Raw genomic sequence first — 56,981 nt, forward strand, 5'->3', positions numbered from 1 at the left:
CAATTAACCATTAATCTACATGCACCTATTGCGATGGATGAAGGTTTACGTTTCGCAATTCGGGAAGGTGGCCGTACTGTAGGCGCCGGTGTTGTCGCTAAAATTATCGAGTAATTATAATGAGCAGCAATCAAAACATTAAAATAAGATTAAAATCCTTTGATCATCGGTTGATTGACTTATCAACTCGAGAAATTGTAGAGACAGCAAAACGTACTGGCGCACAAGTTCGTGGACCAATACCGTTACCTGTTCGAAAGGAAAAATTTACTGTATTGACTTCTCCGCATGTTAACAAAGATGCGCGAGATCAATATGAATTACGTACTCATAAACGCCTGGTCGTTATCGTTCATCCAACTGAAAAAACAGTAGATGCATTGATGAAACTGGATCTGGCTGCTGGGGTTGATGTTCAGATAAGCCTTGATGACTAAGATTAGGGTGAAGGATATTAATGAGGTGTTAGAATGATGATCGGTTTACTAGGCCGTAAAATCGGTATGACGCGGGTCTTTATGGCAGATGGAGTTTCAGTTCCAGTATCTGTTGTTGAAGTACACCCTAATAGAGTTTCTCAAATTAAAACTAAAGAAACTGATGGTTACACTGCAGTGCAGTTGACTGGTGGAGCAAAGAAAGCTAACAAAGTAAATAAACCTTTAACGGGTCATTTTGCTAAAGCTGAGATTGACGCTGGTGATATGCAAGTTGAGTTCCTGGTTGATTCTGAGGATTCATATAAAGCAGGACAAGTGCTTACTGTTGCTGATGTATTCCAAGCAGGTCAGTTTGTCGATGTTGCAGGAACGACCAAAGGTAAGGGTTTTGCAGGAACCGTTAAAAGATATAACTTTAGAACACAAGATGCGACACATGGTAACTCCAGATCGCATCGTGTACCTGGTTCTATTGGTCAAAACCAAACTCCAGGCCGTGTATTCAAAGGTAAAAAAATGGCTGGTCATTTAGGTAATGTACGTTGTACTGTACAAAGCCTTGAATTAGTACGTGTAGATGCTGAAAGGAATTTACTTCTGATTAAAGGCGCTATACCTGGTGCTCCTGGCTCACGTGTTGAGATTAAGCCTGCCGTTAAAAAGCAAGTACGAGGTGAGTGATGGAAATTACTACTATAGATACAAATACAAAATTAACACTGAACCAAGAAGTATTTGCATATGGTTATAATGAAGGCTTAATTCACCAAGCTGTAGTAACTTATATGAATAAAGCACGAAGTGGTAACAGTGCACAAAAGACTCGCTCTGAAGTTAGTGGCGGTGGTAAAAAGCCTTGGAATCAAAAAGGAACTGGTCGTGCTCGTGCGGGTACAATCAGAAGTCCAATTTGGAGAAGTGGGGGCGTAACTTTTGCTTCCAAGAAGAGAGATTATTCACAAAAAATTAATAAAAAAATGTACAAACGTGCATTACGTAGTATAATCTCCGAACTTTGTCGTAATGGTAATCTTATTGTTATTAGCGACTTCCAATGCGAAAGTAAGAAAACTAAAGAATTTATTAATAAAATGAATCAACTTAATCTGAATAATGCGCTTATCATCATGACCGAAGTGGGCGAAAATGAATATTTTGGTTCAAGAAACTTAATTGATTTCGATATCTGCGATGTTACAACTATAGATCCTGTTTCTTTACTCAGATTTGAAAAGGTTGTTGTGACAGAAGCTGCAATTAAAAAAATTGAGGAACAGTTACAATGAACGCTGAAAGATTGTTGATGGTTCTACGTGAACCACATACTTCTGAAAAAGCTACTGTCATAGCTGATAAGCTGAAACAGTTTACTTTCAAAGTATTGAAAACTGCTACTAAAACAGAAATTAAAATGGCGGTAGAGCAAATATTTAACGTTAAAGTTAAAAATGTATCTGTTATCAATGTGAAGGGAAAAACAAAGCGTTTTAAACAAACAAACGGAAAGCGTAGTGATTGGAAAAAAGCATTTGTAACTCTTCATGCTGATCAAGATATTGACTTTACAGCTACCGAATAAGGCAGATTAAGATGGCACTATTAAAATCTAAACCTACATCGCCTGGAAAACGTGGCGAGTTACGCGTGGTTCACCACCATATTCATAAAGGTAAACCACATTCTGCTTTAGTTGAAAAACTAAAGAAAACGGGTGGACGTAATAACCAAGGTAGAATCACCGTAAGACATATCGGTGGTGGTCAACGAAATCAATATCGTATTATTGATTTCAAACGTAACAAAGATGGTGTTCCAGCTCGTGTAGAACGAATTGAATACGATCCCAATCGTACTGCATTAATTGCATTGATTGTTTATAAAGACGGTGAAAGAAGATACATAATTGCACCAGCTAACTTGAATGTTGGTGATACCGTTGTAAGTGGTGCAGATTCACCGATTAGTATCGGTAACTGCCTTCCACTAAAAAACATCCCTGTTGGTACCACCATTCATTGCGTCGAAATGAAAGCTGGAAAAGGTGCCCAGGTATTAAGAAGTGCTGGAGCAAGTGGACAAATCGTTGCTAAAGAAGGTATCTATGCAACTTTAAGACTGCGCTCAGGCGAAATGCGTAAAATACATGTTCTATGTAGGGCTGTAATTGGTGAAGTGAGTAATAGTGAGCATAGTTTACGCGCCTTAGGTAAAGCTGGAGCAAAACGCTGGAGAGGTATACGCCCCACAGTTCGTGGAGTCGCGATGAACCCGGTAGATCATCCACATGGTGGAGGCGAAGGCCGTACTTCTGGTGGACGCCATCCAGTATCTCCATGGGGCTTACCAACTAAAGGTTATAAAACCAGAAGTAATAAGCGTACTGATAATTTTATTGTCAGAAGACGTAAAAAGAAATAATTTTTGAGAGGATATCAAGTGGCTCGTTCTATTAGAAAAGGTCCTTTTGTAGACCATCATTTGATTGCTAAAGTAGAAGCTGCAATTGAATCAAAATCTAAAAAACCAATCAAAACTTGGTCAAGACGATCGACAATCGTTCCTGAAATGATTGATTTAACGATAGCTGTTCACAACGGGAAAGATCATATCCCTGTTTATATAACAGATAATATGGTTGGTCATAAGTTAGGTGAGTTTGCCATGACTCGAACATTTAAAGGCCACTCTGGTGACAGAAAGGCTAAAGGTAAATAAGAGGATATGATGGAAGTTACAGCAAAACTGAAAGGTGCTCCCTTATCCGCTCAAAAGGGCAGATTGGTAGCCGATATGATTCGTAATATGAAAGTATCTGGTGCACTTGATGTCCTCAAGTTTACACCAAAAAAAGGTGCTCAATTAATGCTTAAATTATTGGAATCAGCAATTGCAAATGCTGAGAACAATAATGGTGCAGATATTGATGATTTAAAAGTAGGTATGGTCTGTGTTGATGAGGCAATGACTTTAAAACGTATTAGTCCCAGAGCTAAAGGACGTGCAAATAGAATTTGTAAACGTACCTGCCATATCACAATTAAAGTGTCTGACGAGGAATAGCAATGGGACAAAAAGTAAACCCTATAGGTATACGCCTTGGAATTATTAAAGATTGGAACTCTAAGTGGTTCGCAGGGAAGAAGTATGCTGAATTTTTGATACAAGATATCAAATTACGTACTGAACTTAAGAAGAAGTTAATGGCTGCTGCCGTAAGCAAAATTCTTATTGAGCGCCCAGCGAATAATGCTGTAGTGACCATATTAACAGCAAGACCAGGTGTTATTATTGGTAAAAAAGGTGGCGGTATTGAAACGCTGCGCAGCGAGATTTCAAATAAACTAGGTGTTCCTGTTCACCTGAATATTGAAGAAATTAAAAAGCCTGAGCTAGATGCAACACTTGTTGCTGAAGGAATTGCACAACAGTTAGAGCAGCGCGTCATGTTTCGACGAGCGATGAAGCGTGCAGTTACTTCTGCGCTAAAAGCAGGCGCCAAAGGTATCAAGATCTGTGTTAGTGGCAGACTTGGTGGAGCTGAAATTGCTCGTAGTGAATGGTATCGAGAAGGTCGTGTACCTTTACATACTTTCAGGGCAGATATCGATTATGGTACAGCAGAGTCTAAAACTACCTACGGTATTATTGGTGTAAAAGTCTGGATCTTCAAAGGGGAAATTCTCCCACAAAAGAAAAGATCTACTGACGTTGCCCAGTGAGTGAGGATTAATAATCATGTTACAACCTAAACGAACAAAATTTCGAAAACAGATGAAAGGCCGTAACAGAGGTTTAGCCTTACGCGGTAGCAACATCAGTTTTGGTGAATTCGGTTTAAAAGCTCTAGAACGTGGACGTTTAACAGCAAGACAAATTGAAGCAGCGCGTAGAGCGATGACACGTCACATTAAACGTGGCGGTAAAATTTGGATTCGAGTATTCCCAGACAAACCTATTACCCAAAAACCTTTGGAAGTAAGACAAGGTAAAGGTAAAGGTAGCGTTGAATATTGGGTTGCTCAAATACAACCTGGAAAGGTTTTATTTGAAATGGAAGGTGTATCCAGAGAGCTTGCGATGGAAGCTTTTGATCTGGCTAAAGCAAAACTTCCTTTCAAGGTTATATTTGAAGAAAGGAAGGTGATGTAATGAAAAAGATTGAAGAATTACGCGGTTTATCAGTTGAGGAACTGCAAAATGAATTGCTTTCATTACGTAAAGAACAATTAAATTTACGAATGAAAAAAGCAAGTGGCTCACTAGATAAAACACATCTCATCACTATGGTGCGTAAGTCAGTGGCAAGAGTGAAAACAATATTGACTGAAAAGGCAGGTAAGTGACATGTCTAATAGTGAATCAAATGCCAGAACAATGGTTGGAAAAGTAGTTAGCGACAAAATGGATAAAACCATCGTTGTGATGATCGAACGTTCAGTGAAGCATCCAAAGTATGGAAAAATTATGAAACGTAGATCCAAATTACATGCTCATGATGAAAATCAAGTCTGTAAAATTGGTAATATAGTGAAAATCCGTGAGTCAAGACCACTCTCTAAAACAAAAAGCTGGGTATTAGTCGAAGTAATTTCTTAATCAACATTGTTGATTTACTTTTAAAACCCTAAAAGGCCTGATATAATCAGCAACCTTTTTCTGGTCTAAATCAGAGCTGGAGTAGAAAATGATCCAAATGCAGACAGTGCTCGAAGTAGCTGATAACAGCGGAGCACGGAAAGTTATGTGTATTAAAGTGCTTGGTGGTTCGCACCGTAGATATGCACGTGTAGGTGATGTAATCAAAGTTAGTATTAAAGATGCAATACCTAGAAGTAAAGTAAAAAAAGGTGCTGTGATGAAAGCTGTGGTAGTTCGTACAGCTCAGGGCGTTCGTAGAGATGATGGTTCTTTAATTCGTTTTGATGGTAACGCTGCGGTGCTTTTAAATAATCAAAATGAGCCAATAGGTACCCGTATATTTGGCCCTGTTACTCGCGAGCTACGAGAGAGATTTATGAAAATAATATCTCTGGCTGCAGAAGTTTTGTGAGAAGGATTTAGATATGAAGCGTATTCAAAAAGGCGATGATGTAATTATAATTGCCGGCAAAAGTAAAGGTCATAGAGGTAAAGTCCTGCGTGTGACTGATAGTGGTGTTGTTGTTGAAGGTGGTAACCTGATTAAAAAGCATGTTAAGCCAAATCCACAAAAACCAGAACATAAGGGTGGGATAATAACTCTTGAGGCGCCGGTACACATTTCAAACGTTGCTCACTATAATCCCAACACCAAAAAAGCAGAGAAAGTAGGATTTAAATTTTTAGAGAGTAACGGTATTACTAAAAAAGTTAGATATTTTAAATCTGACAATGAAATAATTGACCGTGTTTAAGTAGGTGATTGAAATGGCAAGACTTCATGAGATTTATAAAAAAGATATCATCCCTATGATGATGAAACGGTTCAACTATTCCAGCATTATGGAAGTTCCTAAACTTCTTAAGATCACCCTGAATATGGGTGTTGGTGAAGCTGTTGGTGATAAAAAGGTGATGAACCACGCAGTTGAAGACATGACTTTAATCGCTGGGCAAAAACCAGTGGTAACTAAAGCCAAAAAATCAATTGCAGGTTTTAAAATTAGGGAAGGATGGCCAATCGGATGTAAAGTTACATTACGACGTCAACGTATGTATGAGTTTATGGATAGACTAATTTCCGTAACTTTACCCCGTGTAAGAGACTTTCGTGGCTTAAATCCAAAATCTTTCGATGGAACTGGAAATTACAGTATGGGAATTCACGAGCAGATCGTATTTCCTGAAATTGATTACGACAAAACAGACGGTATTCGTGGTTTAGATATTTGTATTACTACAAGTGCTAAAACAAATGAAGAAGCTAAAGCTCTATTAGAAGCCTTTAACCTTCCATTGAAAGATAGAGATAAAAAATAAGGGTGATATTGTGGCAAAAAAATCAATGCTTATGCGAGAGTTAAAGCGTAAAAAGCTAGTGAATAAATACAGTGCACGCAGAAACGAATTAAAAAAGTTGATTAAATCATCTGATGATTTTCAGGTAATAATGGATAGCCAGTCAAAGTTAGCTAAATTACCTATAAATTCAAATCCAGTTCGTTTTAAGACACGTTGTCAACAGTGCGGTCGTCCACATGGTGTTTATCGAAAGTTTGAGCTTTGTCGAATTTGCTTAAGACAACAACTAATGGTTGGTAATATACCTGGCGGAAGAAAATCCAGCTGGTAATTTTTTATTGGAGAAAGATTGTGAGTATGCATGATCCAGTTGCTGATATGCTGACCCGAATTAGAAATGGTCAACAAGCGAAGCATCAGCAAGTAACTTTAACTTCTTCTAAATTAAAAGAAGAGATAGCTCGTGTTTTAAAAGAGGAAGGATACATTGAAAACTTCTTCGTAGAATCACTAGATAATAATCTTAAATTAATGACGATAAAGCTGAAATATTATCATGGCAGACCCGTTATTGAGCTGATTAAGAGAATTAGCAGACCTGGATTGCGAGTATATAAATCCTATAAAGATTTAAGCTCTGTTCCTGGTTTTGGTGTATCCATATTGTCCACATCTCAAGGTATAATGACTCATATATCTGCAAAGATGAAAGGCGTTGGTGGCGAAGTCATCTGTGAAGTGGCTTAATACTTGCGAGGAATAATATGTCTAGAGTAGCAAAAGCCCCGGTAGTTCAACCAGCAAATGTTGAAATCACAATAGGTGATGGCGAAATTACTGTAAAAGGGCCTAAAGGAACACTAACCCAAAAAATTAATCGGTTAGTTAAAATAAGTCAAAATAAAGACTTAAACCATATCGAATTTGCACCTGCTGCAAATGATCCTCGAGCTTGGGCTCAGGCTGGTACAGCAAGAGCATTAGTTAACAATATGGTTAAAGGTGTAACTGAAGGTTTTGTTGTTACCTTGGAGCTGGTTGGTGTAGGTTACAGAGCACAATCAAAAGATAAATCGATTTCTTTATCTCTAGGTTATTCTCACCCTATCGAATACCATTTACCTAAAGGTGTTGACGTCGAAACTCCAAGTAATACAGTTATATTGCTAAAGGGTGTAGACAAACAAATTTTGGGCCAAGTAGCTTCAGAAATAAGAGCGTTTAGACCGCCAGAGCCTTATAAAGGTAAAGGTGTTAAACTTGCTGGCGAGTATATTGCTCGAAAAGAAGCGAAAAAGAAATAAGGTTTAAGTTATGAATAAACACAACTCACGTGTTCGACGTGGATTAAAGGCAAAAGCACTGATTCGTAAATCAGGCCGAGTAAGACTCGTCGTTTATCGAAGTGGTTTGCATATCTACTCACAAATTATTCAGGCAGATCAGCTTGGTGATAAAGTGATAGCTGCATGTTCGAGTAACGATAAAGAATTACGAGCAAGTCTGACCGGTAAATGTAAAGTAGAGCAGGCTACCCTTGTTGGAAAATTACTTGGAAAGCGTGCAAGCGAACAAGGCATTACTCAAGTTGCATTTGATCGTGCTGGTTATAAATATCATGGCCGAGTGAAAGCACTTGCAGAAGGTGCCCGCGAAGCTGGATTAGATTTTTAAGGAACGATTATGGCATTCGATGAATCATCACCTAAATCAGATGGCTATCAAGAAAAGCTAGTATCGGTTAATCGTACAGCTAAAGTAGTTAAAGGAGGCCGTGTTTTCGGCTTTGCAGTTCTTGTTGTTGTTGGCGACGGCAAGGGCAAGGTAGGCTTTGGTAGAGGTAAAGCAAGAGAAGTTCCAATTGCAATACAAAAAGCAATGGAGCAAGCTAAGAAGAATATGGTTTATATACCACTTTCTGGGTCAACAATATTCCATGAAATTACCTGGAGCTATGGTGCTTCTAAAGTATTTATGAAGCCAGCCAGTGAAGGTACTGGAATCATTGCCGGTGGTGCGATGCGAGCTGTATTGGAAGTTCTAGGCGTACAAAACATATTAGCTAAAAGTATTGGTTCTACCAATCCAAGCAATATCGTAAGAGCGACGATCGCAGCCTTAACAAATATTGGTACTCCAGATTATGTTGCGGCCAAGCGTGGTAAATCTGTTGAAGAAGTTATGGCGGGCTAACTATGGAAAAGAAAATTAAAATTACTTTGGTTAAAAGCATTATTGGCAGAAAACCAAAGCATATTTCGATAGTAAAACAATTAGGTCTAGGTAAAACTAATTCAAGCGTATCACATAATGATACTCCAGCAATTCGAGGACTTATAAATATGGTCGATTATTTGTTGCTGGTTGAGGAGAGTGTATAATGAATTTAAATTCTTTATCACCAGATCCTGGTTCAAAGCGTCCAAAAAGACGTTTAGGACGTGGTATAGGATCAGGGCTAGGTAAAACATGTGGCAAAGGTCATAAAGGACAAAAAGCTCGTGCTGGCGGGTTTCACAAAATAAACTTTGAAGGCGGTCAAATGCCTATTCAAAGACGTCTGCCAAAAATGGGATTTAAATCACGCATTGGTAGAACAGTAGATCAAATCTGCCTTAGCGAGCTTGCAAAACTAACTGCTGAGGTTATTGATCTCAATACATTGCGTGAAGCAGGCCTAATTAATAATTCCGTTAAAGATGTTAAAATCATCTTATCTGGTGAATTAACTACTGCCATAAAACTTAAAGGTTTAAGGGTCACTAAAGGAGCTCGTTTGGCCATTGAAGGTTTAGGCGGCAGCATAGAAGAGTGACTATGAAAAACCAAAAACATAACCCAAGCCAATCTCGTGGAGGATTGGCTGAACTTAAATCTAGATTATTGTTTGTTGTCCTTGGTATTCTAGTATATCGCCTAGGAGCTCATATTCCCGTTCCAGGTTTAGATCCTGCGCGATTAGCTAATTTTTTTAATGAACAACAGAATACAATATTTGGCTTGTTCAATATGTTTTCTGGTGGTGCTTTATCGCGTGTAACCGTATTTGCAATTGGTATTATGCCATACATTTCGGCGTCTATTATTTTACAACTTTTTACAGTTGTTTCTCCTAAATTAGAGCAACTCAAAAAGGAAGGCGAATCAGGGCGTAGGAAAATTAATCAGTACACACGATATCTGACGTTAGTGCTTTCAGTGTTTCAATCCTTAGGGATGGCGCGATGGTTAGCTGGGCAACAAATTGCGTTACAAGCTGATTTTTCATTCTACTTTACCGCTGTTGTTACCCTGGTAACAGGTACTATGTTTTTAATGTGGTTAGGTGAACAAATTACTGAGAAAGGTGTTGGTAATGGTATTTCATTAATTATCTTTTCAGGAATTGTATCAAGTATGCCGACTGCAATTGCTTCAGTTCTTCAACAAGTTAAAGAAGGACAAATGCAAGCCTTAACCTTAATAGTTATTGCAGCAGTTGTAGTTGTTGTGACTGGATTTGTAGTTTTTATGGAACGTGCGCAAAGGCGTATTAGAGTTAATTATGCGCAAAGGACACAGGGTAGGAAGGTTTATGCTGCACAAACAAGTCATTTACCTTTAAAGATCAATATGTCTGGAGTAATTCCCCCTATATTTGCTTCCAGCATCATCTTGTTACCTGCAACTTTGGCTCAGTTTTTCTCTCATACCAAAGGATTAGGTTGGTTGGCTGACGTTGGAATGGCTCTTTCTCCTGGGCAGCCTTTATACCTAATTGTGTATGCAATAGCGATTATATTCTTTGCATTCTTTTATGCTGCACTGGTTTTTAACCCAAAAGATACTGCAGATAATTTAAAAAAATCTGGTGCATATATACCTGGAATTAGACCTGGTGAACAAACAACCAAATATATAGATGGTGTGATGACTCGTTTGACACTTGTTGGGGCCATTTATTTAGTGCTCGTTTGTTTATTGCCTCAGATCTTGATGTATACATGGCATGTCCCTTTTTATTTCGGAGGAACGTCGTTGCTGATTATCGTAGTTGTTATTATGGATTTTGTAGCTCAGATACAAGCTCATTTAATGACGCAGCAATATGATTCTTTAATGAAAAAGGCAAATTTTAAAGGTACAAAATTACCTGGTCTTTTATGATTTTATCGGAGTTATGAATGAAAGTAAGAGCATCTGTAAAGCGAATTTGTCGCAATTGCAAGATTATTAAAAGAAGTGGCACTGTACGGGTTATTTGTAAAGATGCCAGACATAAGCAAAAGCAGGGTTAATATCCGCTTGATTTAATTTTATAAAAATAGTATTCTTCTGTCCCTTTCGACAGAACAAAATAACGTTCGGAGAAGTTAATGGCTCGTATTGCAGGAGTAAATATACCTGATAACAAACATGTTGTGATTGCTTTAACAGCAATATATGGTATTGGTAAACCTACATCCTTAAAACTATGTTCAACAGTTGGTATTGAACCTTCTAAAAAGGTATCTGAACTGACGGATGCTCAACTTGAGTCTTTAAGAACAGAAATTACAAAAATAACAGTTGAAGGTGATTTGCGTCGTGTTGTAACAATGAACATTAAACGCCTTATGGATCTAGGATGTTATAGAGGTCTAAGACACAGAAGAGGGTTGCCATTGCGAGGTCAACGTACGAAGACTAATGCTCGTACAAGAAAAGGCCGTAGAAAGGGCACTACCGTTTGATTTTTCATGTAGGAAAGTAAGATGGCAATAACTAAGTCAAAACAACAAAAAGTACGCAAAAAGGCAAAACGTGTCGTATCTGATGGAATCGTTCACGTTCATGCATCTTTTAATAACACAATAGTGACCTTTACTGATAGACAAGGTAATGCACTGTGCTGGGCCACATCTGGTGGATCAGGGTTCCGCGGATCCAGGAAAAGTACTCCTTATGCTGCACAGGTTGCTACTGAGCGTGCTGCTGCTGTTGCAAAAGAATACGGCATGAAATCTGTGGCTGTATTTGTTCATGGTCCTGGACCAGGCAGAGAATCCACTATCCGTGAATTGATATCACAAGATTTTAAAATTGTAGAAATTACCGATGTTACGGGTATACCTCATAACGGGTGTAAACCACCTAAAAAACGTCGTGTATAAGACTCAGGAGTAATTAATGGCTAGATATCTTGGTCCAAAATGTAAGCTATCACGTCGTGAAGGTTGTGATTTATTACTTAAAAGTGGTGTCCGTGATCACAAGTCCAAATGTAAATCAGAAAAATTACCTGGACAACATGGTGATAAAAAACCACGTCTAAATGGTTATGGAATTCAGCTTAGAGAGAAACAAAAAATAAGAAGATTATATGGTATTCTTGAAAAGCAATTCCGTGGCTATTACAAAATGGCTGCTCGTATGAAAGGGGCTACAGGTGAAAATCTAATGTCTTTAATTGAAAGACGATTAGATAATGTTGTCTATCGCATGGGTTTTGCAACGACGCGCGCTGAAGCTCGTCAATTGGTTACCCATAAAGCCATACTGGTTAATGATAATATAGTTAACGTACCATCATTTTTAGTAAAACCTGGTGATGTGATTTCTGTTCGACAAAGAGCTAAAAGTCAAGGCCGCATTCAAGCAGCTTTAGCATTGTCTGAACAAAGAGCTCCATGTGATTGGATTACTGTAGATGCTTCCTCTTTTAAAGGGACCTTCTCTACAGCACCAACGTTAACTGACTTATCTTCAGACTACAACGTAAACTTAGTTGTAGAACTTTACTCTAAGTAAGCTCGGAGAAATAGCTGAATGTATACTGAAATCAATGAAATGTTGACACCTAATGTTCTTAAGGTCCAGGCTGAATCGCCCTATAAAGCTAGAATAGTTTTAGAGCCTTTGGAGCGTGGCTTTGGTCATACTCTCGGCAATGCTTTGAGACGTATTTTATTGTCTTCCATGCCAGGAAGTGCAATTACTGAAGCATCTATAGAAGGTGTTTTACATGAATACAGCACTATTGAAGGCGTGCAGGAAGATGTTGTGGATATCTTACTCAACCTGAAATTAGTGGCAATAAAAATGACAGTTGGCGAAGAGGCTATTGTTACAATCAATAAGCAAGGACCCTGTCAAGTTACCGCTGGAGATATTCAACTGACCCATGGTTTGGAGATGGTTAATCCTGAACTCGTCATAGCTAATTTGAATGAAAAAGGCAAATTAAATATGACCATGAAGGTTGAACGAGGAATTGGTTTCCACAGCACTGATTCATTTATTAGACATTTCGATGAAGAAGTAGAACGAAAAACTGTCGGAAAACTTAAAATTGATAACAGTTTCTCGCCAGTTAAGAAAGTAGCTTACTATGTAGATAGTGCTCGCGTCGAGAATCGTACTGACTTAGATAAGTTAACAATAGAATTAGAAACTAATGGAACTATAGATGCTGAAGAATCTATAAGAGTTTCTGCTAGCATTCTACAAAGACAACTTCATGCATTTGTGGATATGAAATTTGAAGAGTCTCGATCTGATAACAAAGAACGGAATGATTTTGATCCTATTCTGTTACGTTCAGTCGATGATCTAGAATTAACTGTCCGTTCTGCAAATTGTTTGAAAGCAGAAAACATACATTATATAGGCGACTTAGTACAAAGAACTGAAAACGAACTCTTAAAAACCCCTAATCTTGGTAAGAAATCTCTAACTGAAATTAAGGATGTTTTAGCGTCACGTTCCTTGTCGCTCGGTATGAAGCTTGAGAATTGGCCGCCAGCAAATCTTGGCGAATAAAGTTTAGGAGTTTTGGTTATGCGTCACCGTAATACAGGCAGAAGTTTCAGCCGTACAAGTAGCCACAGAAAGGCTATGTTTGCTAACATGTGTTGTTCTTTAATCGAACATGAGTTGATTAAAACAACATTACCAAAAGCAAAAGATCTACGTCGTTATATTGAGCCATTAATCACGGTTTCAAAAGTAGATTCTGTAGCTACACGTCGACATGTGTTTGATATTTTACGATCTAAATCGGCTGTTGGTAAATTGTTCAAAGATTTAGGGCCACGTTTTGAAAAACGTCCTGGCGGTTATATTCGAATTATTAAATGCGGCTTCAGAGAGGGCGATAATGCGCCTATGGCAATCGTTGAGTTGGTTGACCGTCCTTCTGCTGACGATAATTCAGAAGAGTAATCCACAAATTATTCTATATTAACCCGCCTCCCAGCGGGTTTTTTTATTGAAAGTCCTTTTTAAAAATGGGGTACTCTCAACCAGAACGTACTAAAATCTGGATTGTATTTGATTAAATTTTGAGAACCTTCCGAAATAAGAACTCAGTGATGATTATCTTGAATAAGATGAAACCGCTCATACACATCTAAAATTATTCTAAACCTGAAATTTGTGTACCTGATTCTGTCCTTATTAAATGAATTGGCTTCTTTCCTGATAATTTTTCAATTTTCATTGCCAGATCGTATGAGTGTGTGGTTAACCATATCTGCGAATATTGAGAAGCTTTTGCTATTAATTCAGCCATGGGTTCCATAAGCTCCGGATGTAAGCTTGTTTCTGGCTCATTTAAAGCAAGCAATGTTGCGGGCCTTGGACTTAATAAAGCCGCAATTAAACACAAATATCGTAAGGTCCCATCGGAAAGTTCTCTGGCTTCCAGCGGACGTAAAATTCCTGGCATTTGTAATTGAATATCGAAACGCGTTTTACTATCGACATTAATAATTAATTTTGAACCTGGAAAGGCTCTACCTATCGACTGAGCAAGCATTTCATGATCCCCAATTTCCATGATGGTTTGTAATGCTGCTGCGAGATTATAACCATCATTGCTTAACACTTCAGTTCTTGTTCCTATTTGTGGATTTCTAATAGGTGATCCGGAATCAGTTCGGAAATGATGATAAAATCTCCACCTTTTAAGTTGTTTACTCAAAGAAAATAGCTCAGGATATAAATGCGGATCTTGTATCTGTGATAAAATTGATTCAGATTGTGACAAGCTTACTGGATAAGGAGTGCGTTGGCCGTCTTGGTTCATAATCCAGGCGGAAGGTCCTTGTCTCTCCATTAATGTCGTACCTGGTCGTCTCGATTTTCCAACCCATACTTGCTCTGATTTCACTTCTGGATCAAGCGCAAACATCGATAGGGAGGGCATAGGTAATCCGCATGTCAACTCATAATTAAAATCATCGGTTTCAATAGTTAATATCATGCGAACTGGAGCTTTGGAGCGAGTTAGCTGTTTTCTCTTTCCTGCCCATAAAATAGATGGCATGCCACCTTCGTAGGCCAATGTTTCTGCTAATTCTCCATTAACTGCATTTGCAAGCAAACGGACAGCTTGATATAAATTACTTTTACCACAACCATTTGCCCCTACTATAACATTGATATCGTCCATAGGCAGACGTATATTTTGAATCGAGCGATAGCCCTGAATGGATAATGTTCTGATCGGCATGTTATGGATAGAGTTTATAATTTAACCTGCTTTTTATCGATATATCATCACTTGGATGCTGAACGCAATCGCGTAAGCCTGTTTTCCAGCCAATTTCTTTACCTACACAAACCTTAATTATTCTGCCCTTATTTTACTAAGGGCAGAAGAGGAAAAAGGATATTCCGAGTGAATTAGAATGGAACATCATCATCTAAATGATCAAAAGCGTCTTGCACCACTTGTGGGGATGATTGTTTTGCGGGACTTGGATTATTGGGTGCAAATTGAGCTTGTGGCATTTCATCAAAACTGGATGTTCCTGTACCTTTATTGTCTAGCATTTGAATGTCATTTGCTACAATTTCAGTGGTATATCTATCTTGACCTTGTTGATCTTGCCATTTTCTGGTTCTTAGGCTGCCTTCTACATAAAGTTTGGAGCCCTTGCGGACGTATTCGCCTGCTATCTCACCCAAGCGATTAAAACATACGACACGATGCCATTCAGTTCGTTCTTGTTTTTCACCGGATACTTTATCTTTCCATGTTTCACTCGTAGCAATGGATAGAGTGGTTACAGCATTTCCATTAGGTAAATAACGTACGTCGGGATCAACACCCACATTGCCAATTAAAATGACCTTATTTATACCGCGCGCCATTTTTTATCTCCTGTATGCGAAAGTTAGGAGAAGAGTATACCTAATTTATATATCCCTTGCACAGATGTACGTGAATCGAATTAAAACAAGCACATCACCCATATGAAGAAAAACCAGGGTTGAAAATAACATCCTTTAATCAAAATGGGTAATGCCTTGATTCCTAGTAAGATCATACAACCGCTCAATTTGCTTTTGGGTTACTCTGGGTGTTGATAGAGGAGGTAGATGCTCTGGATCAAAAAAATCAATTTCAGAAATCTCAAGGTTTTCTGTGGCAGTCCCTGAAAGAATATCACAATGAAAAAAGCATTTATAGGCGTGAGGCTTGCGGTGGATGATCATGTTTTTGTTTATCCCATAATGCCAAGAGACGGATAACTCGAACATTAAATCCCGTTTCTTCTTTAGCTTCTCGAATGACGGATTCGGAAGCGGATTCATTTGTTTCCGCCCATCCACCGGGTAATGTCCATAGGGCATCTGAGCGCTCTTTCACTAATAAAATTTTATTGGCTTGCAAAATAAAAGCGCGAACATCAATTTTAGGCGTAGCATATCCGGTCTCTAAAGAAAAAATCTCCTGGATCTTGGAAATTGGAGTGTTTGAATAATTTGCCATGAATTCGCAAGCAATCTCCCGAAGTCTTAAATACCGTTCTTTATCGAAGTCATTATTTGAATAAGTTAGGCCATTTTGGGCTATCGCTTGGATTTCTGAGATATACTTTAACCAGGTTGGATTATTATTAGTCAAGATCGCTCCTCCAAGTTGCGCATTTTATTTTGACCTGTTTCTCTTGACTCTCACGTAACGTGATAGTTTAAAATCAGCTTTCAGGAGAATGTTGTATGAAATATTATCAAATTAAAGAAATTAGCCAAATGACCTCATTAACCATTCGGTCTTTACAGTATTATGATGAAATTGGTTTATTAAAACCTACCCAACGTACTTTAAATGGCTATCGTATTTATTCTGAAACGGACTTAATCCAATTACAACAGATTACTACATTAAAGTTTTTAGGTTTTTCTTTGGCCTCAATCAAAAAAATTATTCAGAAGCCAAATTTTGATGTGTTGACTTCTATTGGCATACAAGCTCGAGAGTTAAATAATAAAGCCGCAAGAATCAATGAGGCGGCATCTTTACTCACTTATATCTCCAGCCAAATGGAAATGAACCAACCCATCAATTGGAAAAGTACTGCAAAAATTATTGAAATATTGGAGTTAAACACCATGAACGATCATATTTTAAAAAAATATCAATCCGAAGCGGAAAAGTCAGAGCTAGGTAAGAAATCTGCCTACGATGTATCTTATAATCCCAATCGCCTCTATCCAATTCCACGAGCAGGGAAGAGACAAGAAATTGGGGTTGATCCGCTGCATTTACCCTTTTATGGTTTCGATTGCTGGAACCATTATGAAGTATCTTGGCTCAATGCCAAAGGCAAACCGATGGTTGCGATTGCTGAGCTCCTTTATGACTGCAGTTCACCAAATATCATTGAATCAAAATCTTTAAAACTTTATTTTAACTCCTTCAATAATACCCGCATAAATAATGTTGAAACGTTAAAAGATACCATTACGAAAGATTTGCAAGAGCGTGTTGGTGCAGAGGTAGTCGTCAAAATTTATCCATTGGATGCAGCCAACCAGCATGCAGTCCAACCATCTTTAGATGGTGAATCCCTGGATCATTTAGATATTGAATGCTCCGAATATCTTGTTGATCCTTCAACCCTTACAGCAAGCGATGAACTTGTTGAAGAAAGTTTATTTTCCAATTTGCTCAAATCAAATTGTCTGGTTACAAATCAGCCCGATTGGGGGAGTGTACAAATAATCTATAAGGGGAAGAAAATAAACAGGGAAGGTTTATTGAAATACATCATTTCATATCGCAATCATAATGAGTTTCATGAGCAATGCATCGAACGTATTTTTATCGATATCATGAACTATTGTAAGCCCGAAAAACTGACTGTTTATGGTCGTTATACTCGCCGGGGCGGGTTGGATATCAATCCTTATCGTTCCACTGAAAAGACTTCCTTTGCCGGTAAAAATTTGCGCTTGGTACGTCAGTAAGGAACTAAAAGAGATTAGTGCGCAATTAAGAAAAACACTGCTTAACGCTTCTTTGGAATTTTTAAGGGTGACTTCCTTAACACAAGCAGATGATCCTACTAATCTTCATATTGCCCAGATTATTTAAGGATAGAAATCAATATGATGTTTTGTATCATCTCATGCAATATGCCGGTTTTTTAATCTATAGCTTCCACGACAGCCTGAACTTCAAAAAAGAGAGTGTTCGGAACAGTCTACCCTAATATCCAATTCAACGACTGATTGGAAAAGGGGCATTATCGTGGGTATCTGAACCAGAAATAAAGTTCTCATCTGAACAGTCTATGCAGATGAAGAGGTGAGAATTTTTTCCGCACTGCCCACGACATAACGTTCCTTATCTACACGTAAATAAAAAACATGCTCGCTTTCTGCGAATGCAACTTCAATAACGCCTTTAACTTTAAGTAAATGAGCGATGAGAAGTTCTTTATGCTTAGGCAAGCCATAAGGTAATATCAGTGTGGCAATAGAGGTATTAGCTTTCATTGTAAACGACACCAGTAGCCATAAACAGCTCACAACAGCATTGGTTATAAAAATTCCCTTGTTGCTATTCCATTGGTACAGAACTCCAGAAAGCGCTCCTCCAATAAAAATTCCTAAAAATTGGCTGGTTGAATAAACACCCATTGCAGTACCTTTGCAGTTAGGATTGGCCTGTTTGGAAACCAAAGAAGGTAAAACAGCTTCCAGGATATTGAAGGCAACAAAATAAATTAACATAAGTACGCATAAACTAATCCAGTTTTCAAAAGAGAAAGCAAGAAATAATTGGCTTATTGCTATGAACAAAACGGAAAAAACAAAAACGCTTTTCATCTGTTTCTTCTTTTCCGCGAGGATAATGAAAGGAATCATAAGAATAAATGCAATGAGCATAAGAGGCAGATAAAAATGCCACTGTTGGGTTAAATTGCCCAATTGCACTTGTTTTTTTAGAATAAAAGGGATCGCAAAAAATGTGGCGGTGAGAATAAAATGCTGACAGAAAATGCCCAAATTAAGCCGTTGCAATTGCAGATTAGAAATAACTTGGTTTAATAAAGCAGGATTTGTTTCACTATCAACATGGAAACGTTCCTTGACAGGTTTTGGAATAATGAAGTGGAGTATCATAATGCCTGTAATAGCCAAAACCGTCGTTAAATAAAAAATTCCCGATAGACCAAAGCGGTGGGTTAGAGCTGGGCTTAGCACCATGGCCAAGCTAAAAGAAGTCCCAATGCTCATACCAATAACGGCCATGGCTCTAGTGCGTTGCTCATCCGGTGTCAAATCAGCAAGTAACGCGATCAATACGCTACCAATGGCTCCTGTACCTTGTAATGCTCTCGCAAAAATCATCCCATAAATGGAGTGGGTTAATGCGCCAAATAAGCTACCTAAAGCAAAAAGGAGTAAACCCATTGTAATTATGGGCTTTCTACCAATTTTATCGGAAAGAATTCCAAAAGGCATTTGGAGAAGACCTTGGGCAAGACCATAGATGCCGAGGGCCAAACCGATTAACGCAGGAGTTGCACCCTGCAAATTGTCTGCATAAATACTAAATACCGGTATGAGTAAAAACAAACCGAGCATACGAAAGGAAAAAATCGACGCAATTGGGAAAACTGTTTTAAACCAAGAATGCTTCATTCATTAATAAATATTTTGCTTATCGTGTGCCGATAGTACAAAGTTACCCCTCCAGAAACAAGATATTTGTAAATTTAATGATCTAATCATTGCTTTATCAATGAATAAAAAAGAAAATGTAGATTTTGTAGTGAGGGTCTCCTTATGAGTTTGGTTTTCGAAGGTAAAGTTGGATTAATCACAGGCGGTGCACGAGGTATTGGTAAAGCAACAGCATTAAAATTGGCTGAAGCAGGAAGTGACATTGCCATAGTTTATTACAACAGTTCTGATGAAGCCCAAGCTTTAATTGAAACGCTGCACCAAATGGGCCGTAAAGCGATCGCTTTACAAGCGAATGTTGCTGATCATCATTCTGTAAAAGAAATGATGGAACAATTCAGAAAACATTTCAACAGGCTTGATTTTCTAGTGAGTAATGCAGCAAGTGGCGTTTTAAAGCCTGCTATGAAAATGTCAACCAAACATTGGCGTTGGTGCATGGAGACAAATGCCTTGGCATTAAACCATTTAGCTACAGAAGCTCGTTCGTTGATGCCTAAAGGAAGTCGAATCATTGCCTTATCAAGCCTTGGCGCATCTCGAGCGATACCTAACTATGCATTTATAGGCGCATCTAAAGCGGCGCTTGAAGCATTAGTTCGTTCTTTAAGTCTTGAACTGGCTGTCGGTGGGATAACAGTAAACACAGTTTCTGCTGGAGTAGTAGATACCGATGCATTAAAGCATTTCCCGAATAGAGAGCAGTTATTGGATGAATATCAGGCACACTCCTTGAGTGACAGACCATTGACAACACAAGATGTAGCCAATGCTGTTTATCTCTTGTGTTTACCCGAAGCCTCCATGATTAATGCCCATACTTTGTTTGTTGATGCAGGATATAGCCAAATTGGCTAAAAACATATCAATCTTTATTTTGTGTCTTTAAAAAAATGTATGATATAATTTCGGGCTTTGTAAATTAGCTGATCTCTGGGGAAAAAATATGAATGTAGCAGACGTTTATCCTAAAGTTAGGGAAATTGTTGCTGATGTGCTAGTAATTGATGCGGACGAAATATCTCTCAACAGTCGATTAATAGCAGATCTTGGGGCTGAATCCATCGATTTTCTTGATTTGGTATTTCAATTAGAAAAAGAATTTAAAATTAAAATTCCTCGTGGTCAATTGGAAAAAAATGCGCGTGGTGATTTAGCAGAAGATGAATTCGAAAAAGGGGGCAACATCACTGAAAAAGGTTTGCAAGCATTGCAAAATTATTTAAGTGAAATCCCTGCAGATCAATTCAAGCCAAATATGAAGGTCAATGAAATACCAATGTTGTTTACTATTGAAACATTTTGTAAATTAGTTGTTTCTGCAATAAAAGAACAGCAAACTGCAGGATCTGAGGCATAGTTCAGATTGTAAATACAAAACTAAGGGCTTAATAAATTCTGATGAGATTCTTATTTGTAGATCGAATTGTGACATCATCACCTGGTGAATTAATCCGGGGTATCAAACATGTTACCTCGAATGATGCATTCCTAACCGTTGATGAAAAGGACCGTCCCTGTTTTATCCCGTCTTTGATAGGAGAAACATTAGGCCAATTGGCTGCTTGGAATGTTATGGAGCTTCACGGATTTGCCCTTAGGCCTGTTGCCGGAATTGTAGCCAAAGCGTCCATGTATCGTCCAGCTTATATCGGCGAAACGCTGTTGCTTGAGTCTTTCATAGACCGTGTGGACGAATCAGTAATGCAATATCATAGCCAAGCAAGAGTTGGCAGTGAGCTTGTTTTCACTCTTGAAGGTGCCTTAGGGCCTTTATTGCCAATGAATGACTTTATTCAATTGGATGAAGTGAAGCAGCAGTTTTGGGAAATAAATCGTCCTGGTGATTGGCCTGCAATTTGTCAGGAAAGCGTCCCCATAAGTCATGACGATCTCGTGATGTGCTCGAATTTACCTATAGTACCTATGACTTTTGATAGAGTTCGAACCAGCCAGGCGGGGGTTAGCTTAATCGCAGAAAAAAGAATTTCACGAGCCGCCCCCTATTTTGCAGATCATTTTCCTAAGAAACCTGTATTGCCATTGACTGTGTTGCTAGAATGCAAGTTAAATTTAGCTTATGAATTTATTCGACGGGCAGGATACTCCATAGATTACAAAGTGAGTGAATTACGCAAAATAAAAATGAGCGACTTTGTTTTTCCTGGTGATGTCATTGAATGTTTGGTGACAGTCAAGAATAAAACAGATGATGAGTTGATTTTATCTTATCGCACAGAAGTTGCTGGGAAGCGTGTTTGTGTTGTAGAAATGGTACTAATTCCTAGAGGTGAATAAAGTGAAAAAAAGACGTGTAGCGATTACAGGTTTGGGAGCGGTTTCTCCTTTAGGACTCGATGTGCAATCCACATGGACCAATTTATTAGAGGGACGTTCAGGAATCTCTAACATCAATCAGTTTGATGCCAGTTCCTTTCCAACCTATATTGCCGCTGAAGTCAAAAACTTTTCACTCACTCCAAAATTAGTGTCAAAACGAAGTCGGTTTTCCGTGTCTTTTACACGTTTTGCCCTTCAAGCGGCCCAAGAGGCTTTTGATGATGCAGGTATTTTGCCTACAGAGGACACGGCATCAAAATGGGGAGTCGTGACCGGCAGCGGCATGATGACCGCAGAATTTGATTATCTCTCTCGCTTTCAAAAAATTTGTGCTCCAGATGGTGAAGCCAATTGGGAACTTTTGCTCAATCATACCCAAGATTTTTATAAATTATCTGATTTTGGTAAAACCACGCCCAATTCAGGCCTCTCTTTATTAATTCAACAATTTGGAATTCGAGGCTATGCGTCTTCCGTGCACACCGCTTGTGCTTCAGGAGGGCAAGCTTTAGGATTGGCAATGCAGGTCATTCGTCGGGGTGAAGCGGATTTCATGTTGGCTGGTGGATTTGATTCCATGATCAACCCGTTGGGATTATCCAGTTTTTGTTTATTAGGCGCCTTATCAACATATAACGAGACGCCTGATACAGCAAGTAGGCCATTTGATGCGACACGTAATGGATTTGTTTTGGGAGAAGGCGCTGCTTTTTTAATTCTTGAAGAATGGAGCAAAGCAAAAGCTCGAGGCGCGCGTATTTACGCTGAATTGGCAGGTGAAGGAAACTCCTTGAGTTCATATCGAATTACAGATTCACATCCCAACGGTGACGGGGCAATTCAAGCAATAGAACGTGCTTTGCATGATGCAGGGGTTAAGCCTAACGATGTGGATTATATTAATGCCCATGGCACCTCCACAAAAATGAATGACTTAAGTGAAACCAATGCGATTAAGGCCGTTTTTGAAGAAAGTATTTCACGGTTGCCCGTAAGTTCGACAAAAAGTCAAACTGGCCATTTGATTGCAGCAGCTGGGGCTCTTGAAGCGGTGTTATCGGTAAAATCTATTGAGCAAGCCCAAATTCCTAAAACGGCTAACTTAACCACTCCCGATCCAGAATGTGATCTAGATTATGTCATTGATGGGCCGCGAGAAGGCTCCTTAGGTGTTGTGTTATCTAATTCTTTTGGATTTGGTGGCTCCAATAGCTGCTTATTATTTAAGCATCCTGAATTTGAAGGGGCAGGGTTATGACTCAGAGCAATAGAGTTTTTATTACAGGACGAAGTGCCTTAACGGCATCAGGTGCAACTGCTGATGCAACCTGGGATGCGATTCTATCCGGAAAAAATGGCATTGCTGAAATAAGCCAATGTGATTTATCTCAATGGCCTTCTCGATTAGGGGGAGAATTAAAAGAGTTTAATCCAGCAAAAATGCTGCCCGATCGTAAATTAATGAAAGTTATTTCACGTCAGGATGTCATGGGCATCCATGCTGCTGTTCAAGCTGTCGAACAGAGCCAAATGATTCCATTTCGGGATTCGCTTGAAGATGCTGCCACATTTAACGAACAAACTGCTGTTTTCGTAGGATCACCGGGCAATAAGTATTTTCAACAATACGATTTTTTACCTTTATTGGCAAAAACCCAGGAAAACATGCAGCAGTTTGCAAATCAACTGTTTGAAACCGTTCATCCCATGTGGTTATTGAGGATTCTACCCAATAATGTTCTTGCTTATACCGGAATAACTTACGAATTTAAAGGACCAAACCATAATGTCACCAATCATGCAGTGAGCGGAACGCAGGCTTTATTAGAGGCATATCATGCCATTCGAAGTGGACAGGCAGAAAGGGCTGTAGTAGTTGCCTATGATATAGCGACCGAACCACAAGCATTATTTTATTATGAACAACTCGGCGTATTAAGTTATCAGCATTTAAAACCCTTTGATGAGTCTCATGATGGGACAATTTTAGGTGAAGGTGCTGCAGCTTTGGTTTTAGAAAGCGAAACCAGTGCACGTGCGCGATCAGCAACATGTTATGGGGAGGTCCTTGGTGGATTATCTTCGAGCGAGGCCGAGGGATTATTTTCAGTAGATACGAGCGGCCAACAACTTACTGAACTCATTCAGCGTACTTTGAAACAGGTCGATGTGAATCCAAATGATTTAGGTTTTATCGTGGCCCATGGAAATGGAAACAGCAAATCAGACTCTAGTGAAGCGCAAGCGATTCACAATGTATTCGGTCGAGAAGAAATTCCGGTAACAGCATTTAAATGGTCTATGGGGCATACCATATGTGCATCAGGATTGATTGATGCAGTGATGGCTACCTACGCTCTTTCAACCAAATGTGTTCCTGGTGTCGCTAATTTGCAAAAAGTTGCATCCAGTTGTAGTGGATTGCGCGTCAGCGCTGAGCATCAACCATTAGCTAGAGGTCCTTATGCTTTAACCATTACTCGAGGATTTGCTAGTATGAATGCGTGTTTGGTGATTAAAGCTTGTGACTGAATTGAATCAAAAAATTGACCAATTGCCTGTCAGCATGCTTGGACGGCTTATATATCAATTCTTCCCTTATAAACGAAATATTGTAATGGCTAATATTGATCGTGTTTATGGCGCTCAATTAAATACCCCACAAAAAAAGAGATTGGCTCAATCCTATTATTCTCATTTAATTAAATCACTTAAAGAAGCCATACAGATGCGTTTTATGTCAGAGGCCGACTTACGAAATCAAGTTGAAGTTCGTGGCCATGAACATATGTTGGGTGTCGTAGCACAACAAAAAGGGGTTTTGGTTCTTACTGGCCATTTCGGTAACTGGGAAGTTGCTCCAATTGGTGGCGTTTTAAATTTTAAAGAGTTTCAGGGACAATTTCATTTTATTCGCCGTACCTTATCTGTTAAATTTATTGAGCGAAGTTTATTTAAGCAATACTATCAAGTGGGCTTAAATGTTATTCCGAAAAAAAATTCTTTAGATAAAGTCTGTGCTGCTTTGGAACAAAATCATGCTGTGATTTTCGTTCTTGATCAGCATGCCTCTTTGGCAAATCGAGACGGTATTGCTGTCGAATTCTTTGGCATCAAAGCAGGGACTTACAGGAGCTTGGCGACTTTATCCCGGTATACTGGAGTTCCGGTAATACCTGCGGCAGGATATAGATTACCCAATGGAAAACATGTTCTAGAATTCCATGAACCCATTCCCTGGAGAGATTATGAAACTGCCCAAGAATCACTTTACTATAATACCCTTGCATACAACCAAGCTTTAGAACGTATTATTTTGGCGCATCCTGAACAATGGAACTGGATGCATAAACGCTGGAAACTTAAGAACTTATAACTCCTTTATTGCCTATGGTGTTCTGAAAGGATTCTATATGTTCTACTTCGAATGGTTCCTCCTCTTGTTCTGTAGTTTTTATTTTGTTAAAAAAACCTTCAGCCCAATGTAAGGCATTTTGGGCCAATACTCCTGCTTCGCATGTATATTCGGATATTACTTTAGTTGCGGTAGATACAAATCCGGATGTCTCTGGCTCTTTGGGTTTCGGTTCGAGTCTCATGATCAATTCGGGCAACAGATACTCTAATTCTTCAGACACATATTGCAAATGATCCGAATCTTCATTGACCTGTGCAAGAAATGCATCAATTTCATTTCTTGATTTTTCTTTAAACATCAATTCCAAAAGATGAAATTGATTGTTAATGAACGGAGTTTGATTGTCCTTCAACCATACATAAAGATCCTCATTCTCTTCTTTTTTATTTAAAGCCTCATGATATAAGTCATGGATTTTTTTTCTTGTCATGAATTCTTCTTTCGGCAAAGGGGATAAAGAATATATAGTCAAGGCTCTGATAATTTGCTCGAAGTGTTCTTGCGTTGTTGGAAGTTTTATTTCATTTAACAGCTCTGGAAGATTTTCTTCCTGCTCCTGAATTTCTGTGTAGATAATTGTACCATCCAGCATAGAATCTTTTTCATTCTTTAATGGAGTTATTGAATTTGGAACCACATACTCAGGAAGATTGGGTTTAAAAAATCCAGACCATCCATAAATCCAACATCTTTTAAACCATCGGATAATAGAAGAAAAAATTCCTTGCTCTTTTGATAAGTTTAATTCACATTGTGCTTCTGAAAGTGCTTTTTGAGCCATTTCAATAATTTCATAATGTGTTTCAGGATGTAAATTTTTTAATGCTAAAGTACACAACTTAATGACACGTTGATAATTTTCAATACCTCCTCTCAAGCCAAAAAAGCGTAGGGTTCTTTTCGCATCAAATAAAAATAATTGGTAACTGATTTGTTGATCAAAAAAAGCCGGATGATTTAAAAAAGCGGTGAATATTGCGTCTTTTATCAGATCATCTATCTCAGGTCGCCCTAGCATAAATCCAATGTGGTAAATTGCTTTAATTCGAGATGTGGCATGTTCGGGACGCTCATAGTATTCCAGGTAGTCATTAATTAATTGACCAATAGAGTTCGAATTTCCTTTATAATGAATTAAAAAATACTCGAAACAATTAATTGATTTATCGTGTTTGATTAATCCGTTTATAAAAGGATTTTCATCGGGATGTGCTGATTGCCTTAATTTCTTGCCTTCGGATACCGTGGGTTGTAAATAAATGTTTTGCAACATTCTTTGAATATTGATGCGATTATTGTGATAAAACAAAGAAACATTTCCATTAATAGCGTTATTTCGTAAAAAACGGTTGGTTAAATGAGAAGTTCTTTTAGAGAGTTCTCTGAATTCTAATTTATCATTTAGAAAAAAAAATAACTCTATGGCTTCTAACGAAAACGAGTGGTTTTTCTCAAATAATTTTTTGGATAATAGTTTGATAAAATTAGCGTGAGCTTTATTGTAATGGCCGTGCAAATAAAAACGCATTGATGCGATTAAATGAGGTTCCTGATTTGCATGCTCTATGAATTTAGTGGGGATATGATTAAATAATCCTAAATGCTCTATCATCGTCTTTATGATTAATTCTTTCTGGATAAAAGTTAATTTACTCAGCTCGTCGAGAACCTGATGTCCTGCAATATTCATTAAATGAGCCAAGATATAATGAGAATTAGGCATCGAAACGTAATGATTTATCCAATACGTCAGTACCTGGTGTCGTTCATATAGCGGATATCTTTCAAATAACGCTTCTATTTGGATTCTTGTTAGTTGATGGAAGTGGGGGACTGAGCAAAGAATACTGATTGCTGCCTCTGGTTCCAATCGACTAATTAAAGCAGTGGTAAGTGTCTTTGCATCAAGCTGATGGATTAAAAAATTAAGACGAGAAGGTATGTGATGGTCTTGATGGGTTAATCGTTTGAGTAATGACTCACCTTTTAAACAAGAAAAGAATTCCTTTTGGCTTAATACGTAAATGATTAACAGGGATTTTACTTTTTGATCTTTGACTATTTTGATGAATTCAAGAATATTTTGAAGTGTTAAATTTCCTTCCTCCAAGGTTTTTAAAAAAAAGGTTTGGTTTACTTTATCCTTATTGATTTCTGCTAAAAACTCCTGATTTCCCATAGCAGCTTTGAAAAGATCGAAACTTTGTATTTTGCTTCCTGTCATGGCACTCTCCTTTTTGCCAAGCACCAGTTTCCAAACTGACTTCTTGCTAGGTATAGCGACAATAGCTTCCTTGCTCACGGCAGCGTATTTTAGAAGTCCTTAATAAAATTTGGGCACCGTGCGAGTGTGAGGCGTTCTTTCAGGATAACTCTTTGTAAATAAAATTCAATACTTGTATTAACTTTGTATATACCGGAGATGGAAACCTATAAGGGGCTTCTTGCATTAAAATAGTTTACCTTCGTAAACGAAAGCGGCAGGACCTGTTAATATAATGGGCTCATTCGCTACTGGCCATTCAATAAGCAAATCACCTCCAGGCAGGGTAACCGTAATTTTTTTGTCCATTTGATGAAATATCCGTCCTACAGCAGCTGCTGCAACAGCCCCACTTCCACAGGCTTGTGTTTCACCACAACCTCGTTCATACACACGCAATCGGATGTGACGCGGATTGATAATTTGCATAAATCCAACATTCACTTGCTCTGGAAAGTCAGGATGCAGACTTATTTGGCGGCCAAGAGTAGCCACAGCAGCTCTTTCTATATTTTTGACCAAAATCACAGCATGTGGATTCCCGACGCTTAGCGCATGGAATTTGATTTGTGAATGCTCTATGTTTAGAGAGTACTCATCTTTTTGTTGTTCTGCTCTGAGGGGAATAGCCGATGGGGCTAATTGCGGTATTCCCATTGCGACACTAACCGTCGAGTCCGAATTAATGTGTAAACTCATTCGTGTGGTTGCAGTCGCCACGGTTAAATCTTTTTTGTCAGTTAAACCATAGTAATGAGCAAATAAAGCAAGGCAACGCGCCCCATTACCGCATTGACCTACTTCTTGTCCATCTGCATTAAATATCCGATAATTAAAATCAATCCCGTCCTGGTGACTCGCTTCAATAAGAAGACATTGATCAAAGCCAATTCCCGTGTGGCGTTGTGACCATAATGCAATTCGTTGCGGCGTCAAATCAATTTTTTGATGGACGCCATCGATCACTATAAAATCATTGCCTAATCCATGCATTTTGGTAAATTTAATGTTCTTCATATCAATTTTGGATCAAGTGAGAAGCTTCTGGTTTCTTTGTTTCTGGTAAATAAAGTGGACCCTTCTGTCCACAACTTAATAGAAATATAGCAAGGCAAACCAGAATAAAATAGTTAATATTCTTCATTTTTAAATTAGTTTAAAAAAATAGATTCTCACTATCCCATATTTAGATTAAAACTCAAGGGATATTTCTGCGCTTTCTTCGTCATCGTCTTTTTCAGCTTGAATAGTAAGATCAATATCCTTTTTATACCGGTTCAAATTGGATACCACATTGTGCCCCGCGGAACGCCAAAATAATAGTGACTTGGTACCTGAATAGCCTACACTGGAATAAATTTTTAGTGCAATCAATCCTGGAACAATACCGCTTAAAAGAACTCCTATGGCAATGAGTACATTCTGGCAGAAACGGTCAAATTCTTTATCTCGGTGAGTTGAGAGTTTCTCTGCTACCAAATCAAGACGATGATAAAATTCTCTTATCCGCTCTTTTGGATGCGGCATTTGTTTTTCATTGTTTAAAATATCATAAAGAGCAGATACCTTTTGAATTTTATCCTCTATTTTTTCATATTCTTTTTTTAATTCCTCTTTGAATTCCAATTCGTAATTTTCAGGTAATTGCGATTTAAGGTAGGCTAAATATTCTTGTGTCAGGGGAATAAGTTTTTTATGAATAAGCAATAAATACTCTGCTTCTTTAGGATTATTGAGGGCAGTTCGATATTCAAGTTTTTTAGCTTGTTCTTTCTCAAATGCTACTTTATTTTGAGCTTCTTTTTGACGCATGAGTTGCTGCATATTTTCCAAATGCGAGGACAATTGTTGTTTGTCCTGCTCCAAATCAGCTTTGGCTTTCTTAACTCTATCCACCACACCATAATGATTGATTGCATGCCGCTCTACCATTTCCCTAAATGTGCCGCTTTCTGCTTGTTCAGGTAAAGCATGAGGTCTGTCTCTATAAAATTTTTGTGCCGCACTGTCGATTAATGCTTCAGCTCGTATGCGAAGTGACAACTCATGTTTGTTGAATACGGCTTCCCCATCTGCAAATACTCGATTTAAAGCGGCAATATCCTGAATGAAAATCATAATTTGAAAATAGAGTTTTTCAAATTCATCCAATGAACTGCTATAAATCTCCTCAAATCGCTCTGTGAGTTGTTCAATTAAATCGTTTTGCCCTTTATCTTGAGGAAGTTTTTCGGCAAGTTGGTTGCAGATATATTCTATCTTGATTCGCACAGGGTGATTGGCCAATTGAGCAAAGTCAGGGCTTTCAAAGATTTCTCTAATTTCCGGATGAATTGCAGAACCTGTATACTCCTCATCTTTATTGATTTGCGTCAGTAAATTATTAAAAAAGAATTTTAAATTGTCATCTGTAGTCGCTTGCAAATGGTTTAATTCTTCTTCTAAATTGGATTTTTGCTGTTCTACAGTCTGTGTGATACCTCTTAAGCTCAAGGCGATGAGCTTTTCAACAAATATTTTTATTGTGGGATTATCCGTTTCTAATAATAAATTAAATTCATTGAATATTTGAATGATGGCTTCAAAAAGATGGAGCTTTTCCGCTTTTTTCTTCTCAGAACTCAATTCATCATTAAGGTATTGTTGACTCACCCGTTGAATTAATGCACCAAAGGAATCTAATACATCTTGACGGACGGACTCACTGTCCAGTATGGCTAATGAAATTGAATGATCCGAAATCGAATCGCTAGGATTGGATATTTTTCTAATGTTTCTAGATAAAACTTCTTTGGCTGTATTCACCAAGGTAACAATGTCATTACTTTGATGGGAATCTACTTGCAGTATTTTAAAGAAATACTCTTTCATCAATGCACTGTGCTCCTCATTCACATATCCCGAATTTTTAGGGAACACTTCGGTTAACAATCCATATTTGTGATCCGTGCGCAGTATTTTCCTTTGAGGAGATACGCCCATGAAAGTATAAGAAGTTGCATTAAATGCTTCATAGGCTTTTCTATTTTTATAGATTTTGTCATAGAGTTTGCGAAATATGGTTGCAAAATCAAATTTTGACACAACGCTTGGCTCATGATCTTCATCTAAAGAGAAAAGATATTTTCGGCCTAATGCACTATATTCATGAAAAATTTCCTGTGCTTCTTTAAAAGCAACACCATGAATATCTAAAAATCTCAATATTTTAAATAGTATCAATTTTTGCACATGGGTTGCTTTTGTATCGCTGGGAGAAACGACCATGTTTTGTTGGGATGCATTGGTTCCAGCAGAGCCTGTACCATGATGTCCAGGAACAGTATTTCGCACTACGATTTGATCAGGCGTTGTTGCCTCTGGATAGATTGGGGTAAAACCCCAATCCGATCGTTCATTTTCGTAATAGACAAATTCTGCATGTTTTACAATCGGGGGAAGTGTAAAGAATCTGTCGTCATACCAAGTGACAGGCCAACAATCTCCAGGGACCGGATCAATGATAAAAAGGTTCATTGAAGCCTCTGGTATATTGGCTTTTAAGGTTTTAAACCATTGTTCCTGGATCCCTTTGTCTTTAGGCAGTTGAGATAGAAGAGAGTACATGATGTCGGGAGTATTATAAGTTTTACTTTTCTTTCTCTCTAAGTGTTGCGCACATAAGAATTTTGTGAGGTCATCGAAGTTCTCGAAAGAAGCGATATTCTCTTTTAGTGCATTAATCTCATGCGCAATCAGAATGGACTCAACTCCGCCTCTGCTGTGCGCAATTTCATTGAGTTCTGTTTGCCCGCGAACCAGGGCATTTAAAGCAATCCCCAGCCCAATACCTATCTTTTCGCCAACATTGCTCCCTTCAGTTTTTGGTCCATTAACTACAGCAACTTCGGGAGAGAGGTAAGGAGCAAGTTGTTTGTGATCTATAATTGGATTTTCTGATGTTTGAATCAATGTAGAAACAATACTCAGCGTTTCACCCTTAGGGTAATATTCTGGGACTTTCCCTCCAAGTTTTATGGGTACTTTTTTCCTTTTTTTTAAATTTGGCGTGAAAACAGTATCTGTTCCCAACATGGCCAGGGTAAATGACTTTTTATTTACTTTCTCATACATTTTTTGCTTCTTATTAATTCATACTAGCGCACTATAATACATATTGAATAACAATAAAATACTTGAAGTTACTTTGTTGATCTACTGCATAACATTGTGACTAAAAATTATATAAATAGAGTTTATAGAGACTTTAAATATCCAGAGCGTTTAACTTGCACTGCTTCAATGCATTAGCGATAATTTCTCTTTTTTGTTGGCGGGGGATTTGTTTTGAAGGTATTTATAAATGATTCTGAGTCTCAAACACAAGCCTGTGTTATTTGGATGCATGGTTTAGGGGCCGATGCCTCTGATATGATGGGATTAGTGGACCAGTTGACAGTTACAGAAGTTGCGATCCGCCATGTCTTTATTAATGCTCCCCAACGTCCCGTGACCTTAAATGGTGGAATGGTCATGCCGGCTTGGTATGACATTATGGGAATGAAATTAATTGATAGAGAAGATAAAGAAGGGATTGAGAAGTCAGAATTGTTGATTCGTAAAGTGATGGATGAACAATTAAATGACGGTTTGGCCTTTGAACAAATATTTTTAGCTGGGTTTTCACAAGGAGGAGCTATGGCATTACATACGGCTCTTAACACCACTGCTCGCTTGGGAGGAGTTGTGGCGTTGTCTTCCTATTTGCCTTTAGCGGCACACACCAGACCTAAACTGGATAAAAAGACGCCCTTTTTTATAGGTGCAGGTCAATTCGATTCCCTGGTGTTGCCTCAATGGACCGAATCCAGCAAAGAATGGTTGTTGAATAAAGGATATGAACATATTTCATATTCTAAATACCCTATGGAACATTCTATTTGTTTTGAGGAAATTAAAGATTTAAGTCTTTGGCTTAGGCATACAATTCGGGGAGAAGCATCATGCCCATAGTGAAAAAATCACGTACGGTGAATTATACCTGTGAACAAATGTTTTCGTTAGTCAATGAAGTAGAAAGATATGCAGAGTTTCTACCTTATTGCGCAGAAAGCTCTGTGCACCATCGTGATGAAGATGAGGTTCAGGCCACGTTAGTGATTGGTGCTGCGGGTATGAGTAAATCATTTACCACCCGTAATCGACTTCAAATTAATAAAATGATTGAAATTCGACTTGTTGATGGCCCATTCAGTCATTTAGAAGGATTTTGGCGCTTCGATGAAGTGGAGGAAGGATGCAGAATTTCTTTTGATCTTGAGTTCGAGTTTGCTGGCCGTATGTTTTCCATGCTCCTTGGTCCAGTGTTTGAACAAGTGACCGATAAAATGGTTGATTCTTTTTGTGAGCGGGCTAAGGCTATCTATGGTTAAAGTGGAACTGGTTTATGTCACTTTGAATAAAAATACACTACATAAAACTTTAAAACTGCAACAAGGCGCTACTGTTTCTGACGCAATTCATGCATCAGAGATATATCATACTCATCCTGAAACACGAGATATGCCAGTGGGGATTTATTCGAAACAAGTATCCTTGGATCAAGTGCTTCAGGAAGGAGATAGAATTGAAATATACAGGCCTTTAATTTTGGATCCAAAAGAGAAACGTCGCCAGAAGGCTACTCGTTCTCGATAGGGGTTTGTGCCTGCATGTTGCATTACCAGAATTGTATTTTGAGGAGAGTTCATTGTTGAACCTCCCGATCTACTGTTTCACGCAGGCTACATAAATTTATCACAAAACTAAAATGTGGGATTTTTTATTCCTGGTTCGTGTCGGGTTCGAGCGTTGCGACTCCGGGCTTTAGTTTGCCTCTTTCTATATGAGTCAGTGTATTGTTATGGAAAAATAAGCTGACAGTAGACATGGTGATATAACCACGGCCTCTGCGCCAAGTATAGGCATAATCCCAGCGGTTGTTGTTAAATGTAGGGCTAAGTAAGCTATTTCCTAATAATATGGCCACATCTTCCTTGCTCATCCCGATTTTTAATCGATCAACCGTTGATTTAGGTAATAAATTCCCTTGCTGTGCTACGCGTCGAGACAAATCAAAGGACGAACATTGAGTGAGGGTTAAAGTAAACACAATTCCAAATAGAAAAATTATTATTCTCATTTTTTTGCCTATCGTGAAAAATTTCGCCATAATAACACGTCATTTACTGAAAGACACCTTCAAGAGAAGACAAGATCGTTATTGGGGAAGGAATAGATGGAAGAAAGTAAACAGCTAAAGAATGCTGGATTGAAAATTACATTACCTCGGTTGAAGGTATTGCAAATTTTGGAACAATCCCCTAATCATCATTTAAGTGCAGAGGGTGTTTATAAAGCTTTATTGGAAACAGGGGAAGATGTTGGGCTTGCCACAGTGTATCGTGTGTTAACCCAATTTGAAACGGCAGGTTTAGTGACGCGTCATAATTTTGAAGGCGGGCACTCTGTGTTTGAATTAAGCCAAGGCCCTCATCATGATCACCTTGTTTGTATCAAGTGTGGCTGTGTCGAAGAGTTTGTAGACGAAATTATCGAACAAAGACAAAAAACAATTGCTGAGAAAGCTAATTTTCAGATGACAGATCATGCTTTAAATATTTATGGAATATGCCCACGGTGTCATCAAAATTAATCCCTCTCGTAACTTTTTTTTAAGTATCAAAGTTATAGCCTCTTTAATAACTCCTTGAACTGCAATTTTTTTTTAACAGAGCATAGGATGACACTATGAAAATGGATCGTAGAATGAAAAAACAATAAAAAAGACGTATTCTTTAAATTTGAATCTTTGCTTGTATGGTTTCATTTAATTTCTTGTTTCAGTATTTCTAATAAATGTTTTTAAATGCTATTCTTTAAGTAAGTAGCTGTCTGCTTAGGGAATTTTCTGGACAAGCTCTGACTTACTCCTTAACTAAACTCAGGGAATTCTAATGAAACTGTTATTTTTAGGAGTTGGTAGTGGTATCGGGTTAGATTTCGAAAAGTTTCAATCCAATATGCTGCTCAAAACGGATACTGGCAAAAAATTATTGATTGATTGCGGAACAGACATTCGCTTTTCATTGACAAAAGCTCACTACCGACCCAAAGATATTGATGCAGTTTTTATCAGCCATTTACATGCCGATCATATAGGTGGTATTGAATGGTTTGCCTTTCAGCGTAAATTTGCTTGTGTGCATGATGTACCTAAGTTAATTATTCATGAACATTTAGTTGCTCCCTTGTGGGATAGTAGCTTGAGTGGTGGATTAAAAACCCTTCAAGAGAAAGAGGCGAGTTTGACAGATTATTTTGAGGTTCATGAGGTTAAGGACAATAAGTCTTTCGATTGGGAAGGATTAACGCTGCATCTCATTCAAACCATTCATATTTATTCGAATCAAAAGCTTATGCCCAGTTATGGGTTAATGATTCTTTCTAAAGGGAAGTCTTTCTTCATAACTACTGATACGCGTTTTACACCCAATGAATTTCAACAATATTATCAGAATGCCACTCTAATTTTTCATGATTGTGAAACATTGGAAAACCCTAGTGGCGTTCATGCTCATTTCAATGAGTTGAAAACCTTGGATCCAGCAATAAAGGCTAAGATGTGGTTATACCATTATAATGACGGGAATTTACCGGATGCACAGGCGAATGGTTTTGCTGGGTTTGTGCGCTGTGGCCAAGAATTTGATCTGAGTTAATTAGACAAACTCTCTTTTCCTACTTTTTCTAATAGAGACGCATCATTAAGTTGGGAATTAAATAAAAAAGAGATGATGAAGACGGATCTTTATTATTAAAGTTTTTGCATTTCCTCGATATAATGTTTTACTTTGTTCAAATGATGAATATGGATATTTATGTGGATCGTATGGATTGCGCTCTCGCGACCTTACACTTTTATTGTCATGGCACTCATGTTGCTGATTATTGGGCCTCTGGCGATAATGCGCACTCCTACAGATATTTTCCCAGACATTAATATACCTGTTATCAGCGTGGTTTGGAATTTCAGTGGCTTGCCTCCTGATGAAATGGGTAACCGCATTACCAGTGTATTTGAACGTGCTGTAACGACTACTGTAAATGATATAGAACATATCGAATCCGAATCCCTGATTGGCGTTGGTGTTGTTAAATTATTTTTTCAACCCGGGGTAAATATCGATGTTGCTTTAAGTCAAGTCACTGCCATTGCTCAGACTATATTACGTAATTTACCCCCTGGAACTTTGCCACCACTCATTTTAAGCTACAAAGCCTCCACAGTGCCTGTATTACAGCTAGTACTATCGAGTGCCACGATACCGGAACAAGAGCTCAACGATTTAGGCAATAATTTTTTACGTACACAACTTGCGACCGTACAAGGCGCTGCTTTACCATACCCTTATGGAGGTAAAGTACGTCAAATCCAGGTAGATTTAAATTTGCAAGCAATGCAAACCTACGGGATATCCGCCCAAGAAATCAATAGTGCCATTCTGGCACAAAACCTGATTATTCCCTCTGGCACCCAAAAAATAGGTGAATACGAATACATCGTTAAATTGAATGGAAGCCCGCGGGCGGCAGTTCAATTAAACGATGTCCCAGTAAAATCAACGCCAGGACGTGTATTATATATACGTGACGTGGCGCATGTGCGAGATGGTTTTGCACCACAAACAAACATAGTAAGAGTGGATGGCCAAAGGGCAGTTATGATGTCCATCCAAAAAACCGGAAATGCATCGACTTTAGATATTGTAAATCGAGTAAAAGCACTTTTACCTAAAGTGAAAACAATGCTTCCAGAAGGCCTTAACTTAACCAATTTTGCTGATCAATCGATTTTTGTAACCGCAGCGATTCGAGGAGTGATCACTGAGGGTATTATTGCTGCGGCCTTAACCGGTCTTATGATTTTACTTTTTTTAGGGAGCTTGCGCAGCACATTTATCATCACTTTATCGATTCCCTTGTCTATCATTGCATCCATAACCTTACTGTCTGCTTTGGGAGAGACCATTAACATTATGACTCTGGGAGGGCTGGCACTGGCCGTTGGTATTTTAGTTGATGATGCAACTGTCGCCATCGAAAACATTAACTGGAATTTGGAACAAGGTAAGGAAGTAGAACAGGCTATTCTAGATGGTGCAAAACAAATTGCGATTCCGGCACTGGTTTCCACCTTATGTATTTGCATAGTTTTTGTACCCATGTTTTATTTGGGCGGGGTGGCGCAGTATCTGTTTGTGCCTTTGGCCGAGGCAGTAATTTTTGCCATGCTCATGTCTTATATTCTATCGCGTACACTGGTTGCTACTCTTGCGAAATACTTGCTTCATAAGCATGAACTATCGGGTGCAGAAAAGAATACAGGGGGCATAGGCAGGCTACACTATCTATTTGAGAAAAAATTTTCCACATTGCGCTTGCGTTATTCGGAAAAGCTCGCTTGGGTATTGAATAATGCCAAATTATTTATTCTCTGCTTTTTAATATTTGTTGGCTTCTCCATATTATTACTTTGGCCTTGGTTGGGATCGAATTTTTTTCCAGAGGTGGACGCAGGGCAAATAAAACTTCATATTAGCGCGCCAACAGGAACGCGTGTAGAAGAAACCGCACGTCTTGTGGATAAAATAGATTCCGAAATCCGACAAGTCATTCCTCCGAAGGATTTAGGGAGTATTGTAGATAATATTGGTTTACCTGTGAGCGGAATCAATTTGTCCTACAGTAATTCAGCAACGAATGGGCCTGAAGATGCAGATATCCTGATTTCTCTAAACAAAGGGCATAAACCCAGCTCTGACTATGTACATCAACTAAGACCTATTCTCAGAGACCATTTTCCACAAGTAACTTTTGCATTTTTACCTGCAGATATAGTGAATCAAATCATTAATTTTGGACTGCCCTCACCAATTAACCTTCAGGTTATTGGTTTAAAAAAGAAAGAGAATATGCGATATGCAAATCAATTAATGAATCAGCTAAAGCGTGTTCCTGGTCTTACGGATGTACGTATAAGGCAATCCCTCAATTACCCTGAATTTTTTGTGGATGTAGATAGAAGCTTGGCAAAGGAGCTTGGATTTACCCAATTCAATGTCGCCTCGGATCTGTTAATCACTTTATCCGGGAGTTTTCAAACGACGCCAACGTTTTGGCTGGATCCAAAAAATGGAGTTTCCTATCCTATTGTAACGCAAGCACCGCAATATGATATGACTTCTTTAAATGATTTATTGAATATTCCCATTGGAAGTTTGACATTGCCTAGTCAACTACAAATTTTAGGTTCCTTCGCGACACTAAAACGTACTTGGACCTCTGTTGTAGAATCTCATTATAACGTTCAGCCTGTTATTGATATTTTTGCTTCAATTCAAGATAGAGATTTAGGTGCAGTGACTAAAGACATCCAAAAAACTATTCATAATACAGAGAATGAGGTTCCGAAAGGATCTTCTGTTGCAATACGAGGCCAAATTCAAACTAAGGAACATGCTTTCAATGGATTGTATTGGGGATTGGCATTCTCTATTTTGCTCGTTTATCTCTTAATTGTGATTAACTTTCAATCTTGGACAGATCCTTTTATCATTATTACTGCATTGCCTGCGGCACTTGCCGGGATTGCATGGATGCTATTTATGACCCATACCCCTTTAAGTGTTCCTGCATTAACGGGGGCCATTATGTGTATGGGCGTGGCAACTGCTAATAGTATTTTGATCATCAGCTTTGCTCGCGATCATCTTGCTTCAGAAAATGATCCCTTGCAAGCAGCACTAGAGGCAGGACAAACTCGTTTAAGGCCAGTCATGATGACTGCATTGGCAATGATAATTGGTATGTTCCCAATGGCGCTTGGTTTGGGTGATGGCGGGGAACAGAATGCCCCTTTGGGAAGGGCGGTTATCGGTGGTTTATCATTTGCAACATTAGCCACGCTCTTTTTTGTCCCTTCTGTTTTTTATGTCATTCACAAGCATAAATTAGAGAAAAAGCAAAGGAAGGATCATGCTTAAAACATTCCACTCGTATGTAAAGAACCATAAATACCGTCGTTTGGTAATCATTTTGATTCTTTTTTTAGTGATTCTTCCCATAATGATTATTTTCAGGGTTTCTGCTGCAAATCACTTACGCAATGAAACCCTTGCAGCAGCTGTTCCTGTAGTGCGAATTATCGAAGCACAAGAAAACAAAGCCATCAATAAATTTATTTTACCCGGCAATGTTCAGGCTTGGCATGAATCGCCTATTTATGCACGGACTAATGGATATATAAAAAAATGGTATGTCGACATAGGGAGCCATGTTAAAAAGGGTGATTTGCTCGCAGTGATTGAAACTCCTGAACTGGACGCACAAGAGCGCCAGGCAAGAGCAGATCTTAAAACCGCAATTGCCAACAATCAACTAGCTCAAATAACCGCCAGGCGCTGGCTGAGGTTAGTTAAAACCAAATCTGTATCTCAACAGGAAACCGACGAAAAAGTAAGTACAGCAGCTGCATTAAAGGCTGCAATGTTTGCAGCAAAGGCTAATTTACAACGGCTGCAAGAATTAGTGAGTTTTGAGCGCGTCATAGCGCCATTTGATGGGGTGATTACCGATCGCGCTACAGATATTGGGGATTTAATCGATGCAGGAAGCAGTTCCACTGCGTCTCCTTTATTTCGGATTGCTCAAACCAGTCCTTTACGGATTTATGTGAAAATTCCCCAGTATTATTCATCACGCATCAAACCCAATATGACTGTTCGGCTACGTTTTGCAGAGCACCCTGGGAAAGTATTTTCTGCACAATTATTTGAAACAGCACAAGCGATCGACCCGAATACTCGTACTTTGCTGGCTCAATTCACCACTCCGAACACAAATGGAGAAATGTTGCCCGGGGGGTATACTGAAGTTTTGTTTGAAATACCCAGTCCGGCTAAAGCAGTCATTTTACCTGTGAACACCTTACTTTTTCAGGCCCAAGGATTACAGGTAGCTATTTTGGATAAAGAAAATAAAATTACGCTAAAACCAGTCACCATTCGTCGTGATTTTGGATCAAAAGTAGAAATTGCAACTGGGGTTGTACCAGGAGATAAGATAGTTCTTAATCCGCCTGATGCAATTTGCACGGGGGAAAAAGTGCGGGTTGTTTCATGAAAAGTAATGAAGGATTTACTTCAAAATGCACTTCTGAGGGCAAGAATATACAGAATCTATCGCATACTCATTGGATGATGCAATTGTACAGCAAAATTGCAGTAGTAAAAAAATCTCTCGTGGTCGTATCATTGAGTTTGGCCCTTATGGGTTGTTCTTTTGCCCCAAAATATCATCGTCCTGTCATGCCCATTCCGGAACATTTTAAAGAACCTGGACAATGGGTGGCTATTAAAACAACGCCACAGATTATTCCTCCAGATGGTTGGTGGCGGGCGTTTCATGATCCCATATTAAATAAGCTTGAAAACCAATTGAATCATGCCAACCAAGATGTCCAACTGGCTTATGCACGATTTCAAGAGTCCCTTTCATTGGTGCAAGTTGCCCGCTCTTATTTTTATCCCACCATCCAAGGACTTTTCAATGCAGACAGGCAGCAAAATTCCCGCACCGTAGCAAATCCAATACCGACTCCTGTTTTTAACCAGTTTTTACTCGGTGCTTTTCTCTCTTACGAGCTTGATGCTTGGGGAAGCATTCGAAATTCAGTCCTTGCCAAAGAGCGTAAGGTCCAGGCAAGCGCTGCAGACCTTGCTTCGGTGCGCCTGAGCATGCAAGCAGAATTAGCTAAAAATTATTTTGCTCTCAGAGGCAGCGACCAAGCACAAAAAATATTAGATGCAACAGTTATCGCTTATCAAAAGGCGCTCTATTTAACCAAAAATCGCTTTCGCGGTGGTGCCTCACCAATATCTGATGTGGATGAAGCAGAAACACAATTGGAGAATGCAAAAACTCAAGCTTCTGATATGCGATTGCAACGAGCTCAGCTAGAACATGCCATTGCGGCATTGATTGGAGAAATTCCAAGTAATTTCTCTTTATCTCCGGTTCATTCCTCCACTGTATTTCTTTCTATAACGCCTAATATCCCCTCAACTATTCTAGATAGGAGACCTGATATTGTGGCTGCTGAAGCAAGAGTCCAAGCGGCCAATGCAAATATCGGGGTGGCACGAGCCGCTTTTTATCCAGTAATTGATTTAACAGGTAGTATAGGATTCCAAAGTAAAAGCCTGACGAATCTTATCTCTAAACCCAGCCTTTTTTGGTCTCTTGGTCCTTTAAGCTTATTGACACTATCGCAACCAGTTGCCCAAGTAACGCTTTTTGATGGAGGGCGCTTGCGCGGATTATTAAACCAAGCGAAAGCTCAATATTTTGAGACAGTTGCTAGTTACCGTCAAACCGTATTAACTGCGTTTCAGGAGGTGGAGGACAGTTTAATTGCCATTCACCAATTGGATAAGGAGTACCGAAGCCAAAAAGTGGCAGCTCTTGCAGCAAAGAGAGCATGGAATCAGGAAGTATATCGATATCAAGGAGGGCTTGTTACTTTTCTGCAGGTGGTGATTGTAGAAAACACGGCACTGCAATCCCAGCTTTCGTTAGTGAATATCCGCACGCGTCGGCAAATAGCCAGCATTCAATTAATTAAAGCTTTAGGCGGTGGTTGGTCTTTTGATGCGGGTGAAACAATATAAGTATCACTTCAGCTGTAAATTTCCATAAATCGATATTTTCTATTTTTTCAACGATAAACTAGAATTTATTAAGGCTTTTTCAATCAGTTGTAAAAGCTTAAGGAAAGTTTTTATGAAAAAAATAGATCCAGAATTATCTTATGGAAATGTCTTTGAGGAAACACCTAATGGAGTCTTCATTTGTAATTCGGAGGGACAATTCATTCTAACAAACCATATTCTTCGAGAAATGCTGGGATATGAACAAAGTGAATTACTCAAGATGAGGTTGTATGATATTTATGCAGTAAAAAATTTAGATCCTTACATGCAACAAACGGCAAAATTTGGGGATGGGAAAATTATTGTCTCGCAAAGGGCCATACAACATAAAAATCAAGATGTCTTTTATGCACAACTATATTTGATTAATATTGGAAATAATTTAACGCAAGGTTTCATCACTGCTTCAGAGGTAGATGAAAACATATTAACCAAACTGATCGATAGTGAAGAGCGATTTAAACAAATCACAGACCATATCCGCGATGTTTTCTTTTTATTTGATTTTAATACCGGAAATTTTCTTTATATTAGTCCAAGCTATCAATTTCTTTTTGGAAAAAATCCGGATTCCCTTTATACAGACCCAAACTCATGGATGGAAATAGTTCACCCCGAAGAACTTGAGAAGATACAAAAAAAATTTAGTGAACATTTTAAAACAGGTAGGATGGACGAAGATTTTCGCGTGATTAAGGAAAATGGAGGGATAGGCTGGTTCAATATCCGTGCATATCCGGTATTTGATAGACAGCAGAGGTTATATCGTAGTACTGGTTTATTTGAGGATGTTACCGCCCAGATCGGTAGAATAAATGATAAATTGGATTATGCTGAGAAATTGGATAGAACTTTTAGTGAAATGTTAACCGCTTTTTCTATTGCAATGGAACAACGTGATCCTTATACCGTAGGTCATCAGAAAAATGTCGCTTATCTATCGGTTGCTATCGGTCGAGAGCTGGGTATATCAGAGCAAAACCTTAAGTGTTTAGAAACAGCAGCATTGACGCATGATATTGGTAAAATAGGTATTCCAAGCGAAATACTTAACAAACCAAATAAGCTCACTCAGCTCGAATTTGAAATAATAAAGACTCATGTTCAAGCGGGTTACGATATATTAAAGGGAGTTCATTTTTCTGGGCCTGTTGCAGATATTGTTTTGGAACACCATGAGCGATTGAATGGTAGTGGTTATCCCAGAGGGCTTAAAGGCGAACAAATCAGGTTGGAAACCAGAATTTTATCTGTGGCTGATGTGGTGGATGCGATGACATCTTTTAGGCCTTATCGAGCAGCTTTGGGTTTAGATGCAGCATTGTCTGAAATCTCAAAATGACGTGATATTCTTTTTGATGGGCAGGTAGTAGATGCTTGTATTCAACTTTTTAAAAAGAACAAACTTCACTTGTATCCCAAAGAAATACTTAGATAATTATTCCAGATAACTGAATTTTTTATTATATACTTTTGGAATGAGAGAAGTAGTTCGGTAATTTATTTTATAAATAGGGGTATTTTATCCAATGATATAAAGGCAAGGAGAATTACCCAATGACCAGCAAATTTTTCGCCTTAGCCTTTATCTTGAGTTCGATAGATTTGAATTAATCAAGGTTAATAGTATAAGAGTAGCTGCCAATACCATCGTATACCGTGTTGATATAACGAATACCATTACAAGAAGCACTTACGGTAGGATGATTCATTAAAGGACCATCTTTAATATCAAGAACGCACCAGTTTTCAGAATCATAGGCTACAGTAACATGCGCATAACCGGAGCGGCATGAAAATGAATCCATTAATTCAAAGCTGCGAGGACCAATTAAGTGGAGAATTACATCGGGGTCATTGAATCCGCTCACAACATAAATACCAGGATGAGAAGAATCGCTCAATCGAAAATAATCCTTGTAGCCGCACCAGGATTTATCTGCATGCGCATTCATCATCATTAAACCAGTCGTTGCCAGTACAATCCATTTTTTCATTTCAATTTACCTTTTTTATTGTTATAGGAGCTGTTGCGATTATATGGAAGTATTGGATACAAAACAATCACTCTGTTGCAATTCCTTCAGTCGTGCGTACATAGGTGGGATCTGCAAGCCAAATAAGAGCAAGTAAGGCTAAAAAGATCCAGGCTGATAGCTTAAAAATATCTATTGTAGCAAGCATATACGCCTGATTAATGATATTTGCATAAATCATCGCAAAACTTTTTAAACCCGAAATACCCAGGGAATGCAGTTGATTTACTGTTTGTTGGACCAAAGGATTGTAAGGCGTGATTTGTTCTACAAGTTGGCTTTGATGAAGTGCTTCTCTATTATTCCACAAAGTCACACTGATGGAGGTTCCAAAGCTTCCTCCTAGAATACGGCAAAAGTTTGCAAGACCTAAAGCGCTGGCTAATTGTTCGGGGGGTAACTCAGCTAAAATGAGGGCAATTAAAGGTGTAAAGAAAAAAGCAAGGCCTATTCCTTGAATAAAACGAGGTTTAATCAATTCGTAAAAGCTTATCTCAGTGTAAAAATTGGCTTGCCATAAACAGGTAACCACGAATACGATAAACCCGATACTGATAATAATGCGTAAATCAAATCTTCCCATATAGTTGCCTACTAGAGGCGTTAAAAAGAAAGGTAATACTCCAACAGGAGCCACAGCCAGTCCTGCCCAAGTAGGTGTATACCCCATTTGGGTTTGCAACCATAAGGGAAAAATAACTACCGTGGCAAAATAAACCATAAATCCAAAAGTAAGACTGATTGTTCCAATTGTAAAATTTCGTTGTGTAAATAGATATAAATCAACAATTGGATGAGTTTGGGTTAACAGCCAGAGGATCAAAAAGCTCAATGTGACTGTTGAGATGATTGCCAAAATTAATATAAATTCAGAATGAAACCAATCCAAATCATGTCCTTTATCTAATAAGACCTGCAAACAACCCACCCCAATCGTCAGTAACGCCAAACCTACAAAATCGATAGGCAATTTAATGACAGGCGTTTCTCTGCCACTCAACGTAACCATAGAAAAAATCACTGCAAATATGCCAACAGGCACATTGATGTAAAAAATCCAGGGCCAAGAGTAATTATCCGTGATAACGCCACCCATAATAGGGCCAAAAATTGGTCCTACAACAGCTACCATGGCCCACACACCTGTTGCCAAACCTCTTTTCTCTGGGGGGTAATTAGCTAGAAGAATACTTTGCGATAAAGGAATCATTGGCCCTGAAACAGCACCTTGAAGGACTCGGAAGAAGACCAACATGCCAAGGTTAGTTGATAAACCACAAAGTACCGATACGATTGTGAATAAAGAAGTAGAGAACAAAAATAATCGAACCTCGCCAAAACGTTTGGCAAGCCAACCTGTAAGGGGGAGCATGATGGCTTGACTGACGGCAAAAGAAGTGATTACCCAGGTACCATTATCAGGGCTCACTCCTAAATCTCCTGCAATGGTGGGGATAGCCACATTTGCAATTGAAATATCCAAGACGTTCATAAATATGGCCAATGACAAAGAAAATGTCATGAGTACCAATCTAAAGCCAGTAAGCGGAGGCAAGTCAGACATTAGGGGTTCTTCCTTGGTAAGGATATATCTGGGGAGTTCTCATGTAAAATTTCATCGATCATTGTTTCTACTTCAGCGAGTTGTTTTTGATACACACTTGTTTGATATTGAAGTTTTGGATCGATTACTTGTGCTATTCGATTTCCTTGTAAGTTATGGATATCAATGGTGACCCTCATCGATAATCCAAGCTGTAATGGAATTTTTTTTAAGTCTTCAGGATTTATACTAATTCGAACAGGAAGTCTTTGGACAATTTTAATCCAATTTCCTGTGGCATTTTGTGCAGGAAGTAAAGAAAAAGCAGAACCGGTCCCTGCATTTAATCCCATCACCTTACCGTGGTACGTCATGCCTGGGTAAGCATCTGCATAGAGTATGGCCGGCTGCCCTATGCGGATGTCATTGAGTGAAGATTCTTTGTAGTTGGCATCAACCCAGGTATTATAAAGGGGGACGATTGCTAACATGACTGAACTCATGGATACTTGCTGGCCGGGTTGAACATTACGTTTCGCTATATATCCTGTAATTGGTGCTGCAATAGTAGTCCTTTTGAGGTTTAAATAGGCAGTTTTTAAATTGGCTTTAGCCGTTTCAACTAAAGGATGATTATAAAGACGCGCATTTTCGACCAAGGCAAGTGCAGCATTTTGTTGATGTAGTGAAAGATCATAGGTGGCCTGGGCTGCCTGGAGTGCAGTTTTATAATGTTGTAGTTCTTCGCGCGATACAGCACGAGTACCAACAAGTCCTTCACGCCGTTTTAAATCCATTTGCGCTTTTACAAGATTGGCTTTATCAAGGATTACTTTTTGTTGCGCTTGGGCTGCATTCTCAAAATACTGACGTACTTGGCGTACTGTCTGTGCCAGGTTGGCTTTAGCACGCTGTAACGCTACGGTATAATCTGTAGGATCTAATTGAATGAGGATTTGTCCTTCCTTGACCAATTGTGTTTCATCGACATTGATTTTAACTACGGTACCTGATATTTGCGGCATCAGCTGCACCATATTCCCAGTCACATAGGCATCGTCAGTATATAATTCGAATCTTCCCCAAATCAGCCAATATAAAAACCACAGCAGTGCAATAATGACAAAAAATCCACCCAGAGTAAGCATGGCTAATTTTCGTTTTTGTCTTGTTTTAGCAGATGTTCCATTATCTTGAGATTCGTTGGTGTTTTCTTTTTTTTCTTCCATGACTTAGAGCGCTCCACCTAAGGCAGTTAATATGCCTACATAGGCTTGTTTCTGCCGGTTTTGTAACTGATGTAATATGGCTGTTTGTTGCACGAGTAGTTGTTTTATTTCAAGAACTTGGATGTAATCAATAATTCCTTGTTTGTACCGTGCTCTAAATGACTTATAATTTGAGTCGAAATGATATAAAGCTTGTTTTTGTCCTTTGATTTGCGCATCAAGGGTTACAAAGCTGGATAATTGATCCCCCACCTGTTGTAATGAATTTAAAATAGTTTGATTGTACTGATTCACAGCAACTTCATATTGAGCATAATTAGCCCTCAAATTTGCTTTGCGTGCACCCGCATCAAAAATGGGTAAATCAAATGCGGCAGTGGCATTGTCATTTTCGAGCCAGAAGTTAAATGCCTTATTAAAATAAAAACTTTGAATGCTTAATAATCCTTTTAAATTGATATTTGGAAAAAAAGCAGTTTTGGCTACATTGACTTGATGGGCGGCTGCTTCAGTGAGAGCACGAGTAGCAATGATATCCGGCCTTTGTGCCAGTAAGTTGGCTGGAAGGATTTCGGGGAGCTTAAGTTGATTTTTATCATATAAGAAGGGCGCTGTATCTATTTGTGTATTTAAAGGATTTTTGCCCATTAAAACTGCCAGTTGGTGCCGTGCCTGCATTTGTGCGCGTCGATAATCTTCAATGGATAATACAGCAGCTTGTGCATTAGCCAAGGCTGTTCGCACGGGAATATTGGATTCGATGCCTTGTCGTTCCCGAGCGACAATGATGTCTGCAAGCTCCCTTAATAGACGCGAATTTTCTTGAGCGAGACGATATTGGAGCATGCTATTTTGAACTTCAAAATAAGTTGTAGCGACTGCTGCACTCAAAACGAGCTGGGTATGCGCAAGATCCATTTGTGCTGCAACTGTTTCATTGAGTCTACTGGCAATGTTTTCTCTATTTTTCCCCCAAAAGTCCAGTTCATAATTAAATTTTAAACCGACATCGGCAATAGTAGCTTGATTGATTTTCACTGAATTTATTGGGGGTGGAAGGTGGCCATGAATAGGGAAATAAGCTTTTTCTACGTAACCACTTGCGCCTATAAATGGCCATAGTGAAGAATAAGCGATCTTTGTCAGTTGTTGCATGCGAGCAATCCTTGCTCTGGCGATACGCATATTAGGGGCATCTGCAAGGGCCACAGCAATAAGTTGATCAAGCTGTGGATCTTTGAATTGTTTAAAATAATAGGTTGATTTACTTTGTTGTGGATATTTAAAACTGAACTTCGTTGTTAAATCAACGGGATTTATTGGTTGTGTCGGAGTATGAATTTCACCAAAAAGGGAGCAACCCGTTAATGCAAACGTGAACAGAAAACACGAAACAAAAAGCGAGCGCAAAATACTAATCCTTTCTATGTAAAATGAAGTAATGTAACAATATTTTTTATTAAAATACATTAATGTTCTCATCAATGAGAAAAGATGATTTATTTTTTACTTTTGAAAATATGGTCTAAAATAATTACGTAAGCACAATTTATATATAAAAATAAGAGGGAATAATGATGAATATTCTAAAAAAAATAATAATGATAGGCTTTTGTATTTCAACAATTGGAATATTGAGCTCTTGTGGAACAGTTCATGGTTTTGGTAAAGATGTATCCACTGTGGGCAAAGACATCCAAAGAGCATCTCGTTAGTGTCATTCAGTCCCTATAGATAATGCTATAGGGACTATACATCACATCATGTACATTTTTTTTATCTGACTACTCCGGATTTTGAATGATATACAGAAAAATCAAACTATTGTAATGATTCTTGATATTTTACTAATTTTAAAAGAGAAATTCAGGCGTGCAATAACTGTCAAGCTGAACTAATCCGTGATAAATTAACCAATATTCATTGGATGATTGCCAAGGATTGGAGTTTGTTCGATTTAAACAAATATATAAAATTTATTCTGGTTTTGCCGATAACGCTGTTGCAAACTTCATGTATGGTCGGGCCTAATTTTCATTCGCCGGTCCCTCCGAAAGTAAAAAAATTTACTGAAAAAACATTACCAGCTAAAACAGTAAGTACACCTGGAGCCGGCGGGCAAGCTCAAAAATTTCTTGCAGATAAGGACATTCCTTTGCTGTGGTGGGAGCTGTATCATTCTCCGGAATTGAATCAACTTATCCGAATGGGGTTATCAAATAGCCCGAATTTGGCTGCTGCATCTGCCGCATTGCGAGAAGCTCAGGAAAATCTCAAAGTGCAAATTGGCAACTCCATGTGGCCGGCAATTGATGCGACTCAAAGTGTACAAAGGCAGCGTTATGCCGGAGTACAAATAGGTCTCCCTACCGACAGCCAGACATTTAATCTCGTATATACCTATTTTAACTTGTCATACACATTGGATGTTTTTGGGGGCGCTCGACGTCAAATCGAAGCCTTAAAAGCCCAAGTAGATTATCAGCAATTTCAAGTGATGGCTGCTTATTTGACCTTAACTTCCAACATTGTCACCACTTCCGTGGCCATGGCCTCTTTTCAAGCACAAATTAATGCAACACTTGATTTAATCAAGGCAGAACAAGGGCTTCTCAATATTTTAAACAAGCAATATCGTTTAGGTGCTGTTTCCAGAGAAAATGTATTGACTCAAGAAACTTTATTGCAGCAAACCAAAGCCACTTTACCTCCACTTCAAAAGAGCTTGTCTCAAGCAAAACATACGTTAACGACACTGGTCGGAACATTCCCGGAAGTTTCTTTACCCGTGATTCATTTAGATAGTTTACATTTACCCACTGAACTGCCTATTAGTTTGCCTTCAAATCTCGTCCGCCAACGTCCGGACGTGCGAGCCGCTGAAGCTTTACTGCATCAAGCCTGCGCTCAAATCGGTGTAGCCACTGCGAATTTATTTCCACAATTTACCATTAATGCCAACGAAGGATGGCTCAACACCTCTTTTGCTAATCTCTTTACCAAAAGACATGAGGTTTGGGCTTTAACTGGACAGGTAGTTCAGCCTCTGTTTCATGGTGGCGCGTTAATGGCACAACGGCGTTCAGCAGTTGCGGCATACCAGCAAACAGCCGCGCAGTATCGGCAAACTGTGTTACAAGCTTTTCAAAACGTAGCGGATGTTCTAACGGGAATCGAAGTAGATGCCCGGACATTACAAGCTCAGATAAGGGCTGAGAATGCAGCTCGCGCTGCTTTAAATCTTACTTCAAAACAATATCGACTAGGTGGGGTAAGTTACATTAATTTATTAAATGCCCAGCAACAATACCAACAAACGAGGATTACCCGTATTCAAGCACAGGCTTTACGCTACAGCGATACAGCGGCACTATTCCAAGCTTTAGGTGGAGGCTGGTGGCATAAACCATGGTGTGTTAAAGAGTGCCTATGATGAGAGAAATTTTTTTGAAAAAGCAAATGATTATTATGTTGATTGTCGTGGGAATCCTTTTCACCTTGATTTTTGGGTGGAAAGCTTTTGGTAATTACATGAGAAATCAATTTTTTATGAGCATGAAATCCCCTGTAGTGACTGTATCTACAATGAAGGTAGAGCCTTCATTGTGGCAACCCACCTTAAAAGCAGTGGGAACCCTAAGGGCAACTCTCGGTGTGAATGTCACTACAGAGCTTGCGGGGATGGTACAATCAATTTATTTTAAACCAGGTACGGCAGTTAAAAAGGGAACTGTTTTAGTGCAGTTGAATGCAGCAGCCGAGCTTGGATTACTGCATTCCTTGCAAGCTCAGGTGGAGCTTGCAAAAATTACTTATAATCGCGATAAAGCACAATACGCGGTGCATGCAGTCAGTAAGCAAACAGTCGACATTGATGAATGGAATCTTAGGAATTTGGAAGCTCAGGTGGCTCAGCAAGCTGCAACAGTAGAAAAGAAGACGCTACGTGCCCCATTTTCTGGTCAACTGGGTATTAATAATATTTATCCTGGCCAATACCTCAATGTAGGGGATGCGGTGACTACATTACAGGCTCTGGATCCGATTTGGGTTGATTTTTATTTACCCCAACAAGATTTAGACAAGTTAGAACTTGGGCAAAAAGTTAAAGTAATCACCGATGTATTTCCTGATAAAATTTTTGAAGGGAAAATTACTACCATCCAACCTATTGTCGATAATGCGACACGAAACGTCACTGTTGAAGCAACGCTGCCAAATCCTAATTTTAAATTAAAGCCTGGAATATTTACCCGTGTTGAAGTCGCAGCAGGAAAGAAACAAAATTATCTGACATTGCCGCAATCCGCAATTAGTTTTAATCCATATGGTGATATTGTATATCTTGTGGAAGAAAGCAAAGAAAAAGACAAGCAGAATAAACCTGTCCTTGTAGTCAGACAAGTATTTGTCACTGTGGGGGATACGCGGGGTGATCAAATTGCAGTGTTGAAGGGCCTAAAAGCAGGCGATATTGTGGTCACAAGCGGCCAATTAAAATTGAAAAATGGAAGCCGCATTGTTATCAACAATAAAATACAACCAGGTAATGAGGCCTCGCCAAAGATAACGGAGAGATAGCAGCAGAGTTCAGGGATGCATCTTCAGGCATTCGCATTGGAATTTGAAAGTAAATCTATTTCAATTCTCACTCTAGGAGATAGCTATTCATTGAAATGCAGTGAGGCAGGCGCCTCATGAAAGCAAATGAGATGAAATTAATCTAAGGATTGTACGCATGCAGTTTACGGATATTTTTATTAGAAGACCTGTACTTGCTACAGTGATCAGTTTGATGCTCTTAGCAATGGGTTTGCGGTCTATGAATTCGCTACCTGTAATGCAATATCCATTCACACAAAATGCTATTGTGACTGTCACTACTACCTATACTGGTGCAGATCCTGATGTAATCGCTGGCTTTATCACCACACCTTTAGAGAACTCCATTGCCCAGGCTAATGGTATTGATTATATGACCTCAGTAAGCTCTCCGAGCACCAGTACTATCACCGTAAATTTACTTTTAAATTATGATCCCCTAAAGGCCTTGTCCGATATCACCACTAAAGTGAATGCGGTACTGAACCAGCTTCCCAAAAATTCCCAACAACCGGTAATAACTGTATCAGTTGGTCAAACGATTGATTCGATGTACATTGGGTTTTATAGCGATGAATTACCAATTAATAAAATCACCGATTATTTAATTCGCGTAGTGCAACCAAAATTACAAGCAGTGAATGGAGTCCAAAATGCCCAGATTCTCGGGAATCAAACTTTTGCATTACGTGCCTGGCTTGATCCGGTAAAATTGGCTGGATATGGAATCTCAGCAGCAGAAGTGGGAAGCGCACTTGCCAATAATGATTTTGTTTCCGCAGTCGGTCGTACGGATGGAACGATGTTTATCCAAAATCTTACCGCAAGTACTGATCTTACTGATGTGAATCAATTTAAGAAAATGATTATTAAAGCGCAAAATGGCGCGATTATTCGTCTGGAGGATGTCGCTACTGTAGACCTGGGTGCGCAAAACTATAATACTTCAGTCAGTTTTGATGGCAGGACAGCAGTATATATTGGTATTGTTGTGGCGCCTTCAGCCAATCTTTTGACAGTTATTGACGAAATAAAAAAAGTATTCCCTACCATTCAAGAACAATTACCTCAAGGCTTAAAAGGACAAATTGTTTATGATGCCAGTTTATTTGTTAACTCTTCCATTCATGAGGTCATTATATCTTTATTAGAAGCTTTCCTAATAGTAACCGGAGTGATTTTTATATTCCTTGGTTCAATACGGTCGGTCATTATTCCTATGATTGCGATACCACTTTCCCTGATTGGCGCTTTCTGGATCATGCTCATCCTGGGTTATTCGATTAACTTGTTAACTTTATTGGCCTTGGTGCTCGCTATAGGCCTGGTAGTAGATGATGCCATCATTGTAGTGGAAAATGTGCAACGTCACATTGAGGAAGGACAAACCCGATACAAAGCTGCTCTGTTAGGAGCACGAGAATTAGCAAGTCCGATTATTGCCATAACCGTTGTTTTGATTGCTGTTTATTTGCCCGTGGGCTTCATGGGCGGATTGACTGGAGCTTTGTTTACTGAGTTTGCGTTCACTCTTGCTGGCGCTGTGACGATTTCGGCAATAATTGCTCTGACATTATCGCCTATGATGTGTTCCAAATTCCTTAAAGTGGGGGATGGAACCTCCAAGGGAAGATTTATGACTTATGTGGACAATTATTTTGCGAGACTTGAGAAGTCCTATGAACGGGTTTTATCCTCTACGCTAAAGCAACTATCGGTAGTCATTGTATTTGCCATCATTATTCTTTTAAGTAATTATTTTCTTTTTGTGTCTTCAAATTCTGAACTGGCACCTCAAGAGGATTTAGGAATTATTATTGCCCAAGTGACTGCTCCAGCGAATTCATCCTTAGCGCAAACCCAACTTTATGCGAATGCCGTCAGCAACATATTTAGACAATTCCCAGAAACTGATCATATTTTTCAGGTGGATGGCTCTCAAGGATTAAATACTTCGATTATTGGGATGGTATTAAAACCATGGGAGCAGCGGCAACGCACATCAAATGAATTGCAGCCTCTGGTGCAAAAGGAGATTGATAAAATCGCCGGAGCAAAGGTGGCTGCATTTCAGCTTCCCTCATTACCAGGAGGTGGAAGTGGACTACCCATACAGTTTGTTATTAATACGACTGAATCGTTCGATAAATTAAATGAGGTACTACAGCGAGTCTTGGATAAAGCTTATGAGTCGGGTATTTTCATGTTTATAAATCCTGATCTCAAAATTGATCAAATACAAACCAAAGTGCTATTAGATAGAGATAAAATATCACAGTTTGGTTTAACAATGCAGGATATTGGTAATTTGTTTGGTTCTGCTTTAAGTGAGGGATATATTAATTACTTTAATTATGCAGGTCGTTCATATCAGGTTATACCCCAAGTGGAAAGAAAATCTCGTTTGAACGCGGATCAAATATTGAATTATTATATAAAGACTGCCTCAGGGGCTTCCATACCACTGTCCACAGTTGCTACATTGCAGAGACAAGTTGTTCCTGAATCCTTAAATCATTTTCAACAACTCAATTCTGCAACGATTTCTGCAGTGGCATTCCCGGGTGTTTCCATGGGAACTGCCCTAGATACCTTAGCTGATATTGCCAAAGGGGTGTTACCACAAGGGTATTACATAGACTATGCGTCACAATCACGGCAGTTTATTCAAGAAGGATCTAACCTTATCATCACTTTTTTCTTTGCACTGATCATTATATTTTTATCATTAGCTGCTTTATTTGAAAGTTTTCGGGATCCACTTATTGTATTAATTAGTGTGCCCATGTCCATTTGCGGGGCAATGATTTTCGTCAGTTTAGGTATTGGAAATGCAACTCTGAATATTTATAGTGAAGTGGGTTTAGTGACATTAATTGGCCTTATTAGCAAACATGGTATCTTAATTGTCCAATTTGCTAATGATTTGCAAGCGAGTGGCCAAAAGAAATTTGATGCAATTAAAGCAGCTTCTGCCATTCGATTGCGGCCAATTTTAATGACCACTGCGGCAATGGTTTTGGGTGTTATACCCTTAATTTTTGCTACAGGTGCAGGTGCAGCGAGCCGTTATAATATCGGGTTAGTCATTGCAATGGGTATTTCAATAGGGACATTATTCACTTTATTTGTTGTTCCTTCGATGTATTTGTTGTTAGCGGCTGATCATTCCAAAAAAGCATCAGCAGAGCATCTGGAATCTGAAGAATCTTTGGGGTAGTTTGTATGGCGGGAATTGGTGTGACCCTACTTCTTTCCCTCAAAGGTTAGAATATGTTTATAGATTGAATCTTTTTAGAAAGATTGAAGTTAAAATCCTTTAATGTTATTTTCCGCTTCAAAATTTCAAAGAGAGAGTCCCCATGTTTTTTAAAGAACAAATTCAGGAAATAAACCGGGTAGTTAACAACTTACGCGCACAACAAGATTTGTTAGAGCGTCAGCTTAAAGATGGATCTATATCAAAAGATCAATGGCAGCAAGAACAGAAGAGACTTGCTCAACTTACCAACGCCTATACAAATAATCTGATATCTGCTGTACAAGAAGAAAAAGATGAAATATCTAATTTAAAATTTAGTAAATGAAATCAGATAAAATTTAAAATTAAACGGTGGCAGTAGCAGTAGACATAGATGATGGTTCATAATCTTTGTCCGATATTTCTTTAGCCTGTTTAGGATGTGAAAAGAAGCCAATGCGTTGGGTTGCCGCCCTTTTTTGGGGTGGTTTTTCGACAGCATCTTTAATGTCTTCAAGAAGTTGTTGCCGTGATGGTGTATATAAATGTAATGCTTCAAATAACCACAGAAGACATACCTTTAAATAGGCAAAACTAAAGGTTTCTATTTGTTTGTGTTTTAAGATGATACGAGAGAAATTAGAATCATTTATTTCTTTACTTATTTCTTTGATTCTATCCTGAACTTCCAATGACTTGTCATTAGCCATAGCTTCCAACTTGCTGATGCGGTTCGATTTCTCAGCTAAAGTCTCATTACTTTCAAATAAAGAGGTTTGATTATCGATAGCAGTTCTTGCTTCTTTAAAATAACTTTTGAAGTGCGCTAACGCGATTTGCACGGCATCTAAATGGTTGTATTGAGCAAAATATTTTTTTTCAAATTTACTCATTTCTAATTGCAAGCACCGTTTGATATTGGAATCGATATCCTCCTTAAATTTTGATTCTTCAATGATTTCTGTTCGGAGCTTCACTAAATAGGATTTAAGTTTTGTCCTGTATTCTGCGTCTGTATATTGCAATCCTAAAAAACTGTTACACATCGTCTCCAGATTTTTGTCAAAGGATTCCTCAGTATACTTGTCAATAAACAGAATTTCTTCTTGATTCTGAATTGGAAGCAAACTCATGAGATAGTCTAATTTCTCACCAGCTGTTTCAAGCTGCATTTGGTGTGTTGCTTTTAAGCCCAGATAGTAATGATGGCTTGCAACAATTAATGCCTCAACTTCTGTATGATGGGGATCATAATCTTTCAGTCCGAAATTACATAGCGCATCCAATGTGTGATCTTCTGGATACTGGCTAGGCGTTATTTCAATTTTTTTATCCCGTTTAAGTTTCGTTAGCTTAGGGAGTGCTTTTTTATAGGCCGCCGCCAATTCGATTTTAGCTTGAGCCTGAGATACAAAAGAGGGGCGTGCTGTAATATCAAAAATTTCTACAGGTGTTGTTAGTTGTAGATACCAATAGTATAAATTTTCAATATCTTTATAACTTTCATCAATTCTTTTTAGATATTTTTTTGAGTTTTCAATCTGTGTTTCGGCTTGGGCAATTCTTTTTTCCAGCGGTTCCCGATCAAAAGCAATATCAAAGTATTTTTGTGACGTTAAACCGAGTGGATGCAATAATCCCTTAATGAATTCATCTGTTATTTGTCTTAATGGTCCTGAGAGTAAACCGGGTTGAAGTCCTAACCTGTTTTCCCAACGATCTGCTTCCAGTAGCATGGGTGTAAATACTGAGGCGCGTATTTTTTCTAGATTATCAATGACTCCATCATGAGCTGTCGTCGTAAATTCATTAAGCTTTGTTGTGAGTTCCTGATAGAGATAAATCATATTGGGTGTTAGCAGGAACAGTTTGAAATAGGAATCAGAATCGTTAATGAGGTTTTCTATGATTAAGGTAGCTTTTTTAGCTCGAATGTGTAAGTTATTTAGTTCTTCAGTAGTTAGATAATTCGTATTTCTAAGCGCTCTTATGTGTTTCGGACCAATGTAAAAGGCATTGAGTACGTACCATAATGGATTATATTGTACTTCAGTCGGGCCGTAGGAAACTTGTTCTGCGCCCATTTGGTAGGTTTCAGATTGTTCCTGAAAAGTGGCATAGAGATATTGTGCTTTATCCAATAAATCACGGGCAATAAAACCTAAATGAGGATCAGCAGCCAATCTTTTGGCTGATTTAATGATCTCATTTAAATGTCCATAGGCTTGTAACAAATAATAAACATAACGACTTTTAGCACTTTGATCATTTAATTTTTCTAATTCAAGAACGATTCCTTCTAAATGGAACATACTATTAAATATATCTTTCAAAGCACAAACCTGTTTGCCTTGTGCCAATCTTTTATTCTTGTCTTCCATTTCGGGATAGGGTACTGAAGGGCCTCTTACCATTTGAGCGAGATCACTGAACACTGTTGTAGGTATCAGTTCAATGACCTCTTGGGATTGGGGTTTGTTAGGATTTAATTCCTTTTGCATGGTGTTGTTTAAATGTTTCGTCACATCAAATAATGATTGTCGAAACTCGTGAATGCGTTTGGAGTAATTGGTGTGCTGAAGGACGTATTGCTCTCTACCAGTTCTAGTATCAGGTTTGAGTTCTCTAGTAATATTTTCTTGTGTGAATTTTTGTTGTGCCATTGCGTTGAATAATTGCTCTCTCCGCCTCCACTTATTGGTAATTTTGGAAAAGAAATCACGAAATGGCCTGTCTAATTCGAAAAACAGTAGAAGTGAAGGTTTTGCATTTTCATCAACTTCGCGATTGGATAAAAGAGCAGCGAAATATTTATCAAGCTGCAAGACATCCTCTTTCAATTCAGGGGGTACGGCACAAATTAAATAAGATTGGAAAATACTGTATCGATTTCTCAATCGATCTTTTACTTTAGTATCCATTTCATTCAGAAACAAAATATCCCCTTGAAGCTTGGGATTTGCATGCATTTCTTTGCTTAACAATTTCATGAATTGAATGTATGCATTTTGGATCACTAAAAATTTATTATGCTTGTTTCGATACCATTGATAAATTTCAAGGGTTTGATCAGCATCTAAATCTTGAGTATTTAAGAGAAACTTATCACCTTCTGATCTTACAAAATGCAACTTTGCGTCTTCTGCGCGTTTGGCAGTTAACTCCAGGGAATCCTTTTCATCAAGGAATTTAGA

Annotated in this window: 64 protein-coding genes and 1 pseudogene (1 of these 65 running past the window's edge); 51 read left to right on the plus strand and 14 right to left on the minus strand. The window is 38.6% G+C overall.

Annotated features, from left to right (window positions below):
• The 29 genes from BU07_RS17145 to rplQ form a co-directional block, all read left to right on the plus strand.
• Positions 1–114 (plus strand): EF-Tu C-terminal domain-related protein (locus tag BU07_RS17145; RefSeq protein WP_479724423.1); only part of this gene is annotated, 114 nt, incomplete at its 5' end.
• Between the two features lie 5 nt (positions 115–119).
• Positions 120–437 carry a 30S ribosomal protein S10 gene (gene rpsJ, locus BU07_RS0102205; protein WP_010654833.1) on the plus strand — a complete coding sequence of 106 codons (318 nt, stop codon included), beginning with the start codon at positions 120–122 and terminating at the stop codon, positions 435–437.
• Positions 438–470: 33 nt separating this feature from the next.
• Positions 471–1,121, plus strand: coding sequence for a 50S ribosomal protein L3 (gene rplC, locus BU07_RS0102210; RefSeq protein WP_035898948.1), 651 nt, complete (start codon positions 471–473; stop codon positions 1,119–1,121).
• Positions 1,121–1,726, plus strand: coding sequence for a 50S ribosomal protein L4 (rplD, locus tag BU07_RS0102215; RefSeq protein ID WP_031563286.1), 606 nt, complete (start codon positions 1,121–1,123; stop codon positions 1,724–1,726). The genes rplC and rplD overlap by 1 nt, the downstream gene beginning before the upstream one ends.
• The gene (gene rplW, locus BU07_RS0102220; protein ID WP_031563289.1) at positions 1,723–2,019 is read left to right on the plus strand and encodes a 50S ribosomal protein L23; all 297 of its coding nucleotides are present in this window, start codon (positions 1,723–1,725) and stop codon (positions 2,017–2,019) included. The genes rplD and rplW overlap by 4 nt, the downstream gene beginning before the upstream one ends.
• 11 nt (positions 2,020–2,030) lie before the next feature.
• Positions 2,031–2,858 carry a 50S ribosomal protein L2 gene (gene rplB, locus BU07_RS0102225; protein WP_031563291.1) on the plus strand — a complete coding sequence of 276 codons (828 nt, stop codon included), beginning with the start codon at positions 2,031–2,033 and terminating at the stop codon, positions 2,856–2,858.
• An 18-nt stretch (positions 2,859–2,876) separates the two neighbouring features.
• Positions 2,877–3,155: a 30S ribosomal protein S19 gene (gene rpsS / locus BU07_RS0102230; RefSeq protein WP_010654828.1), complete on the plus strand. Its 279-nt coding sequence runs from the start codon at positions 2,877–2,879 to the stop codon at positions 3,153–3,155.
• A gap of 9 nt (positions 3,156–3,164) precedes the next feature.
• The gene (rplV, locus tag BU07_RS0102235; RefSeq protein ID WP_003633087.1) at positions 3,165–3,500 is read left to right on the plus strand and encodes a 50S ribosomal protein L22; all 336 of its coding nucleotides are present in this window, start codon (positions 3,165–3,167) and stop codon (positions 3,498–3,500) included.
• A 2-nt stretch (positions 3,501–3,502) separates the two neighbouring features.
• Positions 3,503–4,159, plus strand: a complete 657-nt coding sequence (rpsC, locus tag BU07_RS0102240; protein ID WP_031563293.1) for a 30S ribosomal protein S3 — start codon at positions 3,503–3,505, stop codon at positions 4,157–4,159.
• 16 nt (positions 4,160–4,175) lie between these two features.
• Positions 4,176–4,589 carry a 50S ribosomal protein L16 gene (rplP, locus tag BU07_RS0102245; protein ID WP_031563295.1) on the plus strand — a complete coding sequence of 138 codons (414 nt, stop codon included), beginning with the start codon at positions 4,176–4,178 and terminating at the stop codon, positions 4,587–4,589.
• Positions 4,589–4,783 (plus strand): 50S ribosomal protein L29, encoded by a 195-nt coding sequence (gene rpmC, locus BU07_RS0102250; protein ID WP_031563297.1) that lies wholly within the window; start codon positions 4,589–4,591, stop codon positions 4,781–4,783. Before rplP ends, rpmC begins: the two co-directional genes overlap by 1 nt.
• 1 nt (position 4,784) lies before the next feature.
• On the plus strand, positions 4,785–5,036 hold the full coding sequence (gene rpsQ, locus BU07_RS0102255) for a 30S ribosomal protein S17 (RefSeq protein ID WP_019233369.1): 252 nt from the start codon (positions 4,785–4,787) through the stop codon (positions 5,034–5,036).
• Between the two features lie 88 nt (positions 5,037–5,124).
• Positions 5,125–5,490: a 50S ribosomal protein L14 gene (gene rplN, locus BU07_RS0102260; RefSeq protein ID WP_006872243.1), complete on the plus strand. Its 366-nt coding sequence runs from the start codon at positions 5,125–5,127 to the stop codon at positions 5,488–5,490.
• Positions 5,491–5,503: 13 nt separating this feature from the next.
• Complete coding sequence (gene rplX / locus BU07_RS0102265; RefSeq protein WP_031563301.1) at positions 5,504–5,833, plus strand: 50S ribosomal protein L24; 330 nt, start codon at positions 5,504–5,506, stop codon at positions 5,831–5,833.
• Between the two features lie 13 nt (positions 5,834–5,846).
• On the plus strand, positions 5,847–6,398 hold the full coding sequence (gene rplE, locus BU07_RS0102270) for a 50S ribosomal protein L5 (RefSeq protein ID WP_031563303.1): 552 nt from the start codon (positions 5,847–5,849) through the stop codon (positions 6,396–6,398).
• A 10-nt stretch (positions 6,399–6,408) separates the two neighbouring features.
• Positions 6,409–6,711, plus strand: a complete 303-nt coding sequence (rpsN, locus tag BU07_RS0102275; RefSeq protein ID WP_031563306.1) for a 30S ribosomal protein S14 — start codon at positions 6,409–6,411, stop codon at positions 6,709–6,711.
• A gap of 26 nt (positions 6,712–6,737) precedes the next feature.
• Positions 6,738–7,127: a 30S ribosomal protein S8 gene (gene rpsH, locus BU07_RS0102280; RefSeq protein ID WP_207384423.1), complete on the plus strand. Its 390-nt coding sequence runs from the start codon at positions 6,738–6,740 to the stop codon at positions 7,125–7,127.
• Positions 7,128–7,144: 17 nt separating this feature from the next.
• On the plus strand, positions 7,145–7,684 hold the full coding sequence (rplF, locus tag BU07_RS0102285) for a 50S ribosomal protein L6 (RefSeq protein WP_031563310.1): 540 nt from the start codon (positions 7,145–7,147) through the stop codon (positions 7,682–7,684).
• Positions 7,685–7,694: 10 nt separating this feature from the next.
• Positions 7,695–8,054 carry a 50S ribosomal protein L18 gene (rplR, locus tag BU07_RS0102290; RefSeq protein WP_031563312.1) on the plus strand — a complete coding sequence of 120 codons (360 nt, stop codon included), beginning with the start codon at positions 7,695–7,697 and terminating at the stop codon, positions 8,052–8,054.
• 9 nt (positions 8,055–8,063) lie between these two features.
• On the plus strand, positions 8,064–8,573 hold the full coding sequence (rpsE, locus tag BU07_RS0102295) for a 30S ribosomal protein S5 (RefSeq protein ID WP_031563314.1): 510 nt from the start codon (positions 8,064–8,066) through the stop codon (positions 8,571–8,573).
• Between the two features lie 2 nt (positions 8,574–8,575).
• On the plus strand, positions 8,576–8,761 hold the full coding sequence (rpmD, locus tag BU07_RS0102300; RefSeq protein ID WP_031563316.1) for a 50S ribosomal protein L30: 186 nt from the start codon (positions 8,576–8,578) through the stop codon (positions 8,759–8,761).
• Positions 8,761–9,195, plus strand: coding sequence for a 50S ribosomal protein L15 (rplO, locus tag BU07_RS0102305; RefSeq protein ID WP_031563317.1), 435 nt, complete (start codon positions 8,761–8,763; stop codon positions 9,193–9,195). The genes rpmD and rplO overlap by 1 nt, the downstream gene beginning before the upstream one ends.
• Before the next feature lie 2 nt (positions 9,196–9,197).
• Entirely contained in the window at positions 9,198–10,526 is a 1,329-nt protein-coding gene (gene secY, locus BU07_RS0102310; protein WP_031563319.1) for a preprotein translocase subunit SecY, read from the plus strand.
• Positions 10,527–10,543: 17 nt separating this feature from the next.
• Positions 10,544–10,657 (plus strand): 50S ribosomal protein L36, encoded by a 114-nt coding sequence (gene rpmJ, locus BU07_RS17150; RefSeq protein WP_084157778.1) that lies wholly within the window; start codon positions 10,544–10,546, stop codon positions 10,655–10,657.
• Between the two features lie 78 nt (positions 10,658–10,735).
• Positions 10,736–11,092 carry a 30S ribosomal protein S13 gene (gene rpsM, locus BU07_RS0102315; RefSeq protein ID WP_031563321.1) on the plus strand — a complete coding sequence of 119 codons (357 nt, stop codon included), beginning with the start codon at positions 10,736–10,738 and terminating at the stop codon, positions 11,090–11,092.
• 21 nt (positions 11,093–11,113) lie between these two features.
• Complete coding sequence (rpsK, locus tag BU07_RS0102320; protein WP_003633055.1) at positions 11,114–11,512, plus strand: 30S ribosomal protein S11; 399 nt, start codon at positions 11,114–11,116, stop codon at positions 11,510–11,512.
• A gap of 16 nt (positions 11,513–11,528) precedes the next feature.
• Positions 11,529–12,149, plus strand: coding sequence for a 30S ribosomal protein S4 (gene rpsD / locus BU07_RS0102325; protein ID WP_031563323.1), 621 nt, complete (start codon positions 11,529–11,531; stop codon positions 12,147–12,149).
• A gap of 18 nt (positions 12,150–12,167) precedes the next feature.
• A complete protein-coding gene (locus BU07_RS0102330; protein WP_031563325.1) occupies positions 12,168–13,160 on the plus strand; it encodes a DNA-directed RNA polymerase subunit alpha in 993 nt (330 codons plus the stop codon).
• A gap of 18 nt (positions 13,161–13,178) precedes the next feature.
• The gene (rplQ, locus tag BU07_RS0102335) at positions 13,179–13,562 is read left to right on the plus strand and encodes a 50S ribosomal protein L17 (RefSeq protein WP_031563328.1); all 384 of its coding nucleotides are present in this window, start codon (positions 13,179–13,181) and stop codon (positions 13,560–13,562) included.
• A gap of 193 nt (positions 13,563–13,755) precedes the next feature.
• On the opposite strand, the gene BU07_RS0102340 is transcribed toward rplQ, so the two are convergent.
• The 3 genes from BU07_RS0102340 to BU07_RS16615 form a co-directional block, all read right to left on the minus strand.
• Positions 13,756–14,853 (minus strand): AAA family ATPase, encoded by a 1,098-nt coding sequence (locus tag BU07_RS0102340; protein WP_031563330.1) that lies wholly within the window; start codon positions 14,851–14,853, stop codon positions 13,756–13,758.
• Between the two features lie 173 nt (positions 14,854–15,026).
• Positions 15,027–15,497, minus strand: coding sequence for a single-stranded DNA-binding protein (gene ssb / locus BU07_RS0102345; RefSeq protein ID WP_031563332.1), 471 nt, complete (start codon positions 15,495–15,497; stop codon positions 15,027–15,029).
• A gap of 313 nt (positions 15,498–15,810) precedes the next feature.
• Complete coding sequence (locus BU07_RS16615; RefSeq protein ID WP_242601885.1) at positions 15,811–16,254, minus strand: NUDIX hydrolase; 444 nt, start codon at positions 16,252–16,254, stop codon at positions 15,811–15,813.
• Between the two features lie 128 nt (positions 16,255–16,382).
• On the opposite strand from BU07_RS16615, the pseudogene BU07_RS17830 reads away from it, so the two are divergent.
• Together BU07_RS17830 and queF are read left to right on the plus strand one after the other, a co-directional pair.
• A pseudogene (locus BU07_RS17830) lies at positions 16,383–16,502 on the plus strand (MerR family DNA-binding transcriptional regulator); the annotation flags it as partial.
• Positions 16,503–16,742: 240 nt separating this feature from the next.
• The gene (gene queF / locus BU07_RS0102355) at positions 16,743–17,600 is read left to right on the plus strand and encodes an NADPH-dependent 7-cyano-7-deazaguanine reductase QueF (protein WP_031563334.1); all 858 of its coding nucleotides are present in this window, start codon (positions 16,743–16,745) and stop codon (positions 17,598–17,600) included.
• 324 nt (positions 17,601–17,924) lie between these two features.
• On the opposite strand, the gene BU07_RS0102360 is transcribed toward queF, so the two are convergent.
• Complete coding sequence (locus BU07_RS0102360; RefSeq protein WP_031563336.1) at positions 17,925–19,283, minus strand: MFS transporter; 1,359 nt, start codon at positions 19,281–19,283, stop codon at positions 17,925–17,927.
• A 144-nt stretch (positions 19,284–19,427) separates the two neighbouring features.
• Here BU07_RS0102360 and fabL point away from each other — a divergent pair, with 144 nt between their 5' ends.
• From fabL to BU07_RS0102390, 6 genes are all read left to right on the plus strand, one after another.
• Positions 19,428–20,183 carry an enoyl-[acyl-carrier-protein] reductase FabL gene (gene fabL, locus BU07_RS0102365; RefSeq protein ID WP_031563338.1) on the plus strand — a complete coding sequence of 252 codons (756 nt, stop codon included), beginning with the start codon at positions 19,428–19,430 and terminating at the stop codon, positions 20,181–20,183.
• A gap of 88 nt (positions 20,184–20,271) precedes the next feature.
• A complete protein-coding gene (locus BU07_RS0102370) occupies positions 20,272–20,685 on the plus strand; it encodes an acyl carrier protein (protein ID WP_031563340.1) in 414 nt (137 codons plus the stop codon).
• A 41-nt stretch (positions 20,686–20,726) separates the two neighbouring features.
• Positions 20,727–21,623, plus strand: a complete 897-nt coding sequence (locus BU07_RS0102375) for a 3-hydroxyacyl-ACP dehydratase FabZ family protein (protein ID WP_031563342.1) — start codon at positions 20,727–20,729, stop codon at positions 21,621–21,623.
• A gap of 1 nt (position 21,624) precedes the next feature.
• Positions 21,625–22,923: a beta-ketoacyl-[acyl-carrier-protein] synthase family protein gene (locus BU07_RS0102380; RefSeq protein WP_031563344.1), complete on the plus strand. Its 1,299-nt coding sequence runs from the start codon at positions 21,625–21,627 to the stop codon at positions 22,921–22,923.
• Positions 22,920–24,197 (plus strand): beta-ketoacyl-[acyl-carrier-protein] synthase family protein, encoded by a 1,278-nt coding sequence (locus tag BU07_RS0102385; protein WP_031563346.1) that lies wholly within the window; start codon positions 22,920–22,922, stop codon positions 24,195–24,197. The genes BU07_RS0102380 and BU07_RS0102385 overlap by 4 nt, the downstream gene beginning before the upstream one ends.
• A 34-nt stretch (positions 24,198–24,231) precedes the next feature.
• Complete coding sequence (locus BU07_RS0102390) at positions 24,232–25,041, plus strand: lysophospholipid acyltransferase family protein (protein ID WP_423202582.1); 810 nt, start codon at positions 24,232–24,234, stop codon at positions 25,039–25,041.
• Here BU07_RS0102390 and BU07_RS0102395 read toward each other — a convergent pair.
• From BU07_RS0102395 to BU07_RS0102405, 4 genes are all read right to left on the minus strand, one after another.
• Positions 25,028–27,307 carry a hypothetical protein gene (locus tag BU07_RS0102395; protein ID WP_031563350.1) on the minus strand — a complete coding sequence of 760 codons (2,280 nt, stop codon included), beginning with the start codon at positions 27,305–27,307 and terminating at the stop codon, positions 25,028–25,030. The two genes, BU07_RS0102390 and BU07_RS0102395, sit on opposite strands and share 14 nt — an antisense overlap.
• A 225-nt stretch (positions 27,308–27,532) precedes the next feature.
• On the minus strand, positions 27,533–28,363 hold the full coding sequence (dapF, locus tag BU07_RS0102400; protein ID WP_031563352.1) for a diaminopimelate epimerase: 831 nt from the start codon (positions 28,361–28,363) through the stop codon (positions 27,533–27,535).
• 1 nt (position 28,364) lies between these two features.
• The gene (gene lptM, locus BU07_RS17845) at positions 28,365–28,490 is read right to left on the minus strand and encodes an LPS translocon maturation chaperone LptM (protein ID WP_084157780.1); all 126 of its coding nucleotides are present in this window, start codon (positions 28,488–28,490) and stop codon (positions 28,365–28,367) included.
• Positions 28,491–28,537: 47 nt separating this feature from the next.
• On the minus strand, positions 28,538–31,459 hold the full coding sequence (locus BU07_RS0102405) for a hypothetical protein (RefSeq protein ID WP_031563354.1): 2,922 nt from the start codon (positions 31,457–31,459) through the stop codon (positions 28,538–28,540).
• Between the two features lie 213 nt (positions 31,460–31,672).
• Here BU07_RS0102405 and BU07_RS0102410 point away from each other — a divergent pair, with 213 nt between their 5' ends.
• The 3 genes from BU07_RS0102410 to BU07_RS0102420 are packed head-to-tail and all read left to right on the plus strand — an operon-like array spanning position 31,673 to position 33,022.
• The gene (locus BU07_RS0102410; RefSeq protein WP_031563358.1) at positions 31,673–32,338 is read left to right on the plus strand and encodes an alpha/beta hydrolase; all 666 of its coding nucleotides are present in this window, start codon (positions 31,673–31,675) and stop codon (positions 32,336–32,338) included.
• A complete protein-coding gene (locus BU07_RS0102415) occupies positions 32,329–32,757 on the plus strand; it encodes a type II toxin-antitoxin system RatA family toxin (RefSeq protein WP_031563359.1) in 429 nt (142 codons plus the stop codon). Before BU07_RS0102410 ends, BU07_RS0102415 begins: the two co-directional genes overlap by 10 nt.
• Positions 32,750–33,022 (plus strand): RnfH family protein, encoded by a 273-nt coding sequence (locus BU07_RS0102420; protein WP_031563360.1) that lies wholly within the window; start codon positions 32,750–32,752, stop codon positions 33,020–33,022. Before BU07_RS0102415 ends, BU07_RS0102420 begins: the two co-directional genes overlap by 8 nt.
• Before the next feature lie 124 nt (positions 33,023–33,146).
• Here the strand turns inward: BU07_RS0102420 and BU07_RS0102425 are convergent, their stop codons facing one another.
• On the minus strand, positions 33,147–33,536 hold the full coding sequence (locus tag BU07_RS0102425) for an outer membrane protein assembly factor BamE (RefSeq protein ID WP_031563361.1): 390 nt from the start codon (positions 33,534–33,536) through the stop codon (positions 33,147–33,149).
• A gap of 66 nt (positions 33,537–33,602) precedes the next feature.
• Between BU07_RS0102425 and fur the strand changes: the two genes are divergently transcribed.
• From fur to BU07_RS16940, 6 genes are all read left to right on the plus strand, one after another.
• Positions 33,603–34,019, plus strand: coding sequence for a ferric iron uptake transcriptional regulator (fur, locus tag BU07_RS0102430; protein ID WP_031563362.1), 417 nt, complete (start codon positions 33,603–33,605; stop codon positions 34,017–34,019).
• A gap of 301 nt (positions 34,020–34,320) precedes the next feature.
• Positions 34,321–35,085, plus strand: a complete 765-nt coding sequence (locus BU07_RS0102435) for an MBL fold metallo-hydrolase (RefSeq protein WP_031563363.1) — start codon at positions 34,321–34,323, stop codon at positions 35,083–35,085.
• 159 nt (positions 35,086–35,244) lie between these two features.
• On the plus strand, positions 35,245–38,409 hold the full coding sequence (locus BU07_RS0102440) for an efflux RND transporter permease subunit (RefSeq protein ID WP_031563365.1): 3,165 nt from the start codon (positions 35,245–35,247) through the stop codon (positions 38,407–38,409).
• Positions 38,402–39,547: an efflux RND transporter periplasmic adaptor subunit gene (locus BU07_RS0102445; RefSeq protein ID WP_031563366.1), complete on the plus strand. Its 1,146-nt coding sequence runs from the start codon at positions 38,402–38,404 to the stop codon at positions 39,545–39,547. The genes BU07_RS0102440 and BU07_RS0102445 overlap by 8 nt, the downstream gene beginning before the upstream one ends.
• Entirely contained in the window at positions 39,544–41,094 is a 1,551-nt protein-coding gene (locus BU07_RS0102450) for an efflux transporter outer membrane subunit (RefSeq protein ID WP_242601884.1), read from the plus strand. Before BU07_RS0102445 ends, BU07_RS0102450 begins: the two co-directional genes overlap by 4 nt.
• 112 nt (positions 41,095–41,206) lie before the next feature.
• A complete protein-coding gene (locus BU07_RS16940; protein ID WP_051635446.1) occupies positions 41,207–42,478 on the plus strand; it encodes an HD domain-containing phosphohydrolase in 1,272 nt (423 codons plus the stop codon).
• Between the two features lie 268 nt (positions 42,479–42,746).
• Here BU07_RS16940 and BU07_RS0102460 read toward each other — a convergent pair whose 3' ends face one another.
• From BU07_RS0102460 to BU07_RS0102475, 4 genes are all read right to left on the minus strand, one after another.
• On the minus strand, positions 42,747–43,133 hold the full coding sequence (locus tag BU07_RS0102460) for a hypothetical protein (RefSeq protein WP_031563368.1): 387 nt from the start codon (positions 43,131–43,133) through the stop codon (positions 42,747–42,749).
• A gap of 67 nt (positions 43,134–43,200) precedes the next feature.
• The gene (locus tag BU07_RS0102465; RefSeq protein ID WP_031563369.1) at positions 43,201–44,736 is read right to left on the minus strand and encodes a DHA2 family efflux MFS transporter permease subunit; all 1,536 of its coding nucleotides are present in this window, start codon (positions 44,734–44,736) and stop codon (positions 43,201–43,203) included.
• Entirely contained in the window at positions 44,736–45,944 is a 1,209-nt protein-coding gene (locus BU07_RS0102470) for an HlyD/EmrA/EmrK family protein (protein ID WP_031563370.1), read from the minus strand. Before BU07_RS0102470 ends, BU07_RS0102465 begins: the two co-directional genes overlap by 1 nt.
• Before the next feature lie 3 nt (positions 45,945–45,947).
• Positions 45,948–47,354 carry an efflux transporter outer membrane subunit gene (locus BU07_RS0102475; RefSeq protein WP_031563371.1) on the minus strand — a complete coding sequence of 469 codons (1,407 nt, stop codon included), beginning with the start codon at positions 47,352–47,354 and terminating at the stop codon, positions 45,948–45,950.
• A 164-nt stretch (positions 47,355–47,518) separates the two neighbouring features.
• Between BU07_RS0102475 and BU07_RS0102480 the strand changes: the two genes are divergently transcribed.
• The 5 genes from BU07_RS0102480 to BU07_RS0102500 all read left to right on the plus strand — a co-directional run bounded on the left by BU07_RS0102480 (position 47,519) and on the right by BU07_RS0102500 (position 54,133).
• Positions 47,519–47,659 (plus strand): entericidin A/B family lipoprotein, encoded by a 141-nt coding sequence (locus tag BU07_RS0102480; protein WP_242601883.1) that lies wholly within the window; start codon positions 47,519–47,521, stop codon positions 47,657–47,659.
• A 233-nt stretch (positions 47,660–47,892) separates the two neighbouring features.
• On the plus strand, positions 47,893–49,377 hold the full coding sequence (locus tag BU07_RS0102485) for an efflux transporter outer membrane subunit (protein ID WP_031563373.1): 1,485 nt from the start codon (positions 47,893–47,895) through the stop codon (positions 49,375–49,377).
• The gene (locus BU07_RS0102490; protein WP_035898955.1) at positions 49,377–50,525 is read left to right on the plus strand and encodes an efflux RND transporter periplasmic adaptor subunit; all 1,149 of its coding nucleotides are present in this window, start codon (positions 49,377–49,379) and stop codon (positions 50,523–50,525) included. The genes BU07_RS0102485 and BU07_RS0102490 overlap by 1 nt, the downstream gene beginning before the upstream one ends.
• A 157-nt stretch (positions 50,526–50,682) precedes the next feature.
• Positions 50,683–53,766 carry an efflux RND transporter permease subunit gene (locus BU07_RS0102495; protein WP_031563376.1) on the plus strand — a complete coding sequence of 1,028 codons (3,084 nt, stop codon included), beginning with the start codon at positions 50,683–50,685 and terminating at the stop codon, positions 53,764–53,766.
• 142 nt (positions 53,767–53,908) lie between these two features.
• Positions 53,909–54,133, plus strand: coding sequence for a hypothetical protein (locus tag BU07_RS0102500; RefSeq protein ID WP_031563378.1), 225 nt, complete (start codon positions 53,909–53,911; stop codon positions 54,131–54,133).
• Positions 54,134–54,152: 19 nt separating this feature from the next.
• On the opposite strand, the gene BU07_RS0102505 is transcribed toward BU07_RS0102500, so the two are convergent.
• Positions 54,153–56,981: the end of a hypothetical protein gene (locus BU07_RS0102505; RefSeq protein WP_051635447.1), read on the minus strand. Its footprint extends 2,862 nt past the window's final position; the window shows 2,829 of its 5,691 coding nt (coding positions 2,863–5,691); its start codon lies off the right edge, out of view; the stop codon is at positions 54,153–54,155.

Source organism: Legionella wadsworthii DSM 21896 = ATCC 33877, assembly GCF_000701265.1.
Classification (GTDB): Bacteria; Pseudomonadota; Gammaproteobacteria; order Legionellales; family Legionellaceae; genus Legionella; species Legionella wadsworthii.

Bases quoted from the DNA above. Each gene is read 5' to 3' on its own strand.
- rplW (WP_031563289.1), top strand. From the start codon at position 1,723: ATGAACGCTGAAAGATTGTTGATGGTTCTACGTGAACCACATACTTCT.
- dapF (WP_031563352.1), bottom strand. From the start codon at position 28,363: ATGAAGAACATTAAATTTACCAAAATGCATGGATTAGGCAATGATTTT.
- BU07_RS0102370 (WP_031563340.1), top strand. From the start codon at position 20,272: ATGAATGTAGCAGACGTTTATCCTAAAGTTAGGGAAATTGTTGCTGAT.
- BU07_RS0102330 (WP_031563325.1), top strand. From the start codon at position 12,168: ATGTATACTGAAATCAATGAAATGTTGACACCTAATGTTCTTAAGGTC.
- secY (WP_031563319.1), top strand. From the start codon at position 9,198: ATGAAAAACCAAAAACATAACCCAAGCCAATCTCGTGGAGGATTGGCT.
- rpsE (WP_031563314.1), top strand. From the start codon at position 8,064: ATGGCATTCGATGAATCATCACCTAAATCAGATGGCTATCAAGAAAAG.
- BU07_RS0102450 (WP_242601884.1), top strand. From the start codon at position 39,544: ATGAAAAGTAATGAAGGATTTACTTCAAAATGCACTTCTGAGGGCAAG.
- lptM (WP_084157780.1), bottom strand. From the start codon at position 28,490: ATGAAGAATATTAACTATTTTATTCTGGTTTGCCTTGCTATATTTCTA.
- rplV (WP_003633087.1), top strand. From the start codon at position 3,165: ATGGAAGTTACAGCAAAACTGAAAGGTGCTCCCTTATCCGCTCAAAAG.
- BU07_RS0102420 (WP_031563360.1), top strand. From the start codon at position 32,750: ATGGTTAAAGTGGAACTGGTTTATGTCACTTTGAATAAAAATACACTA.
- BU07_RS0102415 (WP_031563359.1), top strand. From the start codon at position 32,329: ATGCCCATAGTGAAAAAATCACGTACGGTGAATTATACCTGTGAACAA.
- rpsK (WP_003633055.1), top strand. From the start codon at position 11,114: ATGGCAATAACTAAGTCAAAACAACAAAAAGTACGCAAAAAGGCAAAA.
- BU07_RS0102340 (WP_031563330.1), bottom strand. From the start codon at position 14,853: ATGCCGATCAGAACATTATCCATTCAGGGCTATCGCTCGATTCAAAAT.
- BU07_RS0102375 (WP_031563342.1), top strand. From the start codon at position 20,727: ATGAGATTCTTATTTGTAGATCGAATTGTGACATCATCACCTGGTGAA.
- rplP (WP_031563295.1), top strand. From the start codon at position 4,176: ATGTTACAACCTAAACGAACAAAATTTCGAAAACAGATGAAAGGCCGT.
- BU07_RS0102500 (WP_031563378.1), top strand. From the start codon at position 53,909: ATGTTTTTTAAAGAACAAATTCAGGAAATAAACCGGGTAGTTAACAAC.
- BU07_RS0102490 (WP_035898955.1), top strand. From the start codon at position 49,377: ATGAGAGAAATTTTTTTGAAAAAGCAAATGATTATTATGTTGATTGTC.
- queF (WP_031563334.1), top strand. From the start codon at position 16,743: ATGAACGATCATATTTTAAAAAAATATCAATCCGAAGCGGAAAAGTCA.
- ssb (WP_031563332.1), bottom strand. From the start codon at position 15,497: ATGGCGCGCGGTATAAATAAGGTCATTTTAATTGGCAATGTGGGTGTT.
- rpmC (WP_031563297.1), top strand. From the start codon at position 4,589: ATGAAAAAGATTGAAGAATTACGCGGTTTATCAGTTGAGGAACTGCAA.
- BU07_RS0102435 (WP_031563363.1), top strand. From the start codon at position 34,321: ATGAAACTGTTATTTTTAGGAGTTGGTAGTGGTATCGGGTTAGATTTC.
- BU07_RS16940 (WP_051635446.1), top strand. From the start codon at position 41,207: ATGAAAAAAATAGATCCAGAATTATCTTATGGAAATGTCTTTGAGGAA.
- rplR (WP_031563312.1), top strand. From the start codon at position 7,695: ATGAATAAACACAACTCACGTGTTCGACGTGGATTAAAGGCAAAAGCA.
- BU07_RS0102395 (WP_031563350.1), bottom strand. From the start codon at position 27,307: ATGACAGGAAGCAAAATACAAAGTTTCGATCTTTTCAAAGCTGCTATG.
- rplX (WP_031563301.1), top strand. From the start codon at position 5,504: ATGAAGCGTATTCAAAAAGGCGATGATGTAATTATAATTGCCGGCAAA.
- rplD (WP_031563286.1), top strand. From the start codon at position 1,121: ATGGAAATTACTACTATAGATACAAATACAAAATTAACACTGAACCAA.
- BU07_RS0102465 (WP_031563369.1), bottom strand. From the start codon at position 44,736: ATGTCTGACTTGCCTCCGCTTACTGGCTTTAGATTGGTACTCATGACA.
- BU07_RS0102440 (WP_031563365.1), top strand. From the start codon at position 35,245: ATGTGGATCGTATGGATTGCGCTCTCGCGACCTTACACTTTTATTGTC.
- rpsH (WP_207384423.1), top strand. From the start codon at position 6,738: ATGCATGATCCAGTTGCTGATATGCTGACCCGAATTAGAAATGGTCAA.
- rplC (WP_035898948.1), top strand. From the start codon at position 471: ATGATGATCGGTTTACTAGGCCGTAAAATCGGTATGACGCGGGTCTTT.
- rpsQ (WP_019233369.1), top strand. From the start codon at position 4,785: ATGTCTAATAGTGAATCAAATGCCAGAACAATGGTTGGAAAAGTAGTT.
- BU07_RS0102470 (WP_031563370.1), bottom strand. From the start codon at position 45,944: ATGGAAGAAAAAAAAGAAAACACCAACGAATCTCAAGATAATGGAACA.
- BU07_RS0102425 (WP_031563361.1), bottom strand. From the start codon at position 33,536: ATGGCGAAATTTTTCACGATAGGCAAAAAAATGAGAATAATAATTTTT.
- BU07_RS0102360 (WP_031563336.1), bottom strand. From the start codon at position 19,283: ATGAAGCATTCTTGGTTTAAAACAGTTTTCCCAATTGCGTCGATTTTT.
- rpmJ (WP_084157778.1), top strand. From the start codon at position 10,544: ATGAAAGTAAGAGCATCTGTAAAGCGAATTTGTCGCAATTGCAAGATT.
- rplE (WP_031563303.1), top strand. From the start codon at position 5,847: ATGGCAAGACTTCATGAGATTTATAAAAAAGATATCATCCCTATGATG.
- fur (WP_031563362.1), top strand. From the start codon at position 33,603: ATGGAAGAAAGTAAACAGCTAAAGAATGCTGGATTGAAAATTACATTA.
- rpsM (WP_031563321.1), top strand. From the start codon at position 10,736: ATGGCTCGTATTGCAGGAGTAAATATACCTGATAACAAACATGTTGTG.
- rpsD (WP_031563323.1), top strand. From the start codon at position 11,529: ATGGCTAGATATCTTGGTCCAAAATGTAAGCTATCACGTCGTGAAGGT.
- BU07_RS0102385 (WP_031563346.1), top strand. From the start codon at position 22,920: ATGACTCAGAGCAATAGAGTTTTTATTACAGGACGAAGTGCCTTAACG.
- rplN (WP_006872243.1), top strand. From the start codon at position 5,125: ATGATCCAAATGCAGACAGTGCTCGAAGTAGCTGATAACAGCGGAGCA.
- rpsC (WP_031563293.1), top strand. From the start codon at position 3,503: ATGGGACAAAAAGTAAACCCTATAGGTATACGCCTTGGAATTATTAAA.
- BU07_RS0102495 (WP_031563376.1), top strand. From the start codon at position 50,683: ATGCAGTTTACGGATATTTTTATTAGAAGACCTGTACTTGCTACAGTG.
- BU07_RS0102480 (WP_242601883.1), top strand. From the start codon at position 47,519: ATGATGAATATTCTAAAAAAAATAATAATGATAGGCTTTTGTATTTCA.
- rplF (WP_031563310.1), top strand. From the start codon at position 7,145: ATGTCTAGAGTAGCAAAAGCCCCGGTAGTTCAACCAGCAAATGTTGAA.
- BU07_RS0102390 (WP_423202582.1), top strand. From the start codon at position 24,232: ATGCTTGGACGGCTTATATATCAATTCTTCCCTTATAAACGAAATATT.
- BU07_RS0102405 (WP_031563354.1), bottom strand. From the start codon at position 31,459: ATGTATGAGAAAGTAAATAAAAAGTCATTTACCCTGGCCATGTTGGGA.
- rpmD (WP_031563316.1), top strand. From the start codon at position 8,576: ATGGAAAAGAAAATTAAAATTACTTTGGTTAAAAGCATTATTGGCAGA.
- fabL (WP_031563338.1), top strand. From the start codon at position 19,428: ATGAGTTTGGTTTTCGAAGGTAAAGTTGGATTAATCACAGGCGGTGCA.
- BU07_RS0102445 (WP_031563366.1), top strand. From the start codon at position 38,402: ATGCTTAAAACATTCCACTCGTATGTAAAGAACCATAAATACCGTCGT.
- rpsJ (WP_010654833.1), top strand. From the start codon at position 120: ATGAGCAGCAATCAAAACATTAAAATAAGATTAAAATCCTTTGATCAT.
- BU07_RS0102460 (WP_031563368.1), bottom strand. From the start codon at position 43,133: ATGAAAAAATGGATTGTACTGGCAACGACTGGTTTAATGATGATGAAT.
- rplB (WP_031563291.1), top strand. From the start codon at position 2,031: ATGGCACTATTAAAATCTAAACCTACATCGCCTGGAAAACGTGGCGAG.
- rplQ (WP_031563328.1), top strand. From the start codon at position 13,179: ATGCGTCACCGTAATACAGGCAGAAGTTTCAGCCGTACAAGTAGCCAC.
- rplO (WP_031563317.1), top strand. From the start codon at position 8,761: ATGAATTTAAATTCTTTATCACCAGATCCTGGTTCAAAGCGTCCAAAA.